Here is a 56,187-nt window from a genome sequence, read left to right as displayed (position 1 = left end):
TCGAAGGTCCAGCCGCCCCACTGGTTCTGCCACATCTCGCCGGTCTTGCCGTTCGGGATGATGTCGTTCAGCAGCACGTTGGTTTCATACGGCTTCAGCGTGACGGTGATGCCCACGGCCTGCAGGTAGCCGGCCACGGCCTGCGCCACTTCGCGGAAGTTGCTGTCCGGGCCGCGGAAGTCCAGCTGGATCTGCGTGCCGGGCTTGACGCCGGCCTTCTTCAGCAGCGCCATCGCTTCCTTCGGGTTGAAGGGCAGCGGCTTCAGCGCGGGGTCGTTGCCGAAGGACAGCGTGCCCTGGAAGCTGGCGATGGGCTTGGCCTGGCCCAGCAGCACGCTCTTGATGATGGCGTCGCGGTCCACGGCCAGGGTGAGTGCCTTGCGCACGTCGCGGTTCTGCATGATGCCGCGCTTGGTGTTGTAGCGCAGGGCCAGCGCCACCGGGCCGTCCATGCTGACGACGGCCAGCTTCGGGTCCTTCTTGATCGTGTCGACCATCGCCAGCGGGATCTGGTTGGCCACGTCGACGCGGCCGGCCTGCAGTTCGGCGGCCTGCGTCGCCGGTTCGGCGATGAAGCGGTAGGTCAGGTTGTCGACCTTCGGCGAGCCGCCCCAGTAAGCGGCGTTCTTCTCCAGCGCCAGGCTGATCTTGGGCTTGTACTCGACGAACTTGAACGGGCCGGTGCCCACCGGGTGCGCGCCGAAGTATTCGCTGCCCTTTTCCTTGACGTACTTGGGCGGCACGATCATGGCGCCGTAGCCGGCCAGCTTGGTCAGCAGCACCGGGTCCGGGCTCTTCATGATGAAGTCCACGGTCGTCGGGTTGACCACCACCACCTTGTCGATCGAGGTGTAGTTGGACTGCTGCGGGCCCTTCTTGCCCTCGTCGCCCAGCAGGCGGTCGAAGGTGAACTTCACCGCGTCGGCGTCGAAAGGCTCGCCGTCGTGGAACTTGACGCCCTGGCGCAGCGTGAAGCGGATCTTGGTGTTCTTGTCCAGGAACTCCCACTTGGTGGCCAGGCCGGGCACCAGCTTCATGTCCGGCGTGCGCATGATCAGGCCGTCGAAGATCTGGCTGCCGACCGCGCCCCAGGACACCAGGAAGGTGGCGACCGGGTCCCAGTTGCCCGGGTCCTGGTGCAGGGCGACCGTCAGGGTGCCGGCCGCGTGGCTGGCCGGCGCGGCCAGGCAAGCCAGGGCGATGGTGCCGCTGGCGAGGAGGGCTTTCAACTTCATGGTTTTGTCTCCGGTTGGAATGGGTTGTCGTTCAGGCCTGGGCGACGCGGTGGCCGGGGCGCACCTCGACCAGGCGATGGATCTGCGGCTCGTGGCCGGCGCGGCGCAATGCGCTGGGCACTTCGCCCTCGATCAGGCGGGCATCGAAGGCGTGGCCGGGCTCCGCCACCGGCACGGCGGCCAGCAGCTTGCGCGTGTAAGGGTGCTGCGGCCGCTCGAAGATGTCCTGGCGGCTGCCGATCTCGACGATCTGGCCCAGGTACATCACGGCCACGCGGTGGCTGATCTTCTCCACCACTGCCATGTCGTGCGTGATGAAGAGGTAGGAAAGGTGGCGCTCGGCCTGCAGCTCCATCAGCAGGTCGATGATCTGCGCCTGCACCGAGACGTCGAGCGCCGACACCGATTCGTCGGCGATCACCAGCCGCGGCTCGCTGGCGAGCGCGCGCGCGATGCACACGCGCTGGCGCTGGCCGCCCGAGAACTGGTGCGGGTACCGGTGCATATGCTCCGGCTGCAGGCCCACTTTCTCCAGCAGTTCGGCGACGCGGCGCTGGATGGCCTTCGGGTCGTCGAGCAGGCGGTGCGTGCGGATCGGCTCGGCGATGCTGAAGCCCACGGTCTTGCGCGGGTCCAGCGAGGCATAAGGGTCCTGGAAGATGTACTGGATCTCGCGCCGCAGCTTGCGGCGGTCGGCGGCGTTCTGGTCCGCCAGCTCACGGCCTTCGAAGCGGATGCTGCCGCCGGTGGCCTGCACCAGCTGCTGCAAGGTCTTGCCGACGGTGGACTTGCCGCTGCCGGACTCGCCGACCAGCGCCAGCGTCTCGCCGGGCTGGATGGTGAAGCTCACTTCCTCCACCGCATGCACGCGGTGCGTAACGCGCCCCAGCAGGTCGTGGGCGACGTCGAAGCGGGTGGTGAGCTTGTCCACGGCCAGCAGCGGCGCGCCGGGCGTCACCGTGTCCTGTTCCTGCTCGACGCCGGACTGCTTCAGCTCGCCGTCTTCCAGCACCACCAGCGGCGCGCGCACCGGCAAGGGCCGCCCTTGCAGGCTGCCCAGGCGCGGCACCGCGGCCAGCAGCGCGCGGGTGTAAGGATGCTGGGGTGCCTTGAAGATTTGTTCCACTGCACCTTGTTCCACCGCGCGCCCGCGCCACATGACGACCACGTCGTCGGCCATCTGCGCCACCACGCCCATGTCGTGGGTGATGAACATGACGGCGGTGTGCAGCTCGTGCTGCAGCTCGCGGATGATGTTGAGGATCTGGGCCTGGATGGTGACGTCCAGCGCCGTGGTCGGCTCGTCGGCGATCAGCAGCGCCGGCTTGCAGGCCAGCGCCATGGCGATCATCGCGCGCTGGCGCATGCCGCCGGACAGGGTGTGCGGGTAGGCATCCAGCAGCCGCTGCGCATCGGGCAGGCGCACCAGCTGCAGCAGCGCGAGCGCCTGCTTGCGGGCCTGCGCGCGGTCCAGGCCCTGGTGCAGCACCAGCGCTTCTGCGATCTGGTTGCCGACGGTGAACACCGGGTTCAGCGACGTCATCGGCTCCTGGAAGATCATCGCGATCTCGTTGCCGCGGATCGCGCGCAGGCGGTCTTCGCTGGCCTTGCGCAGGTCCTGCAGGCCGCTCACCGGCGAGTGGAACATCACTTCGCCATCGACAATGCGGCCGCCCGTGTGGTCCGTCAGCCGCATGATGGCCTGCGAGGTCACCGACTTGCCCGAGCCCGACTCGCCGACGATGGCCAGCGTGCGGCCTGCATGCAGCTCGAAGCTCAGCCCGTCGACCGCGCGGAACGGCGCCTCGCGGGGACCGAATTCCACCGAGAGCGAACGCACGGACAGCAGCGGACCGGCAGGGTGGTTGGGCGGGACGGACATGGAGGCGAAAGTGGCAGGCCGGCCGTGAATCGTCAGGTTGATGCCGACAATTTGTCGGCAAAATGTGGGTTAGTTCTTAGAATCCTACCATCCCCGCCACCACCCCCACGAAAGCATCAATGGCGAAACCGATCGTGTCGTCCGCCCACCTGGTGTCCCCGCGCAGCGCCGAGATGAGCGAATTCGAGTTCGGCCTCATCGTGTCCGGCAACGCCTTCAACCGCTGGATCGTCCACTGCATGAGCGCGGCGGGCCTGAAGGAGCTGACGCCGCTGGACGTGCTGGTGCTGCACCACGTGACGCACCGCGCCCGCGACAAGCGGCTGGCGGACATCTGCTTCATCATGAACGTGGAAGACACGCACCTGATCAACTACTCGCTCAAGAAGCTGCAGAGCCTGGGCGTGGTGGCTTCGCGCAAGAACGGCAAGGAAGTGACCTACTCCTCCACCGAGGCCGGGCAGAAATACGTGGAGCGCTACCGCGAGATCCGCGAGAACTGCCTGATCGACGCGCTCAACGCCGACGACGGCCTCAACCGCGACATCGGCGAGCTGGCGCGCCTGCTGCGCGTGCTCTCCGGCATGTACGACCAGGCGGCGCGCGCCGCGGCGTCGCTCTAGGCAAGACAAGACATGGCAAACCACATGGAAACCAAGCGCTGGCAGTTCTGGATCGACCGCGGCGGCACCTTCACCGATGTCGTCGGCCGGCGCCCGGACGGCAGCCTGACCACGCACAAGCTGCTCTCCGACAACCCCGAGCAGTACCGCGACGCGGCGGTGGCCGGCATCCGCCACCTGCTGGGGCTGGCGCCCGGCGTGACGATCACGCCGGACCTCGTCGACTGCGTGAAGATGGGGACCACGGTCGCCACCAACGCGCTGCTGGAACGCAAGGGCGAGCCGACGCTGCTGGTCACCACGCGCGGCTTCCGCGATGCGCTGCGCATTGCGTACCAGAACCGGCCACGCCTCTTCGACCGCAACATCGTGCTGCCCGAGCTGCTGTACTCGGAGGTGATCGAGGCGCAGGAACGCGTCGGCGCGCACGGCGAGGTGGAGCAGGCGCTGGACGAAGCGCAGTTGCGCCGCGAACTGCAGGCCGCGCACGGCCGTGGCCTGCGCAGCGTCGCCATCGTCTTCATGCACGGCTACCGCTACACGGCGCACGAAGCGGCGGCGGCGCGCATCGCGTGCGAGGTTGGCTTCCTGCAGGTGAGCAGCTCGCACGAGACCAGCCCGATGATGAAGCTGGTGAGCCGCGGCGACACGACCGTGGTCGACGCCTACCTGTCACCGATCCTGCGGCGCTACGTCGACCAGGTGGCGGCGGAGATGCCGGGCGTGAAGCTGTTCTTCATGCAGTCTTCCGGCGGCCTGACCGACGCACATGCCTTCCAGGGCAAGGACGCCATCCTGTCCGGGCCGGCCGGCGGCATCGTCGGCATGGCGCGCACGGCGCAGCTGGGTGGCCACGCCAAGGTGATCGGTTTCGACATGGGCGGCACGTCCACCGACGTCTCGCATTTCGCCGGCGAATTCGAGCGCGAGTTCGAGACGCAGGTGGCGGGCGTGCGCATGCGCGCGCCGATGATGTCGATCCACACCGTGGCGGCGGGCGGTGGCTCCATCCTGGAATTCGACGGTTCGCGCTTCCGTGTCGGCCCGCAGAGCGCCGGCGCCAACCCGGGCCCGGCCAGCTACCGGCGCGGCGGCCCGCTCGCCGTGACCGACGCCAACGTGATGGTGGGCAAGATCCAGCCGACCTGGTTTCCCAAGGTGTTCGGCCCGCATGCCGACGAGTCCCTCAGCCGCGAGGTGGTGGAGCAGAAATTCGCCGAGCTGGCACAGCGCACCGGGCGCAGCGCGGAGGAGGTGGCCGAAGGCTTCATCGACATCGCCGTGCAGCAGATGGCCAACGCCATCAAGAAGATCTCGGTCGCGCGCGGCTACGACGTGACGCGCTACACGCTCAATTGCTTCGGCGGCGCCGGCGGCCAGCATGCCTGCCTGGTGGCCGATGCGCTGGGCATGTCCCGTGTGTTCATCCACCCGCTGGCGGGCGTGCTGTCCGCCTACGGCATGGGGCTGGCGGACCAGAACGTGATCCGCGAGCAGGCGGTGGAACTGCTGCTGTCGCAGGAGAACCTGCCGCAGGTGCAGCAGAAGCTGCAAGCCCTGGCGGCGGCGGCGCAGGCCGAGCTGCAGAAGCAGGCGGTGAGCACCGGCGCCGTGCAGGTGCGCCAGCGCGTGCATGTGCGCTACCAGGGCAGCGATTCGGCGCTGGTGGTGCCGGCGGGGACGCTGGCGGAGATCGTGGCCGGCTTCGAAGCGGCCTATCGCCAGCGCTTCTCCTTCCTGATGCCCGGCAAGCCGATGATCGTGGAGGCCGTGTCGGTGGAAGCCATCGTTGCCGGCGATGCGCCGGCCGAACCGCGCGTCGCGTTGAACCCGCAGCGCGAAGTGCCGCGCCGGGAGACCGTGCGCATGTACTCGGGCGGCGCATGGCACGACGCCGCGCTGGTGGTGCGCGAAGACACGCGTCCCGGCGACGTCATCGCCGGCCCGGCGATCATCGCGGAGAAGAACGCCACGACCGTCGTCGAGCCGGGCTGGGAAGCCTGCATCAGCGACCTGGACCACATCGTGCTGGATCGCAAGGTGCCGCGCGCCGTGCGTTTCGCGGCCGGCACGCAGGTGGACCCGGTGCTGCTGGAGGTGTTCAACAACCTGTTCATGAACATCGCCGAGCAGATGGGCCTGCAACTGCAGAACACCGCCTATTCGGTGAACATCAAGGAGCGGCTGGACTTCTCCTGCGCGCTGTTCGACGCGGAAGGCAACCTGATCGCCAATGCGCCGCACATGCCGGTGCACCTGGGCAGCATGGGCGAGAGCATCAAGACGGTGATCTCGCGCAATCGCGACGCGATGGCGTCCGGCGATGTCTACGTGCTGAACGATCCGTACAACGGCGGCACGCACCTGCCGGACGTGACGGTGATCACGCCGGTGTACCTGGATGGGCACGAGCGGCCGATGTTCTACGTCGGCTCCCGCGGCCACCATGCCGACATCGGCGGCGTCACGCCGGGCTCCATGCCGCCGTTCTCTACGCGCATCGAGGAAGAGGGCGTGGAGATCGACAACTTCAAGCTGGTCGACCGGGGCGTGCTGCGCGAGCAGGAGATGGTCGCCTTGCTGAAATCGGCGAAGTACCCGGCGCGCAATCCCGACCAGAACATGGGCGACCTGAAGGCGCAGATCGCCGCCAACGAGAAGGGCGTGCAGGAGCTGCGGCGCATGGTCGACCAGTTCGGGCTGGACGTGGTGCAGGCCTACATGGGCCACGTGCAGGACAACGCCGAAGAGTCGGTGCGGCGCGTTATCACGCGGCTGAAGGACGGCGAGTTCACGCTGCCGCTGGACAACGGCGCGCAGATCCACGTGAAGATCCGCGTCGACGCCAGGGCGCGTTGCGCCGAGATCGACTTCACGGGCACCTCGCCGCAGCAGGTGAACAACTTCAACGCGCCGCGCGCCGTCTGCATGGCTGCGGTGCTGTACGTGTTCCGCACGCTGGTCAACGACGAGATCCCGCTGAACGCCGGCTGCCTGAAGCCGCTGAAGGTGACCATCCCCGAAGGCTGCATGCTCAATCCGCTGCCGCCGGCCTCGGTGGTGGCGGGCAACGTCGAGACTTCCACCTGCATCACCAACACGCTCTATGGCGCGCTGGGCGTGATGGCGGCGGGCCAATGCACGATGAACAACTTCACCTTCGGCAACGCGCGCTACCAGTACTACGAGACCATCTCGGGCGGCAGCGGCGCGGGCGAGGGCTTCGACGGCACCAGCGTCGTGCAGACGCACATGACCAACTCGCGGCTGACCGACCCCGAGGTGCTGGAGTTCCGCTTCCCGGTGCGGCTGGAGAGCTACGAGATCCGCGCCGGCTCCGGCGGTGCCGGGCGCTGGCACGGCGGCAACGGCGGCGTGCGCCGCGTGCGCTTCCTGGAGGCGATGACGGCCAGCATCCTGTCGAACGGCCGCAAGGTGCCTTCGTTCGGGATGGCGGGTGGAAAGCCGGGGCAGGTGGGGATCAACCGGGTCGTGCGCCTGGACGGCAAGGTCGAAGAGCTGGCGCACATCGGGTCGGCGGAGATGGCGCCGGGCGACATCTTCGAGGTGCACACGCCGGGAGGCGGCGGCTTCGGCGTCAAGCCATGACGATCACGAGTTCGGCGTCCCTGGGGCCGACGCTGAGATAGATGTGCCCGACGCCGCTGTCGAAGTACGCCGACTCGTGCTTCTTCAGCTCGATCAGCTCCCCGGTCTCGAACTCGATGCGCACCTGGCCGGCGAGCACCATCACGAACTCCTGGCCGGGGTGGCCGATGAAATCGCTGAACTCGTCCCGACGCCGCGCCGCGATGCGCGTGCGCAGCGGCGTCATGCGCTTGCCCGGGAAAGCCGTCGCGAGCATGCGGTACTCGTAGTGGTCGGAGCGGTAGAGCGGCCCTTCGTCCTCTCCCGACACGGCCAGCGCCTGTCCTGACGCGGGAGCGGCCGCCGGCCCGGCGAACAGCAGCCCGACATCCAGCGCCAGCGCCTGCGCAACCGCGGCCACCTTCTCGTAGCCGACCGAGCTCTGGCCGAGCTCCATCTTGGACAGCGTGGACAGGGCGACGCCGCTGCGCACCGACAGTTCCTTCAAGGTCAGCTGGCGTGCCTTGCGCTCGGTGCGCAGGCGCAGGCCGAGCCCGACCCGGTCGCGCTGGGGCACGGCTTCTCGCGGCAGGGGAGCGTTCAAGGGTTTCTCCTCGGATAGGCATGATTCTCGCATGTGAGAATTCTCAGATGCGAGAATTTGACGTGATCATCGCCGGCGCAGGCATCGCCGGGGCCTCGCTGGCGTGGCGCCTTGCTGCCACGCACCGCGTGCTGCTGCTGGAGCGCGAGACGCAGCCGGGCTATCACTCCACCGGCCGTTCGGCGGCGATGTTCATGGAGAGCTACGGCGCTCCTGGCGTGCGCGCGCTGACGCGGGCCAGTCGCAGCTTCTACGAGCAGCCGCCCGAGGGCTTCACCCAGTTGCCGCTGCTGACGCCGCGCGGCGTGCTGTACCTTGCCACGCACGAGCAGGTCGCGCAGATGGAAGCCCTCTACGCCGAGCTGGCGCCCGGCTGCCCGCAGCTGGTGCGGCTCGATGCGCGCACGGTGCTGGAGCGCGTGCCCTGCCTGCGGCCCGAGCTGGTGCACGGCGCGCTGTACGACCCCGCGGCCGAGGACATCGACGTCAACGCGCTGCACCAAGGTTTCCTGCGCGGCCTGCGCCAGCGGGGCGGCACGCTGCGTTGCGCGCAGGCACTCTCCGCCGCGGTGCGCGAGGGCGGCGAGTGGATCGTGTCCAGCCAGCAGGGCGAGCAATGGCGGGCCCCGGTGCTGGTCAACGCGGCCGGCGCCTGGGCCGACGCGCTGGCTGCCATCGCTGGCGCGCCACCGGTGGGCTTGCAGCCGCGCCGCCGCAGCGCCTTCACCTTCAAGCCGGAAGAGGGCATGGACGTGCATGGCTGGCCGGCCGTGATTGGCGTCGACGAGAGCTGGTACTTCAAGCCCGATGCCGGCCTGCTGCTCGGCTCGCCCGCCAACGCCGACCCCACGTTCCCGCACGACGTGCTGCCCGAGGAGCTGGACATCGCGCTGGGCATCCACCAGATCGAAGCGGTGAGCACCTTGCGCATCCGCCGGCCCGTGGCCACCTGGGCCGGCCTCCGGTCTTTCGTAGAAGACGGCGAGCTGGTGATCGGCTTCGATCCTGCCTGCCCCGGTTTTTTCTGGCTGGCCGCGCAGGGCGGCTACGGCATCCAGACCGCCGCCGGCGCCAGCGAACTCGCCGCGAACTTGATCGCCGGCCATCCCATCCCTGAACAGCTGCGGCAGCACGGCGTGGACCCGGTGACGTTCACGCCGGCGCGGCTGCCGCGTTCCCCCGTCAAGGAAGCAGCATGAAAGACCTGGACCAGGCGCTGGCAAGCGCCATCGCGCGCTACCGCGCCAACAACCCGAAGAGCGAAGGCCAGATGCTGGCCGCCTGCGACGTGCTGCCTGCCGGCAACACGCGCAGCGTGCTGTTCCACGGGCCCTTTCCGCTCTACATGGCGCGCGGCGAAGGCTGCCGCCTGTGGGACGCCGACGGCCACGCGTACATCGACGCGCTCGGCGAATTCACCGCCGGCATCTACGGCCACTCCGAGCCGCGCATCCAGGCGGCCATCGTCGGCGCGCTGCAAGGCGGCCTGAATCTCTCGTCGCACACCGAGCGCGAAGCGAAGCTGGCCCGCGAGATCCAGCGCCGCTTTCCCAGCCTGGAGCTGCTGCGCTTCACCAACTCCGGCACCGAAGCCAACCTGATGGCGCTGGCCGCGGCCACCGCGCACACCGGCCGCCGCAAGGTGCTGGTGTTCGACGGCGCCTACCACGGCGGCGTGCTCGCCTTCGGTGGCGGCGGCTCGCCGGTGAACGTGCCGCACGACTGGGTCGTCGCGCGCTACAACGACTTGCAGGACGTGAAGGCGCGCGTCGCGCAGCATGGCAGCGAACTGGCCGCGATCCTGGTGGAACCCATGCTCGGCGCCGGCGGCTGCATCCCCGCGGAGCCCGCCTTCCTGCAAAGGCTGCGCGCGCTGGCCGACGAATGCGGTGCGTTGCTGGTGCTGGACGAGGTGATGACTTCGCGCCTGTCCTTCGGCGGCCGCCAGGGCCAGTTGGGGATCCGCCCCGACCTCACGACCCTGGGCAAGTACTTCGGCGGCGGTCTTTCTTTCGGCTGCTTCGGCGGCCGCGAGGACGTCATGGAGCGCTTCGACCCGCGCCGCCCCGGCGCGCTGGGCCACGCCGGCACTTTCAACAACAACGTGCTGACCATGGCCGCCGGCCTGGCGGGCCTGACCGAGGTGCTGAGCGCCGAAGCGCTGGAGGCGCTGAACACGCGCGGCCAGCGCCTGCGCACCAGCCTCAACGCGGTGTTCGCGGCGCATCGCGTCGGCCTGCAGTTCACCGGCCTCGGCTCGGTGATGCAGCTGCAACCGCTGGCCGGGCCGCTGCGCAGTGCCGACGACCTGAAGGCGGCCGACGACCGCATCAAGGCCTTGCTGTTCTTCGAGCTGGTGGAGCGCGGCATCTTCCTGGCGCGCCGCGGCCTGGTCGCGCTGTCGCTGCCCTTCGGCGACGCGGAGGCGGCCGCCTTCGTCAGCGCGCTCGATGGCGCGGTGGCGAAATGCCGCGACCTGCTGCCGTCCTGAACCTCCTCATTCCCATCGAGATCCCCATGGCAACTTCTTCCTCCGGACTCCTGCGCCGCGCCTTCGCCGCCGGCCTGCTGGCCGCTTGCGGCCTCGCCCACGCGGCCTGGCCCGAGCACACGATCACGCTGGTCGCTCCCTATCCCGCCGGCGGCGCGGCCGACGTGCTGTCACGCCTGCTGGCGAAGAAGCTCGAAGACGAAGTGCATCAGACGGTGATCGTCGACAACAAGCCCGGCGCCGGTACCGCGATCGGCGCCGGCTACGTGGCCAACGCCAAGCCCGATGGCTACACACTGCTGGTGAGCTCCAACTCCACCTTCACGCTGAACCCGGCGCTGCAGGCCAAGCTGCCCTATGACGCGGCGCGCGGCTTCGACCCGATCGGCATCGTCGGCTCCGTGGCGCTCGCGGTGCTGGTGAATCCCTCGGTGGCCGCGCAGAACGTGCAGCAGCTGGTGGCCGCGGCCAAGTCCAACCCCGACAAGTTCGTGTATGGCAGCTTCGGCAATGGCACCAGCTCCAACTTCGCCGGCGCGATGTTCAACGCCGCCACCGGCCTGAAGATGATGCACGTGCCCTACCGCGGCAGCGCCCCGCTGATGACCGACCTGGTCGGCGGCCAGGTGCCGGTGTCCTTCGACACCGTGGTCGCGGCGGCGCCGATGATGCAGGCCGGCAAGGTCCGCGTGCTGGCCGTCACCAGCGCCAGGCGTTCCTCGCTGCTGCCCAACGTGCCGACGGTCGCCGAGTCCGGCTATCCCGGCTTCGACATGACGGCGTGGATCGCGGTCGTCGCGCCCAAGGGTCTGCCGGTGGACGTGCGCGGCCGCCTGGAGAAGGCTTTCGCCACGATGCTGGCGAGCCCCGAGCTGCAGGAGCGCATGAAAGCCGCCGGCTTCGAGCCGGGTTGGCAGCCGGTGCCGGACTGGGCCGGCTACGTCGGCAGCGACATCGCGCGCATGAAGGCCATCGCCGAGCGCGCGCAGATCCGGCTGGAGTGAGAATTAGCGCATGTCCCTGACCGAAACCTCCGCCGTCGAATTGCGCCGCCTGGTCGGCAGCCGCCAGCTGTCGCCGGTGGAACTGATGGATGCGTGCATCGCGCGCATCGAGGCGTTGAACCCCGCCGTCAACGCGATTGCCGCCACCGATTTCGAGCGGGCCCGCGCCGGCGCCAAGGCCGCCGAAGCGCAGGTGATGCGCGGCGAGCCGCTGGGCCCGCTGCACGGCCTGCCGCTGGGTGTGAAGGACCTGCAGGACACCGCGGGCCTGCTCACCACCTACGGCAACATCCGGCTGCGCGGCAACGTGCCGGCGCAGGACAACGGGCTGGTCGCGCGCCTGCGCGCGGCCGGCGCCATCGTCACCTGCAAGACCAACGTGCCGGACATGGGCGCCGGCGCGAACACGCGCAACCCCGTGTGGGGCGCGACCGGCAATCCCTTCGACCCGCGGCTGAACGCGGGCGGCTCCTCGGGCGGATCGGCGGCGGCGCTGGCCACCGACATGCTGCCGATCTGCACCGGCTCGGACACGGGCGGCTCGCTGCGCATCCCCGCGGCCTTGTGCGGCGTGGTGGGGCTGCGGCCTTCGCCGGGGCTGGTGGCCAACGACGCGCGGCCGCTGGGCTGGTCGGTCATCTCGGTGCTGGGGCCGATGGGGCGCGACGTCGCCGATACGGCGCTGATGTTCTCGGCGGCCATCGGGCCGGACGCGCGCGACCCGCTGTCGTATCCGGTGCCGGCGGGCAGTGGCTGGCCGCTGCCGGAAGTGGATCTCGCCAAGCTGCGCGTGGGCTATACCGAGGACTTCGGCGTGTGCGCCGTCGACCAGGACATCCGCCGCACTTTCCGCCAGCGGGTGGATGCCGTGCGGCCGCTGGTGGCGTCGTGCGAGCCGGTGGACCTGCAACTGGGCGACCCGGACCGCGCCTTCGACGTGCTGCGGGCGGAGAGCTTCGTGGCGGCCTTCGCCGACACCTTGCGCGATGCGCCGGAGACGCTGGGCCCCAACGTGCGCGCCAACCTGGACCTCGCCGCGGCCATCACGCTCGCCGATCGCGCCTGGGCGCACCTGGAGCAGACGCGCGTGTCGCGCCGCTTCGCGGCGGCGCTGGAAAAGTACGACGTGCTGCTGGCGCCGGTGACGCCGGTGTCGCCATTCCCGTGGACCGAGCTCTATGCGGCGAAGGTCGATGGCCAGGAGATGCGCAACTACTACCAGTGGCTGGCGCTGACCTACGTGGTGACCCTGGCGACCAATCCGGCGCTGTCGCTGCCTTGCGGTCGCGATGAGAACGGCATGCCATTCGGGCTGCAGGTGATCGGCCGGCTGCACCAGGACGTGCGGCTGCTGGGCGCGGCGCGGGCGCTGGAGCAGGCGTTTGCAGGGTGGAGGGTGCGGCCGGATCTGGCGGGCCTGCAGCAGGCGCGGCCGGAGTTGCGATCGATCGTCACGCATCCGCCGGTGTATGGCGGCGGGGCGGCCGGGGCGAAGAACGCGGTTTGAAAGCTAAAAAGGCCCGCTGTCGCGGGCCTTCCTGGGTCCCCGCCTGCGCGGGGATGACGAGAGTAGCGCTTATTTCTTCGCGCTGGCAGCCGGCTTCGCGGCGGCGGCGGTCTTCTCGTCCTTCTTGGCTTCCTTCTTCTCGGCCTTGGCGGTCGCCTTCTTGAACTCGGCGCCGTTGACGGTCAGGCCTTCCTTCGAGAGGCTGGTGGCCTTGGTTTCGCCGATGCCCTTGGTGCGGGAGATGAAGTCTTCCCAGCTCTTGAAGTCGCCGCCCTTCTTGCGCTCGTCGACGATGGTCTTGGAGATGGACGGGCCGATGCCCTTGACGCCATCCAGTTCGGCGGCGGTGGCCTTGTTGACGTCCACGGCAGCGAAGCTGGCGGCAGCGTACAGCATGGCCAGCACGGCCAGGATCTTCTTCAGCATGGGGTTCTCCTTGTCAGGCGATTGCGGCAGGCCCGGATGGGCCGGCTGATTCCGTAACGGGCCGGGACAAGGGAAAGTTGACGCGAGGAAACGCCCTCCCGGCGAAAGCCGGGACCAGACTTACCCTAATCCCGCGTGGCCAGTACCTGCATGTACTTCGCGACACCGCTTGCCACGTCGTCGAACACATGGTCACAACCGGCGGCGCGCAGCCTGGTCAGGTCGGCCTGGGTGTAGCACTGGTACTTTCCGCGCAGCGCGTCGGGGAAGGGCACGTATTCCAGCAGGCCCTGCTGCACCGCTGCTTCGGCGGTGGGCACGCCGCCTTCCTGCAGCGCGTTCACCACGCCCAGTGCGATGTCGTTGAAGGGCTGCGCGCGGCCGGTGCCCAGGTTGAAGATGCCGGACTTCTCCGGGTGGTCGAAGAACCACAGGTTCACCGCCACCACGTCGTCCACGTAGACGAAGTCGCGCGTCTGCGCGCCGGGGCCGTAGCCGCCGTATTCGCCGAACAGCTTGACCTTGCCGTTCTCGCAGAACTGGTTGAACTGGTGGAAGGCGACGCTGGCCATGCGGCCCTTGTGCTGTTCGCGCGGGCCATAGACGTTGAAGTAGCGGAAGCCCACCACCTGGTGCTTGTTGCGCTTGAAGTCGAGGCCGCACTCGCGCCGCATGCGCTGGTCGAACAGCAGCTTGCTGTAGCCGTAGACGTTCAGCGGCCGCTCGAAGGCCGGCGTCTCCTGGAAGTTGTCGGAGCCGCCGTAGACGGCCGCCGACGACGCGTACAGCAGGCGCGCGCCGTGCTCCATGCAGGACTCGTACAGCGACAGCGAGACGCCGTAGTTGTTCTCCATCATGTACTTGCCGTCGGTCTCCATCGTGTCGCTGCAGGCGCCCTCGTGGAACACCGCATCGACCTTGCCGAAGCCGCCCTCGGCGAAGATGGAATAGAAGTCGTCGGCGTCGACGTAGTCCTCGATCTGCAGGTCGGCCAGGTTGCGGAACTTGTCGCCCTGGGTCAGGTCGTCGACCGCGATGATGTCGTCGATCCCGCGGGCGTTGAGGCCCTTGACGATGTTGGAGCCGATGAAGCCGGCCGCGCCGGTGACGACAACGCGTGTCATTGGAAGAGTTCCTCGTAGGAGACGGTGGCGGTGCCGAACTTGCCGACGACGATGCCGCCGGCGCGGTTGGCGATGGGCACCGCTGCGCGCAGGCCCAGGCCCGCGGCGGCCATGGTGGCCAGGGTGGCGATGACGGTGTCGCCGGCGCCGGTGACGTCGAACACCTCGCGCGCCTGCGCCTTCACGCTGAACTCGCCCTGGTCGTCGAACAGCGTCATGCCTTCCTCGCTGCGCGTGAGCAGCAGCGCGTCCAGGTTCAGCTCGCGGCGCAGTTCCTGCGCGTGTCGCACCAGCTCCGCTTCGCTGGCCCAGCGGCCGATCACGTCCTGCAGTTCGGCGCGGTTGGGCGTGATGACGGTGGCGCCGGCGTAGCGCGAGTAGTCGTCGCCCTTGGGGTCGATCAGCACCGCCTTTTTCTGCGCGCGGGCGCTGGCGATCATCGCCGGGATGTGGGCGAGGCCGCCCTTGCCGTAGTCGGAGAACAGCACGGCGCCGTGCTGCGGCGCGAGCTGGGCGAAGGCTTCGTTCTGCTGCGCCAGCACCTCGTGGTCCGGCTCGTTCTCGAAATCCATGCGCAGCAGCTGCTGCTGGCGGCCGATGACGCGCAGCTTGACGGTGGTGCGCAGCGCGGGGTCGCGCTTCAGGTGGGCCTGGATGCCGGTGGCGGTGAGCAGCGATTCGAGCTTCTGGCCCGGTTCGTCGTCGCCCACCACGCCCAGGAAGCTGGCCTGCGCGCCCAACGTGCTGACGTTGTAGGCCACGTTGGCAGCGCCGCCGATGCGTTCCTCTTCGCGCGTGACCTTGACCACCGGCACCGGCGCCTCGGGCGAGATGCGCTCCACGGCGCCGTGCCAGTACCGGTCCAGCATGGCGTCGCCGACGACGAGGACGCGCGCATTGGCGAGTTGTTGCTTGGTCGGATTCATAGTTCTTCGACTCTCCGAGGCGGATAACTGTCCCACGACTGGCAACCGGGGCACTGCCAGAAGAATGTCTTGGCCTCGAAGCCGCAGGCCGCGCAGCGATAGCGCGTCAGCGGCTTGGTGTGGTGGTCCAGCGCGCGCTGCACGTCGGGGTGGAACTGCTCGTGTTCCAGCTTCTCGCCGGTCATCCACTTGGCGGCGGCGACCAGCGAAGGTTCGCGCTTGAGGTGGTCCACGTACCAGGCGCGGGCGGCCTCTGGCTCCGATTCCAGCGAGGTGATGCCTTCCAGCACGTCCAGCGAGGGGATCTGCGCGTAGCTCGTTTCGAGGATCTGGCGCGCCTCGGCCTCGCGGCCCAGCGCCTTGGCGCTCTCGGTGAAGGGACGGGCCAGCAGCGGGATGGCCGAAGGCACTTCCGCCGCCAGGTTGGTGAGCAGCTCGAAGGCCTCCTGCGCCTGGCCGGCACGGCGCTTCAGCGCCGCCAGCTCCATGCGGGCACGCGGGGCGTTGGGCGCGAGCCGCATCGCCTGCTGCAGCAGCTTTTCGGCTTCCTCCGGCGCGGCGCTGGCGGCCTGCTCGCACAGGTAGTGCGCCTGGCGGCCGGCGAACTGGCCGCCGCTGCCGCCGGCTTCCAGCTTGCGGGCGATCTCGGCGGCCTGCGGCCAGTCGCGCGAGCGCTCGTAGATGGCCAGCAGGGCCAGGAGCGCCTGCTCCTCGTAGGCCGTGCCCTCCAGCTTGCGCAGCGCCTCCTCGGCGCGATCCAGCAGGCCGGCCTTCAGGAAGTCCAGGGCGAGGGCGTGCTGGGCGCGGTGGCGGTCGGCGCGGGACAGGTCAGCCCGCGACAGCAGGTGCTCGTGCACGCGCACGGCGCGCTCGTATTCGCCGCGGCGGCGGAACAGGTTGCCCAGGGCGAAGTGCAGCTCCGAGGTGTCGGGGTCGCTCTGCACCGCCTCGATGAAGGCGTCGATGGCCTGGTCCTGCTGTTCGTTCAGCAGGAAGTTCAGGCCGCGGAAATAGGCCTTGGGCGCCAGCCGGTTCTCGATGCGCAGCTGGCGCAGGTCCAGCCGCGAGGCGAGCCAGCCCAGGCCGAACGCGATCGGCAGGCCCCAGAGGAGCCAGGTCAGGTCAAAGTCCATGCGGGTTGCCGGCGCGCGTCTGCGGGCCCAGCAGCGTGCTGGCTTCGTAGCGCGCCAGGCGCGCGGCGCGGCGGTGCCGCAGCCAGCGGGGCACCATGCCCAGCGCGCCGATGGCCAGGCCCGCGGCAAACGCGGCCAGCACCACCAGCACCAGCGGCGCCGTCCAGTGCGTTCCGAAGAAGAAGTGCACCGTCACGTCCTGCTGGTTGTTCAGGGCGAAGGCGAAGAGGGTAAAAAAAATGGCTGCCTTGAGCAGCCATGCAACGTATTTCATTCGGCTCCCCGGGGGTGGGGGCCATTGTAGGACCTGGCTATTTGGCGCCCTCGATCTCGGCCGTCCGCTGGTCCACCGCCTCGCGCAGGGCCTTGCCCGGCTTGAAGTGGGGAACCCGCTTTTCCGGGATGTGCACGCTTTCGCCCGAACGGGGATTGCGGCCCATGCGCGGGGGGCGGCGGTTGATGGAAAAGCTGCCGAAGCCCCGGATCTCGATCCGATGCCCGCGCACCAACGCCTCGCTCATCGCGTCAAGAATGGTCTTGACGGCGTATTCGGCGTCGCGGTGGGTCAGCTGGCTGAAGCGGGAGGCCAGTTCTTCGACGAGGTCCGATCGGGTCATAGGCGAGCTGTCACCGCAGGGGCAGGGCCCCCGCGGTGAAGGTTCTTCTTAGGAACGGTCCTGGTCGTTCAGCTTGGCACGCAGCAGGGCGCCCAGGCTGGTGGTGCCAGCTTGTTCGCGCGCGGACTGCTGCGACAGCTGCGCCATGGCGCCTTGCTCGTCGATCATGTCCTTCTGCTTGATGGACAGCTGGATGTTGCGGGTCTTGCGGTCGATGTTGACGATGACCGTGGACACTTCGTCGCCTTCCTTCAGCACGTTGCGCGCGTCTTCCACGCGGTCGCGGCTGATTTCGGAGGCACGCAGGTAGCCCAGGATGTCCTCGCCCAGGTCGATCTCGGCGCCCTTCGGGTCGACGGTCTTGACCTTGCCGGTCACCACGGAGCCCTTGTCGTGCACCGAGGTGAAGGTGGCGAACGGGTCGCCATCGAGCTGCTTGATGCCCAGGGAGATGCGCTCGCGGTCGACGTCCACGCCCAGCACGATCGCTTCGACTTCCTGGCCCTTCTTGTAGTTGCGGACGGCTTGCTCGCCCGCTTCGTTCCAGGACAGGTCGGACAGGTGCACCAGGCCGTCGATGCCGGCAGCCAGGCCCACGAACACGCCGAAGTCGGTGATCGACTTGATCGGGCCCTTGACGCGGTCGCCGCGCTTGGTGTTCTGCGCGAATTCCTGCCAGGGGTTGGCCTTGCACTGCTTCATGCCCAGGGAGATGCGACGCTTGTCTTCGTCGATCTCGAGGACCATGACTTCGACTTCGTCACCCAGGGACACGACCTTGGACGGGGCCACGTTCTTGTTGGTCCAGTCCATTTCGGAGACGTGCACCAGGCCTTCGATGCCGGGCTCGAGTTCCACGAACGCGCCGTAGTCGGCGATGTTGGTGATCTTGCCGAACATGCGGGTGCCGTTGGGGTAGCGGCGCGAAACGCCCAGCCACGGATCGTCGCCCATCTGCTTCAGGCCCAGGGACACGCGGTTCTTCTCGGTGTCGAACTTGAGGATCTTGGCGGTGATTTCCTGGCCGGCGGTGACCACTTCGCTCGGGTGGCGGACACGGCGCCAGGCCATGTCGGTGATGTGCAGCAGGCCGTCGATGCCGCCCAGGTCCACGAACGCACCGTACTCGGTAATGTTCTTGACCACGCCGCGGACGATGGAGCCTTCCTTCAGGGTTTCCATCAGCTTGGCGCGCTCTTCGCCCATGGAGGCTTCCACCACGGCGCGGCGGCTCAGCACCACGTTGTTGCGCTTGCGATCGAGCTTGATGACCTTGAATTCCAGGGTCTTGTTCTCGTAGGGCGTCAGGTCCTTGATGGGACGCGTGTCGATCAGCGAGCCGGGCAGGAAGGCGCGGATGCCGTTGACCAGGACGGTCAGGCCGCCCTTGACCTTGCCGGTCGTGGTGCCGGTGACGAATTCGCCGGACTCGAGGGCCTTCTCCAGGGACATCCAGGAGGCGAGGCGCTTGGCCTTGTCGCGCGACAGGATGGTGTCGCCGTAGCCGTTTTCGATGGCGTCGATGGCCACGGACACGAAGTCGCCCGCTTGCACTTCGACTTCGCCCTGGTCGTTCTTGAATTCGTCGATCGGAATGTAGGCTTCCGACTTCAGGCCGGCGTTGACCACGACGTGGTTGTGCTCCACGCGGACGACTTCGGCGGTGATGACTTCGCCGGCGCGCATTTCAGCGCGTTGCAGCGATTCCTCGAACAGGGCGGCAAAAGATTCAGACATTGAGTTTGCGGATTGCTCCGCGGGTTAGGTTGTCGATCCCCGCCACCGGTGCGCTTGCTGCGCGGAGGGAGTGTCGGGGGCCAATCGCGTCAGCTATGGGCTAACGGCCGTTTTTCACCCCACCACCCCAACACCGTTGCCACCGATTCTTCAACCGTCTGGCTCGAGTTATCGAGGAGGAGGGCATCTTCTGCGGGCTTCAAGGGGGCGACGGAGCGACCGGAATCGCGGGCGTCGCGTGCCTCGAGGTCTGCGCGAAGACCGGGGAGTGTAGCGGAAATCCCCTTAGAAATCAACTGCTTATACCGCCTGTCGGCACGTTGGGCGGCGCTGGCGGTGAGGTACACCTTGAGCCCCGAGTCCGGGAAGATGACCGTGCCCATGTCGCGGCCGTCGGCCACCAGGCCCGGCAGCTGGCGGAAGCCTTGCTGCAGGGCCACCAGGGCGGTGCGAACGGCGGGCAGGGCGGACACCTTGGAGGCGTTCATGCCGGCCTCTTCGGTGCGGATGGCATCCGTCACGTCATGGCCATCCAGCAGCACCCGCCCGGCGGTGGTGAACTTGATCGCCAGGTTCCCGGCCATCCTGGCGATGGTGTGCTCGTGGGCCACGTCCAGGCTCAGCCCGGCGCGGGTGGCCGCGAGGCCGGTGATGCGGTACAGGGCGCCCGAATCCAGGTAGTGGTAGCCCAGGCGGTGGGCCACTGCGGAGGCCAGGGTGCCCTTGCCGGAGGCCGTGGGGCCATCGACGCAGATCACGGGCACGTGGACGACGTCCGTGCGGGCCACCTCGAACAAGGTCTCGAAGAAGTCCGGGAAGGTCTTGCCCACGCACTTGGGGTCTTCGATCCGCACCGGGCAACCAGCGGGGTTGAAGGCCGCCAGCGCGAAGCACATGGCCATGCGGTGGTCGTCGTAGGTGTGGATGCTGGCCGGACGCCAGTTGGCGTGCGGCGGCGGGGCCACCCGCAGGTAGTCGGCGCCTTCCTCGACGTCCGCCCCCAGCTTGCGCAGCTCGGTGGCCATGGCGGCCAGGCGGTCGGTTTCCTTGACGCGCCAGCTGGCGATGTTGCGCAGCGTGGTCGGGCCGTCGGCGTACAGCGCCATGATCGCGAGCGTCATGGCGGCGTCGGGAATGTGGTTGCAATCGAGGTCGATCGCCTGCAGCGGCCAGGAGCCGCGGCTCACCTCGATCCAGTTGGGGCCGCTGGTGACGGCCGCGCCCATCTGGCGGGCGGCGTCGACGAAGCGGATGTCGCCCTGGATGGAGGCGGCGCCGACGCCTTCGATGCGCACCGGCTTGCCTTGGGCGGCAATCGCGCCGAGGGCGACGAAGTAGCTGGCGGAGGAGGCATCGGCCTCCACGTGGATCTCGCCGGGCGACTGGTAGCGGCTGCCGGCGGGGATGGTGAAGCGCTGCCAGCCTTCCCGTCGCACCTGGATGCCGAACTGCGCCAGCATGTTCAGCGTGATCTCGATGTAGGGCCTGGAGATCAGCTCGCCGACCACCTCGATCACGATGTCGCGCGTGGCCACCAGGGGCAGCGCCATCAGCAGTGCCGTCAGGAACTGGCTGGAGACGTCGCCGCGGACCGGGATGGGGGCGTCGAGCTTGAGGGCCGGGGCCGGGTGGACGCGCAGCGGCGGGAAGCCTTCGTTGCCCAGGTAGTCGATGCGGCAGCCGAGGGAGCGCAGGGCGTCGACGAGGTCGCCGATGGGGCGTTCGTGCATGCGCGGGACGCCGCTCAGTTCGAAGTCGCCGCCCATGAGGGCGAGGGCGGCGGTGAGGGGGCGCATGGCGGTGCCCGCATTTCCGAGGAAAAGCCGCTTCGCGGCGGCGTTCTTCGTCACCCCCGCGGAGGCGGGGGCCCAGTGCGCCCCTGTGATTTCGACGGCATCGCCCTGATGCACAACACTGCACCCCAGCGCGCGCAGCGCATCGAGCATCACCCGTGTGTCATCGGAGTCGAGGAGGTCGTGCACGCGCGTCGTGCCTGCGGACAAGGCCGCGAGCAACAACACGCGGTTCGAAATGCTTTTCGAGCCGGGCAGCACCACGGTGCCGGCTGCTTCCTCCAGCGGCGGGAGGTCCAGGAATGCGGTCGTGAACATGGATGCTTCGCGGCCGCACCGGCCGCGTCCTACTTGCCCTTCTGGCCCATGCGCCAGTGCGCGCGGGAGTTGCTGGCCTGCTCGATCATGGCCTGCAGCTGGTCGCCGTCGCCATCTTCCGCCAGTTTCAGCATGTTCATCATGCTGCGCTGGAAGATCTTGGCCTGCTCCACCAGCTCCAGCCGGTTGGCCAGCAGCACGTCGCGCCACAGCTTGGGGTCGCCGGCGGCGATGCGGGTGAAATCGCGGAAACCGGGACCGGCGAGGCCCAGGAAATCCTTGCCCAGGGGCTGGTTGACGATGCCGTGCATCAGCGCGAAGGCCAGCAGGTGCGGCAGGTGGCTGACGGCCGCGAAGGCGGCGTCATGCGCTTCGGGCGCCATCTGCTGCACGTGGCAGCCCATGGCTTCCCACAGCGCCTGGGCGCGGCTCAGGTGCGCGCCATTGGTCTTTTCCACCGGCGTCAGGATGACCTGCTTGCCCCTGTAAAGCTCGGGGTCCGCGTGCTCCACGCCGGACACTTCCTTGCCCGTGATCGGGTGCGCCGGCACGAAGGAGCTGACGTGGTCGCGCAGCACGCGCTGCGCCGCATCGACGACGTCGCGCTTGGTGGAGCCGACGTCCATGATCAGCATGCTGGGCGTGATCAGGTGGCGGATGGCCTTGAAGGTCGCTTCGGTGGCGGCCACCGGCACGGCCAGCAGCACGATGTCGGCGCCGGACACGGCCAGCAGCGCGGAGGGCGCTTCGACGTCGATCACGCCCATGCGGCGCGCCTGTTCGGTGGTGGAGGGCGACTTGCTGTAGCCGACCACGCGCTTCACCAGGCCCGCGCGTTTCGCGGCCAGGGCGAACGAGCCGCCCATCAGGCCGCACCCGATCAATCCAAGCTGCTCGAACATCGCTGCCATGTCTTAAGTCTTCTTATTCGCCGAGGGGATAGGTGCCCAGCACCTTGTAGAACGCGCACAGGGACCGCAGGTCCTGCAGCGCCGCCGCCATCTGCGGTTGCGCCGGGTGGCCTTCGAGGTCGATGTAGAAATAGTATTCCCACTGGCCCGAGCGCGCCGGGCGCGACTCGAAGCGGGTCATGGAGACGCCGTGCTGCTTCAGCGGCACCAGGATGTCGTGCACCGCGCCGGGCTTGTTCGGCACGGAGACGATCAGGCTCACGCAGTCGCGGCCCGAAGCCTCAGGCGCCTGCAGCGTCTGCGGCAGGCAGACCACGGCGAAGCGGGTGCGGTTGAAGGCGTCGTCCTGGATCGCGTGCGCCGCGATGTGCAGGCCGAACTCCGCGGCCGCGCGTTCGCCGGCGATGCCCGCCCAGTTCGGGTGGCCCGCGGCCAGGCGCGCGCCTTCCGCATTGCTGGAAACGGCGCGCCGCTCCGCGTTGGGCAGGTGGGTGTTGAGCCAGGCCTGGCACTGCGCCAGCGCCTGCGGGTGGGCCACCACGACCTCGATGCCTTCCAGCGAGTTCGTGGTGCGCATCAGGTGGTGGCGCACCAGCAGGCTGGTCTCGCCGACGATGTGCAGCGGCGTGTTGAGGAACAGGTCCAGCGAGCGCGTGACCACGCCCTCGGTGTTGTTCTCCACCGGCACCACGCCGAACTGCGCGCTGCCGCCGGACGTGGCGCGGAACACCTCGTCGATGCTGGAGCAGGGCACGTGCTCGATGCTGGAGCCGAAGAACTGCAGGGCGGCCTGCTCGCTGAAGGTGCCGTGCGGGCCCAGGTAGGCCACGCGCTGCGGCGCCTCGAGGGCGCGGCAGGCCGACATGACTTCGCGCCAGATGTGCGCGATGTTTTCGCCCTTCAGCGGGCCGGGGTTGGCGGCCTGCAGGCCGTTGATGACCTGCGCTTCGCGCTCGGGGCGGAAGACGGGCGAGCCTTCGCCGCGCTTCAGTTCGCCGACCTCGTTGGCCAGGCCGGCGCGGCGGTTCAGCAGCTGCAGCAGCTCGCGGTCGACGGTGTCGATGGCGATGCGCAGCTCGGACAGGGTTTTTGCCATGGAATCAAACAAAGACTTGGGCCCGTGTGCCGGGCCCAAGTGGAACTAGGCGTAACTATACCGGACGAGGTCGTGGGCGTCCTCGCGCGGTGCGCAGCGAGCTGCGCACCCTGCAAGGGTCATTCCGTAGCAGGTTCGTCCGATTCCGACTCCGGCGCCGCGGCGTCGTTCTCGACGATCCGCTGCAGCCCGCTGAGCTTGGAACCTTCGTCCAGGCCGATCAGGGTGACGCCCTGCGTGGCGCGACCCAGCTCGCGGATCTCGCTGACACGGGTGCGCACCAGCACGCCGCGGTCGGTGATCAGCATGATCTCGTCGTCGGTGTGCACCAGCGTGGCGGCCACGACCTTGCCGTTGCGCTCGCTTTGCTGGATGGCGATCATGCCCTTGGTGCCGCGGCCATGGCGGGTGTATTCGCCGATCGGCGTGCGCTTGCCGAAGCCGTTTTCGGTGGCTGTCAGCACGCTCTGCGTCTCGTCCTCGGCGACCAGCATGGCGATGACGCCCTGGCTTTCATCGAGCTGCATGCCCTTGACGCCGCGCGCGTTGCGGCCCATCGGGCGGACGTCGTTCTCGTCGAAGCGCACCGCCTTGCCGCCGTCGGAGAACAGCATGACGTCGTGCTTGCCGTCGGTGAGCGCCGCGCCCACCAGGAAGTCGTTCTTGTCCAGGTCCACGGCGATGATGCCGGCCTTGCGCGGGTTGTTGAATTCGTCCAGCGCCGTCTTCTTGACCGTGCCCATGGACGTGGCCATGAACACGTAGTGGTCCGCCGGGAAGCTGCGGAACTCGCCCGTGAGCGGCAGCACCACGTTGATCTTCTCGCCTTCCTGCAGCGGGAACATGTTGACGATGGGCCGGCCGCGCGAGCCGCGCGAGCCGGCCGGCACTTCCCACACCTTCAGCCAGTACAGGCGGCCGCGGTTGGAGAAGGCGAGCAGGTAGTCGTGCGTATTGGCGATGAAGAGCTGGTCGATCCAGTCGTCTTCCTTCGTCTGCGTGGCCTGCTTGCCGCGGCCGCCGCGCTTCTGGGCGCGGTACTCGGACAGCGGCTGGCTCTTGATGTAGCCGGAGTGCGAGAGCGTCACCACCATGTCGGTGGGCGTGATGAGGTCCTCGGTGGCGAGGTCCTGCGCGTTGTGCTCGATGGTGCTGCGGCGCGCGCCGACCTTGGTCTGGCCGAACTCCGTCCGCACCGCGGTGAGTTCCTCGCCGATGATGGTGGACACGCGCTCCGGGCGGGCCAGGATGTCCAGCAGGTCATCGATCTCGGCCATCACCTCGCGGTACTCGGCGACGATCTTGTCCTGCTCCAGCCCGGTCAGGCGCTGCAGGCGCATCTGCAGGATTTCGCCGGCCTGCGTGTCCGACAGGTGGTAGAGGCCGTCGCCGCCCATGCCGTAGTGCTTTTCCAGGCCTTCGGGCCGGTAGTCGTCGGCGTTGATGACGCTGCCGTCGGTGCGGGCACGCGTGAGCATTTCGCGCACCAGGGACGAATCCCAGGCGCGGTTCATCAGCTCGGTCCTGGCCACCGGCGGGGTGGGGCTCTCGCGGATGATGCGGATGAATTCGTCGATGTTGGCCAGCGCCACGGCCAGGCCTTCCAACACGTGGCCGCGCTCGCGGGCCTTGCGCAGGTTGAACACCGTCCTGCGCGTCACCACCTCGCGGCGATGCTGCAGGAAGACGGTGACCAGGTCCTTCAGGTTGCACAGCTTCGGCTGGCCATCGACCAGCGCCACCATGTTGATGCCGAAGGTGTCCTGCAGCTGCGTCTGCTTGTACAGATTGTTCAGGACGACCTCGGGCACCTCGCCGCGCTTCAGCTCGATGACGAGGCGCATGCCGGACTTGTCGCTCTCGTCCTGGATGTGGCTGATGCCTTCGAGCTTCTTCTCGTGCACCAGTTCGGCCATGCGCTCCTGCAAGGTCTTCTTGTTGACCTGGTAGGGGATCTCGTCGACGATGATCGCGGTGCGCTGGCCGCGGTCGATGTCCTCGAAGTGCACCTTGGCGCGCATCACCACGCGGCCGCGGCCGGTGCGATAGCCCTCCTTGACGCCGGAGATGCCGTAGATCGTCGCGCCCGTCGGGAAGTCCGGCGCCGGGATGATCTCCATCAGTTCGTCGATGGTCGCCTCGGGGTTGCGCAGCATGTGCAGGCATGCATCCACGACCTCGTTGAGGTTGTGCGGCGGGATGTTGGTGGCCATGCCCACCGCGATGCCGCCCGAGCCGTTGACCAGCAGGTTGGGCAGGCGCGAGGGCAGGACCAGCGGCTCCTTCTCGCTGCCGTCGTAGTTGGGCCCGAAATCGACCGTCTCCTTGTCCAGGTCGGCGATCATCTCGTGGGCGATCTTGGCCAGGCGGATTTCGGTGTACCGCATGGCCGCGGCGTTGTCGCCGTCGACGGAGCCGAAGTTGCCCTGGCCGTCGACGAGCATGTGGCGCATCGAGAAGTCCTGCGCCAGTCGCACGATGGTGTCGTACACCGACTGGTCCCCGTGCGGGTGGTACTTGCCGATGACGTCACCGACGATACGCGCCGACTTCTTGTACGGCCGGTTCCAGTCGTTGTTGAGCTCGTGCATGGCGAACAGCACGCGCCGGTGCACCGGCTTCAGGCCGTCGCGGGCATCCGGGAGGGCCCGGCCCACGATCACGCTCATGGCGTAATCGAGATAGCTGCGACGCATCTCCTCTTCGAGGCTGACGGGCAGGGTTTCCTTGGCGAAAGAGGTCATCTTTTGGGGCGGCTTTCGGTGCGACGGCTGAGACGCGAAACCCTTGATTTTAACTTTCCCCGAACCCTGTCGCTGCGGAGCAACAAGAGACGGGGAATGCGGTTTTGTCCTACGGGCCCCACCTGAGCCAGCGGTTGATTGTGTAATCCCCTATGGCACAATGAGCTGGACGTAACTGGTGAATTGGTCACTAAGGACGTAGTTTTGACGCAGCGCAGCTGCGAATCTTTTCCCCAAGAGGAGAACCATGAAGAAACTGAACAAAGTGGCGGTTCTGTTCGCCACCGCTGCGCTGGCCTCCGCAGCTGGTGCTGTGCCTGCTGCGGACGGTGGAAACGTCGTTGACAACTGGCAGAACGGCACGGGCGAATACGTCTGGCGCAACGGCACGAACGAACTGTGCTGGCGCGATGCCAACTGGACGCCTGCCACCGCCGCTGTCGGCTGCGATGGCGCGCTGGTTCGCCAAGCTGCCCCGGCCCCGGCTCCGGCCGTCGTGCCCGCTCCGGCTCCCGCCCCGGCCGCTCGTCCGCCGGCGCCCGCTCCGCAACCGCCGGCCGCCACCAAGGTGACCTACGCTGCCGACGCGTTCTTCGACTTCGACAAGGCCGTCCTGAAGCCCGAAGGCAAGGCGAAGCTGGATGACCTGGTCGGCAAGATCCAAGGCATCAACCTCGAAGTGATCATCGCCGTGGGCCACACCGACTCCATCGGTACCAAGGAATACAACCAGAAGCTGTCGGTTCGCCGCGCTGAAGCCGTCAAGGCTTACCTGGTGTCCAAGGGCATCGAGAAGAACCGCGTGTACACCGAAGGCAAGGGCCTGACCCAGCCGGTGGCCGACAACCGTACCGCCGAAGGCCGCGCGAAGAACCGTCGCGTGGAAATCGAAGTGGTCGGCACGCGCGCCAACCCGTAAGCACACGGACGCCAAAAGCTGCACAAAGGGCCCGCGCTGCGGGCCCTTTTTTCATTTGCTCACTGGCTGAGCCACCGACAATAGACTGCTGCCCATGACCGAAACGCTCGAAACCAACGCGGACCCGGCGGAACTGGCCAAGTTCTCCGAGCTCGCCCACCGCTGGTGGGACCCGGACAGCGAGTTCGCGCCCCTGCACGCCATCAACCCGCTGCGCCTGCAGTGGATCGAAGGCCAATGCCCGCTGGCGGGCAAGCGGGTGGTGGACATCGGCTGCGGCGGCGGCATCCTGAGCGACAGCATGGCGCGCAAGGGCGCGGACGTGCTGGGCATCGACCTGGCGGGCAAGGCCCTGCGCGTGGCACAGCTGCATGCGCTGGAGGCCGAGACGCCCAACGTGCAATACCGCGAAGTGAGCGCCGAGGCGCTGGCCGCGGAGCAGCCGGCCAGCTTCGACGTGGTGACCTGCATGGAGATGCTGGAACACGTGCCCAAGCCGGAATCGGTGGTGCGCGCCTGCGCGCAGCTGGTGAAGCCGGGCGGCTGGGTGTTCTTCTCCACCATCAACCGCAACACCAAGGCCTTCCTGTTCGCGATCGTCGGTGCGGAGTACGTGCTGAACCTGCTGCCGCGCGGCACCCACGAATACCTGAAGTTCATCAAGCCCAGCGAGCTGGCGTCCTGGACGCGCGGCGCCGGCCTGGAGCTGCAGGAGGCCAAGGGCATGGAATACAACCCGCTGACGCGGCGCTACTGGCTCTCGGGCGACACGAGCGTCAACTACCTGGCTGCCGCGCGCAGACCCTGATGTTCGAACAGATCAAGGCCGTCCTCTTCGACCTGGACGGCACCCTCATCGACAGCGCCCCGGACCTGGGCGCTGCGGCCGACAAGATGCGGACGGACCGCGGGCTGCCGTCGCTGCCCTACGAGATGTACCGGCCGATGGCCGGCGCCGGCGCGCGCGGCATGCTGGGCATCGCCTTCGGCATGACGCCCGAGCACCCGGAGTTCCCGGCGATGCGGGAAGAGTTCTTCCGCAACTACGAGGGCTGCATGACGCAGCGCACCTACGTCTTCGAAGGGGTTGCGCAGCTCATAGCAACGCTGCTGCAGCGCGACGTGGCCTGGGGTGTGGTGACGAACAAGTCCATGCGCTTCACGGCCCCCCTGACGCGCGGAATGCCCCTTTTCGCCAGCGCGCGGACGGTGGTTGGGGGTGACAGCACCCCGCACTCGAAACCGCATCCTGCGCCCCTTTTGGAGGCCGCGCGGCAGGTGGGCGTGAAGCCCATCGAATGTGTCTACGTGGGGGACGACCTGCGCGACGTGCAGGCCGGCAAGGCGGCGGGGATGCGAACCGTGGCGGCGACCTACGGTTACCTGGGCGCGGGCGGCGACGTTGCCGCCTGGGGCGCCGACCTGCGGATCGACACGCCCCTGGCTTTGCTGCCGCTGCTGGCAGCTTGACGAACGGGCGCCTAGGGCGTCCCGATCGACACGGCCATCACGACGCCCCACAGGGCCAGCAACACAAGCAGCCATAGTTGCGGCTTGCCCTGTTGGCCGAACAAGAGGTGGAAGGTGGCTTGGCGGCAGGGTTCGGAATGCCGACCCTCGTTGAACTGGCTGGTTGCTTCGAATCCCATCGACTTGGTAGTCATCACAACTGGCTCCCGGTTAGAACTTCTTGTTGCTTGCTCTGCAAGAGAAATTCTGTGGGGAAAGTGTAGTCAAGTCACGCAGTCTTCACAGGGGTGTGGTAATTGCGCCGCGGCTTTTTGAAGTCTGCTGACAAGCGGTGAGATATCGCTTGCCAGTGGCACGTTACGCGGTGTAACGGCGCCTCAGGATGGTGCAGACGCGGCGGCGCGCTTCTGAAGAGTGGCGGCCTTGAGCTCGACGACCTTCTCGAGCGTCAACAGGAAAACGTCCCGGCACTGGCTGCATTGGTACAGCGAGCGCGACGGAAACAGGAGCTTCATCCAGCCTGCGCGTGGAACGCGCGCCAGCTCTGAAGTCCGGCATGAGCACGGTGCGAACTGCGGCATACGCTTGTATCCCCCTCTTGTCCTCACCCAAAAGGATAAGCCGGGCCGCGGGGTAAGCGGAAGTTTTCGCTTGTTAGTCTGTGTAACCGTGGGGGTTCTGCGACTGCCACCGCCAAGCGTCGGCGCACATGTCGTCCAACGAAAGTTTTGCTTCCCAGCCGAGGAGCTGCTTTGCAAGCGTTGGATCGGCGAAGCACTTCGCAACGTCGCCTGGCCGGCGGTCCACAAGTTTGTAGGGCACCGGCTTGCCGCTGGCCTTTTCGAACGCGCGAACGACGTCCAGGACGCTGTAGCCGCGTCCGGTGCCCAAGTTAACGGTGAAGCTTCCCTTGTCTGCCAGGAGCGCTTGCAGGGCCGCTACGTGGCCTCCTGCGAGGTCGACAACGTGGATGTAGTCGCGAACACCCGTGCCGTCGTGGGTGCGGTAGTCGCTGCCGAATACGTTGAGGTGAGGGCGCAGGCCAACGGCGACCTGCGTCACGTAGGGCATGAGATTGTTCGGGGTGCCCGCCGGGTCCTCGCCGATTAGGCCACTAGGGTGGGCGCCTACCGGGTTGAAGTAACGGAGAACGCCGATACGCCAGGAAGGCTGTGCGATTCCTATCGACGCGAGCATCTCTTCGATGACGAGCTTGGTGTGGCCGTAGGGGTTGGTATGGCTTCGAGGGAAGTCTTCGGTGATCGGGACTGTTGCCGGGTCTCCGTAGACAGTGGCGCTGCTGGAGAACACCAGCGTAGGTGCCACTGCGCCGCTCAAGTACACCGCTTCCATCGCTCGGAAGAGGCTGATTGCGCCGCCGAGGTTGTGGTGGAAGTACTTGAGCGGCTGGGCGACACTCTCTCCAACCGCCTTGTCTCCGGCAAAGTGGATGACGCCTGCCGGTTGGTGTCGGCGCAGGACCGCTTCCACCCAGCGGGTGTCCAGCACGTCGCCTCGTTCCACCAGCGGCGCTTGGCCAGTGATGCGTTCGAGGCGGTCGATCGCAGCGGGATGGCTGTTGGCGAAGTTGTCGAGGATTACCGGCTCGAAACCAGCCGCGCGCATGGCGACAAAGGTGTGACTGCCGATGTAGCCCGCGCCGCCAGTGAGGAGGATCCTTGGATGTTCAGACATGGGGCGGGACTATATCCCGCCTGTCAAGGCTTGCTGCTGTCCTTCGGCATGCCGATACCGTTCAGCCGATGCTGTTGGATGACCAGATTTGACAAGGACGTGCCTACGCCGGCATCGGTCGCTTCCGTGGAAGTAACCTCATCTTTGGACTTATGCGTCGGTGTCTTAGTCACTGCACTGTGCATCCGGTACTTCGCCGCAGCCTCTGATCCACCGTACTGCGACTGAGTCTCGGACTGTCCCCAGTCGTAAGCGTCTTTCGAAGTAGCGAGGGGAGACTGATAAGTGCCCTTGACGCTCCGCTGGCCCCAATCGTACGGATCCAACGATGTCTGGGCCGAAGCTTGCGCGGCGGCAGCGATAACGAGCACAGCAAGGGCAGACTTCATGCCTAGTACGATAGGCCGAGAGCACTGACCGTGCCCTGACCGGCCGCGGGAGACGGAATGACTCAAGGCGCCCCTTGAAGAATGCCTGGATGGCGTAAACTACGACTTCCTGGGGCTGCACCGGTTTCGACGTGGGTTCGGACACGCAGCAGGGCATGTCGAGGGTCAGAGTACCTCGTTAATCCAGCTGAAACAAACTAACTGCGAACGACGAACGTTTCGCCCTCGCCGCTTAATTGCCGGTGAGCCTTGCAACAGTTGGCCGATGGGCTGGGTTAGGGTCGCAAGGTCCTAGCTGCAAGGGTACTTAACATTGGCTGGCTTCCGGGCGGGTGCCTTGCCCGGAGGCGAGATCCAAGGGCACTGGCTGCTGGCGTAGCAGTGCGACTGCGCGACGCGAGTGGCGAGATCCAAAACAGATCGCTAAACATGTAGAACTGCTCGGAGAAGGCTTGCGGACGCGGGTTCAATTCCCGCCAGCTCCACCAATTTATTCTTGAAATTCTGTTCTTTTTGTCCGGCGCAATTGCGCGGCGAGGACAGTTGAGCGGCCATTCGAGCCGCTGATTGGCGTCCCCGAAGAATAAGGTAAGCCGTGCGAAATTGGCACTATCCGTTATTGTGACGGTAAGGTCATTTACTAGGCAGGCTTACTTAAAGGGGAGAACGCGCCGTGGCGAATCGCCGTAACATTTTCGAAACTATAGTCGCGCTCTTGCTGCCCGCTGCAGTTAGAGCTGATCAGCGCGCAGTTGCGGTTGCGCAAGCACCGATCACTTCTTCCACGCCAATTGCGCCTATTTCCGGGGCAGTTCCAACCGTATTGGAGTTCGGTGCTAGAGCAGATGGAAGAAGCAACGACGCGCAGGGAATACAAGCGGCCATCGACGCCATCAACTTACGTGGAGGCGGTGAGTTGCGCGTTCCTCCTGGTTCCTACCGGATTGGTTCGACAGTCATCGTGAAGAGCCGCGTAAGCGTTGTTGCCGACACGGGTGCGGTTTTTCTCAATACAGCCAACCTTGACCTGTTCCGGATGAAGCCGAGTAGTCGATTCGATGGCGGTACTGTGGACGTGTCCGGTCGTGGGGGGGCCGTCTTCTCGAGCAATGCTTTCACGTTTGATGGATCCGAGAACTCCCCGCGATTTCGCGGCGTTGAGCCGACGGTAGTGCGGACTCGCGTCGTGGGGCGCCTTGGTATGGGCGCCGGGACGGCCTTCCTGCTAAAGGTTCAAGGGGATTCCGCGAGAATTTACGGGGCGCATATCGACGCGAGTATCGATGGGATGGAAGTTGGAGTACACCTCGAGAAGGAAGGCGCTAAGTCGGATGGCTGGATTAACGGAAACGATATCAGACTGCGTGCAATAGGAACCGTCGACCTTGTGAAGATGACAACTAGCAATGACGGTGCAGACATTGACGGGAACTATTTCAGGATCGAGTATCAGACGGTGACAGCTCATTCACGGAGCGTCGTTAACCTGAGGGGGCGATATAACGTTGTCGAGGGAATGATCTGGGATTTCAGTTCGGGAAAGGCCGTCGTGTGTTCGCCGAAGAGCGGACTGAATATGGTGCTCCTTGGTGGTCTCCTAGAGGCGACGCTTGAGGATCAAGGACAGAGCAATACCATATTGCCGTTCACGGCAGCCAGACCTGGTCTGAAGATCGCAGCTTTGATTAAGAACTCGACCGGCCTACTTCCGGTCGATCGGATGGACGTGCTGTTGACGAACGGAAACAAGATCGCTTGGCAGGATGCGGGAGGAGCGACGAGACCATTGATTGGCCTTGATTCGGGAGACAACCTGCAAATTAGGACCCCTCCGTCTTCTGGGAGCCTTGTGATGTCGGCCGCAACCGGGCACAGGACAAACATAGGTGGCGGCGAACGCCTGCGGATTGACGATGACAAGAACTCAGGCAGTACGTCGATGATGCTTTGGGACGTCAGCAAGGGAACGTTGTCGCGAGTAACCGTCGGTGTGCCAGACAGCGGTGGACGGGGATTCAAGGTCCTCCGAGTGCCCAACTAGTGCGCATTTGAGGACGGAGATGCTAAGTTAAGTGTGTCTTGTCCTTCAGAGTGCACCCTCGATCTCCAGCATTGTGCTCAACCAAGTCGTCAATGAGCCTGCATGCCGTGTGACTTGCATGCGGCAGTGTCGCTTGCTAAGCCTGATCTGCTAGGGTGCACTCGTCAAGCGCGCTCCTACAACTTGTTCGCCCAGCTTACTGGCCCTAAGGTTCTGGCCCTAAGGTTCTGCCCTACTGCAACATTCCCGCCGTCTGCGGCGGGCACTGTCGCACAGCAGATATGGCTGGCATCATGTACGCCGGTGCCTCGACGCCCATGGCCTTCAAAACGGTGGGCGCGTATTGTCGGCTATCGAATACTTCTCGGATCTCAACCGAGGGTTGATTCGGACCTTTCCAAATCAGCATTCCTTCAGGCTGATGGTAACCGGTACCTTGGTCCCTGCTGATTATGCGGAACCCCGCATCCGCCAGATCGAAAGACTGTCCTTTGAAAAATACCGCCCCGTCTCGTGCTGGATACTTGCCTGAACCGATAGACAAGTTCAGCGTAAGCCCTTGCTGGTCGTAGCGTTTCCGAAGCACAGATTCGCCATCGGAATTACGGAGTTCCTGAACGCATCGAAGAAATCTTTGGAGTGCATCAGCGTCCTCGAACTCCAACGCAAGGTCCGGTTGCATTGCGAGATTCATGCGCACGGGCGCGGTATAACCTATCGTGCGGCAGAGGTTGGATAATGATTCAAGCATTAGTTCAGGGTGATACTCGCCGCGCTCGATTGCTTCTTGGCCCATGCTCGAAGCAATCACTACTTCGTAGCCGTTTTCATTCGCGAATTGCATAAGACGAGCCAACTGTCCGTCAAATATGCTCATAGCGTGCAAAATCGTACCTGAATGAAATTTTTCCTCAGCCGAATCGCCAAGCGCATATCCGAAGTCGCTCGGAAACGCGTACTTCCAGTATCGATGCATCGTCCCCGCCACATGATTGCTGAAGAACGCGGCGTAAGAAGGCTGCGACGCGACCAACGCGTCATAAAACACATCGAATGCGACGTATGCCTGCATTGTGGCTCGTCGGCGCTTGTGCAAAGGGTTCAGGCGCTCCTGAACTAAGTGACGAGCCAGCCTGACAGCGCTGTCGGCGGAAAGGCCAGCGGAAAAGAGGTTTAGCCCTGCAAAGAAATCGCTAATATTCAAGGCCCCCGCGACCGCACGATTCTCGCCCGTCAGTTTTAAGTTAAGAGATTGAAAGCGTGAGTACTTGGCGGGAATGGTGTCGGACTCCGGAGCAAACGTGTCCGGAATATGAAACAACATTTCATCCCTGGCCACGGGCGGGTAGCTCTGCAGACACCCGGCAATGCCTACTGATTTGCCGGCTCTCGTCAGCAGATCCCAAATTGGCGGTCTCTGAGCGGCGCAAGACAAATCTTGATTGATGTAACGTATATTGTGCTCGTCATTGTTCACCCCGCGGTGCATCGTTGGCCACGTGCTCCACGGGTGAAGTTCTCCACTATCAGTTGTGTGCGTCGTGATCTGCGAAGCGCCGCTTCGGAGGAGCTGCGCCAAGCTGGATTTTGGAAATCGATCGACATAAAGGTCGACGACTCTCCAAGGAACCTCGTTGAGTTCATAACAGAGAATTTTCGCCATCTATAACTCCATAGAACCTAAACTCTTGGCCTGTCCATTTGCGGCCGCTGCTGTGGTCGTCAGCCACGCCGAAACTAAGCAATCTGTTCTCGGAATAGCTCCCCGTAGATTCCCAGCGTCTTATCAATAACAACACTTTCATCGTAAAGAGCTACAGCCTTTTGCCGGGCCGATTTGGCTAACCGTGTCCGCAAATCTGCATCGTCCCGCAACCGAACAACGGCTCTCGCGATTGCCTCCGGATCTTTTACCGGAATCAGGAGGCCGTCCACTCCGTCAGAAACAACCTCGCGACAACCCGGGACGTCCGTGGTAATGATAGGAAGCTCGCAAGCAGCTGCCTCCGTGAGACCCGTTGGTAGCCCTTCTCTATAGCTTGGTAAGACTACGGCATCGACTGATGCGAATAGGGCGGGCATGTCATCAGTGTGGCCGAGCCAACAGACGACACCACTCTCAGTCCACTCGCGCAACAAAGCTTCCGGAACTGCGGCCGGATTACCCGTGTCTGGCGCTCCAGCGAGTAGGAACTCGATGTCGGTTCGTCCCATGCCTCGCACTAGGCCTGCGGCGGCCACATATTCGGCTATGCCCTTGTCCCACAGCATCCGAGCCGGCAAGAGCACGCGAAAGCGCGAGTTCGATGATCGCAGACGAGGTGGTGCAAAGCGCTGGCAGTTGATTCCGGCGCCAGGCAGCACTCTAATGCTGTTGGAATCGGCCAATCCGAAATCCAAGAACATCCGTTGATCATCCTGATTCAATAGAATTAGCCGAGAGTTCGGTGCGATAAGTGCAAACTTCAGTAGTGCGCGAACCAGCGGACGCAATATGCGCGCTCTCACACTGTTGCTGGTGAAGACATAACCCATGCCCGCCACGGCATTTACTTGCGCGTCAACTCCAGAAAAACGCGCGGCGATAGAGCCATAGACTGCGCATTTAATCGTGAAGCCGTGGAGTAATTGGACGCGCTCTCGCTTCAACAGCCGAGCCAGCCAAATTATCAAAGCCAGTTCTCTAAGCGGATTCAGGCTCCGCCGAACCATCGGTGCAGGAACCCATCGAAAGCCAAGCTGCCGAAGCTTTTCACCATAAGGTCCGGGGGGAGAAATTAGGATCACCTCGTTGCCCTTTGCTCGAAGAGCTTGGGCTAAAGATTTGTTGAAATTGAACATGAACCAATCAGTGTTCGCAAAGAGCGCAATTCGCATATCGTGTGGCTAAATAGTCATGTGGCCACCGAGTGCCTCTGCAAGCTGACTTTTGAATTGGCCTAGCAAAATCGACTTCTCAATGTGCACGCGGGATTGACTGGAAACTTCTTCTCTGGAAAACGAAGCGCACTGCTTGGCGTACTCAACGATCTGGTCTAAGTCGGGGGCGCCTTCTTTGAAAAAAGGAAAGTCCGTGGGAAATACGTCTTTATAGGCGGCGTAAACGGGTAGGCCCATCATCAGGTATTCCCTTACCTTCAATGTGCAAGCCTCCTTCATTTTGTTGCGATGCAGTGCCAAGGACGATAGACCCAAGGAGCAGCGCCGAGAAATATCCCTGATCGCCGCTGCACTTAACACTCCATGGCATCGAATTCGCAAGTCCCTATCCGCTCTAACCTGATCTTCCCGACTCAGTTGACCGACCAAGTGTATGACGCAGTTGGCGCTAGACGCCTCCAATGCATCGAGAAGCAGGTCTAGCCCGTGCCAAGCAGAAAAGTGCCCGGCGACAAAGATAATTTCAGGCCCATCGGCGCGATCATCGATGACAGTCGCATCTGTATAGAGTATCCCGTTGGGGTAAGTCAATCTAGGCTTCGCTCGTGCGTTAGAGCGTTCTAGCTCGTACGACACGATTTCATTCGTCACACCCGCGATGAGAGAGGCCGCACGAATGCAGAAAGGTCCCAATGCCCATTCCAACGCGGCTCGAATTCGACCGCTCTGGCCCTGCAGCGACAACTCCGGCACTTCAAGAGTGTGGTGAACCAATACGACTGGCTTCTTGCAGGTCAGTAGGAAGAGTAGTTGAAACGGATCGTGCACGTAATATCGAAGCATGAACACGTCAACTTCGGCCATGCGTTCGCGCAGCCACTTGTAATATGCAATCTTGACGCGTAGCCAAGTGACGAGTTTTGCAAGCCTCGAATCCGGCACGCCGATCGCAGGAGCGTAAACGACTACCTCCGACCTCTCGATGGAGCCTTCTGGGCAAAAGATTCGAACATCCCAATCGAGGCCCAGCTGCCTTGCTGCAGCCTGCTCCCACTCCATTTGGTTTCGAATCCCCAGTGGCGGCGCCAACAGCGAGCATGCATGAAGAACTCTCATGCGTGCGCCCACAGCTTTTCGGCAATTGCTCTAGCGCTCGAGCCGCGTCCGTAGAATTCGCGCGAGAAGTCGCAAGTCAGGGGGGAGGAGATTGCGTTAGCAATCGCGAGAGAATCAGCGCCAGCTAGGACGTTGCAGCCGCTATCCACCAGCTCTACCCACTCTGTCTCTTCGCGCAGCGTGACGCAGAACTTCTTGTGAAAGTACGCTTCCTTCTGGACGCCGCCGGAGTCCGTCGCGATCAGTGTTGAATTGGCTTCGAGCCAGCACATTTCCAAATACCCGACCGGTTCAACAATCGTCACGTTGGCTGGAATTTCCAGTTGCGCGGCAGCGATGCGCGCCGCGGTTCGCGGATGCATAGGTAGAATGACTTTCGAGCCGCTTAGCGCCAACCCTCTAAGGATCGCCTCTAGGCGGTGTAAAGAGTCCGTATTTTCAGCGCGATGGATTGTGCAGAGAACATACCGGCCTACGTCGAAGCCAAGATCGGAAAACCATGAGGGGCGAGCGCTGCGTTTTGCGAAATAGATTGCGGCGTCATACATGACGTCCCCTACCACATGGACTTTCTTTCGTTCAATACCTTCCGCAAAGAGGTTGGATTCGGCAGTCTGTGTTGGCGCAAACAGCAGCTCGCTAATGTGATCTGTTACGACGCGATTGATCTCCTCCGGCATAGTCCTGTTAAATGAGCGGAGACCCGCCTCCACATGAGCCACCGGGATGTGAAGCTTTACGGCAGCGAGAGCCGCTGCGATTGTGCTATTCGTGTCCCCATAGACAAGCACTCCGTCTGGCCCCTCACGTTGCATCACCCGTTCTAGCCCCTCTAGCATCTGCCCGGTAGCTCGACCATGGCTGCCCCCACCGACGCCCAGATTGTGTGCTGGGGCCTCGATGCCGAGCTCGCGGAAGAATATTTCCGACATGCGGTCGTCGTAGTGTTGGCCCGTATGGACAAGGACCTCGCGAATGTCAGGGCGGTGCTCTTGAATTGCCGCGGACAGCACTGCAGCTTTAACGAACTGGGGCCGGGCCCCTACCACGCTCATAAGCTTAAAGGTTGAGGTCATACTTTTTATAGGTCGTCGGTAAGGTGAAAGACTTGTCGTGCTTCGGTGGGTTAGGGTGTAGGCCGATACCGAACCGAATCCGGACAACGGCTGCGCCGAAGATCATCCAAAACATTGGCTCGTAAAAGATGAACTTTGCGAAGGCCAGCGGGAGGGCCGCCAATGCTCCGGTGACGCCGAACTCGCGATATGCGGCGACGAAAATCATGACGAAGAGTGCGATCGCGACGAGCATTCCGGCATATACGGCGATGTTCAAGAGAAATCCCGCATCTTGGGGGGATGCACAGCCTCCACAGAAGTCAGTAGAGAGCGGCATACCAACGATGAAGAGCTGAGGCGCGAGTTGCTTAAACCCGGCAAGCGCCTGAACCTTGCTCGAGCCGGAAACGTCTTCAAGTTCGGAGCGCAGGACGAAATAATCAACAAGCGCAGGAAGATGCTCCCCGAATTGGCTATACACGAAGAGCCCAAAACCCGTGAGCAGTAGCACGGCGAGTGCTGCGGCACGAATTCCCCTCTTTGTCATGTCGGAGATTTTGGAGACGAAATAGCCAAACAGGAAAATGGCGACAGCTATAAGTCCCCATGCGGAGAGTGCAAAAAGGATTGATAGGACGGCGAAAAGGCTGATCCGGTCATAAAGCCTGCCTGAGATCATTGCTCTAAGCATCACCAGCGCGTAGAGCCAATTTGCATACGTACCGGGCTCAATGTGCACACCAGTGAATCGGAATAAATCGGCGACGCCATAGATCCGAGCTTCGCTTAAAGGGTGCAGAATGGCGTGCAGATCAACCAATTGACCTGATATGGCAAACAGCGATATTTGAAGCAGGAGCGCGAACACCCAGAATATGACGAGGTAAGTTAGGGGTTTCTCCAGCACTGTGAGCCCCCTGCTTCGGCTCTTCGCCTCGCAACCAACCAAGGCAAAACTCAAGAGCATGAACGAGAACATTACCGCCAAAAGCTGAGCATTTTGAAGGCGATTTATTAGTGCAAACCAAATAAATAAGCCAATGGTCCACGGTCCAAGCCGTGTAACGTCTACCTTCCGAAGGCCGCAAATGGCGAGCAGCACGGCAGTTAACGCGGCTCCACTAACTGCGCGAATTAAAACTGCTGCCGCTGGGGAGGCTCCCGATTCCGATGGCGTCAGGAAGTAGTGTAGAAATGCCATCGTGATGCAGGCGTACCAGGAACTCCGGCGAGGCACGGCCAATTTGAGTGTTTTCATGCTGATCGAATGCCCAGCGTAAGCCGAACTAGTTCCCGAATTTCGCATCGGAACTGGTAAGCAAAGCCAACAAAGAGAAGCGACCAGAGAATCGTCTGCACCGCGAAAGACCCGTCATAAGTCGAGGAGAACGCTGTTACGACGGCAGCCGCTGCAAGCACCGCGACGTTCGTGTGGATGCGCTTGCGGGGGATCGAGCTCCAAGATCGAGCTGAAAATTCCGTTCTCACTATGCAAAAGGCGAGAAAAGCGATGGTATTGGCGGCAGCCGCGCCTCGTGCTCCGTACTTCGGAACTAGCATGAACGAAAACAGCACGTTCACCGCGAGGGCGCAAACCGCGGTTGCCAAGGCTAGGCTGGTTTTGCGTTGGACATTGATCCCAATGGCTGCGGCTTCAGAGACTGTGTAGAACAGGCTCTGAGTCATGCACGCGGCCAACAAAAACTTGACCGTTTGATATCCCGGAGGGAGGACAAAATCGATGAGCCGGGACAACGAGCCCGTAAGTGCGCCGATTAGGCATGCCAATGCGAGTACGATGCGAATTGCTGAGCTGATTTGCGCGTCACCCTCGCCTGCGGCCACCCACTTGTAGACGGTAGGCATCCAAATTGTCGAGAAGACGGCTTGCAACACTAATGCCGCGCCAGCAAAGCTGACTGTCATGGAATAAATCCCAAGCTCCGCAAACGTTGACATCGACCGAAGGGTCAATGAACTCGTTGCGTTTAGACTCCATGAAGCTAAGCCTGCACCGATGAGCGGCAAGCCGAACTTAAGTAGAGTGCGCAGCTCGTCGCGGCTTACCTGTGAGAGCGCTATTGAGCGTAGATCGCGCCGAAGATTGAAAATCAATACCGCGCAAACTGTGACTGCTGCGATCAGGTTCACCAGCAAGAGGTCTCTGAACTCGACCTTAACATGGAGCATCGGGTAGGCCAGGAGAAGGAGGATGACTGCCAGTTTTGGTAAGATTTGGGTCGCTGAGAACTCGAGTCCGCGTTCTTGGACTCGAAGAATCAGTGATAGAAATCGGTTCGCGTATGCGAGAATTACGCTTACAGCAGTAAGGACTATCCAGAGCGATTCCTCCTTGCCGTATAGCAGTCGCGACAAGTTGGGGGCGTAAGCGACGCACGCTGCAGTAGCCCCCAGCAGCGCGATAAAGCCAGGCGTAAAGCAAGACTTAAATAGCCGTCTCCAGTCGGCTGTCTCGTGGTACTCGCGGACGAATGCTTGGTCGAGGCCGAGAACAAAGATCACTACCGCTAACGCGACCGTGACCTGATAGATTGCATTTCGGCCAACATCTTCGCCAGAGAACTGCCAAGCGATGATCGGCAACGTTAGGAGGCCTATGCCCGCGCTAACAATGGGACCAGAGGCAAATGATATGAATTGACGCCTATTCACGGGCGGGTTGCGATTTTATTGATGATCGCGTTGTAATTTGCCTGTGCGCTGTAATTGCATTCCGCTGCCATGCGCGCACGCAGCCGGATTTTCGGTGAGCGCCCGAATTCGCTCATCCAGCAGATCGCTAAGGTGATTTCCTTGGCATCTGGTTGAGGTGAGAGCAGTCTCCCGACTTCTTCGTTTACCAGTTCGCAGACGCCGCCGACTGCGGGCGCTATGACTGGAATGCCGTGACTCATCGCCTCCATTATCGAAACGGGAATCCCTTCTGATTCGCTCGTATTGATGAAGAAGTCAATTGGCTGTTCGTCATAATATTGCTGGACTTCCTTGTTACTGATCGCGCCCATGAAGTTGAAATCGACACCGTTTGGTCTGAGCTTCTCGTGTGCGCGCGCAATCAATTGATCAAGTAACGGGCCGTCGCCAATATGCGTCCACAGTATTGTCTTGCCTTCAATCTTGGTGTCCGCGAGTGCATCGATCGTTCGGTCAATCCGTTTCACGTTGGTGCACGATGCGACTGACAGGATATGAATTGTGTCGCCCGCAGCAGCCATGTTCATCCGGGGAGGGACGTGGACTCCCAATCGGCTCACTTCCAATTGCGTCGGAGGAATGCCGTAGACATGTTCTAGGTAGCTGCGTCCTTGCTCGCTCACCGAAAAAACGGTGTCGACGTCCTTTGCGAAGGCACGTTTGAAGGGCATGTAGCAGTGTGGTCTGCGCTCTTGATACAAGTCAAAACCATGCGCACGCGAATAAACGCTTGTGATCAATCGCTCTCGTTTAAGTAGCGCAGCCGCATACGCCTGTACGTCGTGCCAATACGCGTAAACCACCGCGTTGGTGCCGGACTCGGAAACCAGGTCGTGCAAACCCTGCTTCAGTAAAATGATCTTTGCTGCCGCACGCAGGCATCGGGCGTAAGTCCCAAGATGCCTCTGCCCCAAGTTCCAAGCGCTAGAGGCTTCCTTCCAGAACAAGGGAGACAGAACTGCCCTTAAGTGGGAAATACAGCCCCGCCAGCCGCGCATGGACCGCGCAAGACGAAGATCAACCTGAATCTGAGGCGGCGTGGGACGACTGGCGCCGGTTGCTGACAGTGGCGCAACTATGACTTTAATCTCCGCGGCAGCCCAATACGCCAGTTCGGCTTCAAAAAAATGCTCACCCGGCTGATACGGGAAGGCGTTCGTTAAGATGATTACCGTAGTCGCCCTTGTCATTGTCTAACCTAGGATCGTTCAGCTCGCACTAGTAAGTGCCAATACGATTCTTTCCTGGTCCTTTCTTGTGAGATAAGGATGCATTGGCAGGCTGAGAACTTCCGTCGCAACGAGGTCTCCGACCGGTAGCTTCACCGTAGCGTCGGAGACCGCTGGTTGGTGGTTTAGGGGAACGGGATAGTGAATTGCCGTAGGTATCCCAACGGCTGTCAGATGGCTTTGAATTTTTTCCCGCTCCAGTACCCGCACCGTGTACTGGGCAAACGCGCTCGTGTTGTATTCAGCGATCTCGGGTGGCTTGATATCGGTGAGGCGAAGTAGCAGCTCGCTATAGTTCGAAGCTACCTCTTGGCGAGCGGTCATTTCATCATCGAAGATCTCCAGCTTCGATAACAGAACAGCCGCCTGGATAGTATCCAACCGGCTGTTCACGCCCACCCGGACGTGGTGGTAACGACGATCCTGCCCATGTCGCGCGATTTGGCGGATGATCTTGGCTAGGCCCTCATCGCTGGTGAAGATGGCGCCACCATCGCCGTAGCAGCCGAGCGGCTTGCTGGGAAAGAAGCTGGTGCAGGCAATCTGGGACAGGTTGCAGCTCTTGCGACCCTTGTAGCTGGCACCGAAGCTCTGAGCAGCGTCCTCGATGACTGGAATGCCGTGCTTGGCAGCAATCGCGTTGATCGCGTCGAATTCGGCGCACTGGCCATACAGGCTGACCGGAATGATGGCCTTCGTCTTGCTGGTGATCGCAAACTCGAGCGATGCGGGATCGAGGTTGTACGTTCGCGGATCGACATCGACGTAAATCGGACGTGCGCCGAGCAAGGCAACCGTTTCCGCAGTCGCGATGTAGGTAAACCCAGGCGTGATGACCTCATCGCCCGCGCCGACGCCGAGCGCCATCAGCGCAATCTGCAGTGCGTCCGTTCCGTTGGCGACGGAGATGCAGTACCTCGCGCCGGTATAGGCACCGAGCCGCTCTTCCAGTTCGGCAACTTCTGGACCCAGGATGTATTGGCCGTGATTCAGGACGGCTTGGATCCGCGCATCCATGTCGCGCTTGAGGCTCTGGTACTGCGCCTTCAGATCGATAAATTCCATGTGGCTGTCTCTTCCAAGAAGTGGGCTCGTGTCTACCGGGTTGCCTGTTCGGCAGCGACAGGGGCGGGGACGCGCACAAGCTGAGAACCCGCGAGTACGTACTCGTCGCCAGAATGCTGGCAACGAACCCGGGCATCGCCGCGCAAAGGCAGTTCGAGCCGTTCTCCGTGCGCGCTCATCCAGCCGATCTGGCGTCCCGGAACGCCGACGACCAAAGCGTACGCAGGAACGTCCTTGTTGACCACGGCACCGGCTCCAATGAACGCGAATTCCCCGATCGTTGCTCCACAGACGATCGTGCAGTTGGCGCCCAGCGTGGCGCCTCGCTTCACGAGGGTATTCCGGTACTCGTCCTTCCTCTCAACGAAGGAGCGTGGGTTGTAGACGTTGGTGAAGACCATGCTCGGTCCGCAAAACACACCGTCCTCGAGCGTTACGTTGTCGTAAACGCTGACGTTGTTCTGGATCTTGCAGTGGTCGCCAATCGACACTCGATTGCCGACGAACACGTTCTGGCCCAGGGAAACGGATTTCCCGATCCGGGCGCCTGAGCAAACGTGCACGAAGTGCCACACGCGACTGCCGTCACCGATTTCTGCGCCTTCGTCGACGATGGCGCTGGGATGAACCGTATAGCTCATTACTTCAGCAGTCGATTGACGAAGGGGTGCACTTCGCCGTGCTGGCCAGTCACAGGAGCTGCCGTTCGAATCACATTGACCGTCTCGATACAGTGGCGTGCATCCTCCAGGCCGAACCCATGGCCGGCCAGGATCTCCCGGTAGCTGGTGGTGTGCAGTTCCGTGAAACCCTCGGAGAACTCGAGCTTTTCTCCGCTAATGTCGATGTTGCGGAACGTCGACTTCTTGCCCTTCACTTCGTCGGGCAGATCGTTCGCGTCGATCGACAGGAACCAGCGGACGCGAGCACGTTCGTATTCCAGGTAACCCGCCGCCTTGGCTTCGCCGGAGTAGTGCACGACGTTGCGCTTCAGCTTGCCAAACACGAAGTGCAGCATGTCGTAGAAGTGAACGCCAATGTTGGTCGCGACGCCGAATGATTTGCGCTGGTCGCCCTTCCAGCTTTCCATGTACCACTTGCCGCGCGACGTGATGTACGTCAGTTCGACGTCGAACACGTGATCGGCCGGGGCCGCCGCGACTTTCTCGCGCAACTGCAGGATCGCGTCGTGGTGGCGGAGTTGCAGGATGTTGAAGACCCGCTTGCCGGTTTCCTTCTCCACGCGCTCCAGTTCGTCCAGCAGTTCCGGGGTGGGGACGAGCGGCTTCTCGCAGATCACGTCGGCACCGAGTCGCAGGCCGGCTGCGATGTGCGGGTGGTGCAGATAGTTGGGCGAGCAGATCGCCACGTAATCCAGCGCCGTCGCGGGATCGCGCTTCAGCTGGTATGCGTATTCGTAGAAGCGTTCGAACTCGGTGAAGAACTCGCTTTGGGGCGAGATGCTGTCGATGATGCCAACCGAGTCGTTGATGTCGTATGCGACGGCCAAGTGGTTGCCGGTGTCCTTGATGGCGCGCATGTGCCGGGGGGCGATGTACCCTGCGGCACCGATCAGAGCGAAGTTTTTCATGGAGTGGCTTAGAGGCGGAAGACGGTGAAACCGGCTGCAGCGGCTTCGTGACGGTTGAAGAGGCTCTTGACGTCGGCCAGGACGGGAGCATCGCCGCGGCAGTATGCCCGCAGCTCCGCAGCCTTCATTTGACGGTATTCGGTGTGGCCGACCGCTACGACAAGGGCATCCACGGGGTTGGCCGCATCGACCTTTCCCAGCGTCAGGCCATATTCATGCTGGACCTCTTCGGGGTCCGCCCACGGGTCCGCAACGACGACCTGCGCTCCCCACGTTTCGAACTCGCGCAGCATGTCGACGACCTTGCTGTTGCGGATGTCCGGGCAGTTCTCCTTGAAAGTCACGCCCAGGACGCCAATCCGGCAGCGGGGGACGTCCATGGAGTTCTTCAGCATCAGCCGGATCATGTTGCGTGCCACGTAGCGCGCCATGTTGTCATTGATGCGGCGGCCAGCGAGGATCACTTGCGGGTGGTACCCGACTTCCTCCGCCTTGTGCGTCAGATAGTAAGGATCCACGCCGATGCAGTGTCCACCGACCAGGCCCGGACGGAATGGCAGGAAGTTCCACTTGCTGCCGGCCGCTTCGAGAACGTCCAAGGTGTCGATGCCGAGGCGCTCGAAGATCACCGACAGTTCGTTGACCAGCGCGATGTTCAAGTCACGCTGTGTGTTCTCGATCACCTTGGCCGCTTCCGCCACCTTGAGGCTGCTGGCCTTGTGCGTGCCGGCAGTGATGATCTCGCGGTAAAGGCCGTCTACAGCTTCCGCGACCTCCGGAGTGCTACCGCTCGTGATCTTCTTGATCTTGGTGAGGGTGTTGACCTTGTCGCCGGGGTTGATGCGCTCGGGGCTATAACCGCAGAAGAAGTCGACGTTGAACTTCAGGCCACTCTCGCGCTCCAGCACAGGAACACAGACTTCCTCGGTCGCGCCGGGATAGACCGTGGATTCATAGATCACGATGTCGCCGGACTTGAGTACCTTGCCGACAGTCGTGCTTGCCTTGATCAAAGGCGTCATGTCCGGCCGGTTGGCCTTGTCCACGGGTGTCGGAACGGTGACGATGAAGACGTTCGCACGCTTCAGGTCTTCCAGCGTGCTGGAATAGGCGAGGAACTCGGCCTTTTTCAGTTCGCTCGGGCTGCACTCCAGGGTGTGGTCTTGCCCGCTCTGCAGTTCGGCGATGCGTGCCTGGTTGATGTCGAAGCCGATCACCGGGCGGCGCTTGCCGAATTCCACTGCCAGCGGCAGCCCCACGTAGCCCAGGCCGATGATGGCCAGGGTCTTGTCCTGGAGGTTCATCCTGCTATTCCTTCAGTTGCTTGAATTCTTGAAAGTCGAGCGCGGACCCTCCGCACCCACTTCCGCCTGCAGCGCCGCAATCTCCTTCTGCAGCGCCTCGTACTCCGCCATCTTTCGCTTGAGGAAGGCTGCGGTCATACTCGCCTTCTTCGCCATCCCCGCCGGCGTCAGCAGGTACGCGTACCCCAGGTGGTGCTTCGAGCTCGCGAAGTTCCCGAGCTTCACCAGGCCCTTGTCGATCAAGGCCCTCATGCAGTAGTGCAGCTTGCCGTTGCTCACCCCGAGCTGCTGGGCCAGCTCGCGCTGCGACAGGTCCGGGTTGTCCTGAAGGATCTTCAGGACCCGGAAGTGCAGGTCTTCGGCGTTTTCGAGCTGTCGGCTGGCCACGGGCTTCTCGCGGAGGAGCGGAGGGCCCGAGCATTCGCCAAGGCCGCAAACTGTTCAAGTCTGAGCACTGTATCAGTTTGCAACTTGGTGGGCAATATTCTTGCAGGCTTGTAAGGCCGTCTCCTACAAATGGACGAGGAGGCGCCGTGCCGAGGGGCGTATTTGCGCACTTTTAGATGTACCGGCCGTGACATCGTCGCGCCGACGGAACATCGCGCAGGCAATAGGAGCGCGCCGCGCTCCTGCGCGGCAGTTCGCTTGGGCTTCTGAGGATAATGCCGAGGAGGAGAGCGGAGACTTCGAGATGGTGCTTTTCACTGACAGGACCGGTCTCAGTGCCCGGCCAGCCGCAGCGTGAAGATCCTGCTGTTCGGCGCCAATGGGCAAGTCGGCTGGGAACTGCAGCGCAGCCTGGCGCCGCTGGGCGAGCTGCTCGCGCTGGACGTCGCTGGCCAGCCAGGCCTCTCCGGCGACTTCACCGACCTCGAAGGGCTGGCCGCCACGGTCGCCACGGTGCGGCCTGACTTCATCGTCAATGCCGCCGCCCACACCGCGGTGGACAAGGCCGAAAACGAACCCGAACTCGCCCACACGATCAACGCCGAAGCCCCGGGCGTGCTCGCGCAGGCGGCCGCGCGCATCGGCGCCGCGCTCGTGCACTACTCCACGGATTACGTCTTCGACGGCAGCGGCAACCGCCCCTGGCGCGAGGACGACGCCACCGGCCCGCTCAACGCCTACGGCCGCACCAAGCTCGAAGGCGAGGCGCGCATCCGCGCGGCCCTGCCGCGCCACCTGCTGCTGCGAACCAGCTGGGTGTATGCGGCGCGGGGCAGCAATTTCGCCAAGACCATGCTCAAGCTCGCCCGCGAGCGCGAGCGCCTGACCGTCATCGACGACCAGTTCGGCGCGCCCACGGGTGCCGAACTGCTGGCCGACGTGACGGCCCACGCCATCCGCGCGCTCGCCGCCGATGCCGGCAAGGCGGGCACCTACCATGTGGCGGCCGCGGGCGTGACCACCTGGCACGGCTACGCCAGCTACGTGCTGCAGGCCGCCCGCCAGGCCGGCCAGGCGCTGAAGGCCGAACACGTGGAGCCCGTGCCGTCGTCCGCCTTCAAGACCGCCGCCACGCGCCCGCACAACTCGCGGCTGGACACGGCGCGCCTGCGCGCGACCTTCGGCCTGGCGCTGCCGCCCTGGGGGGCCGGGGTGAATCGGATGCTCCAGGAAATCCTCGGAACCCCATGACCCGACGCAAAGGCATCATCCTCGCCGGCGGCACCGGCACCCGGCTGCACCCGGCCACGCTGTCCATCAGCAAGCAGCTGCTGCCGGTGTACGACAAGCCGATGATCTACTACCCCCTCAGCACGCTGATGCTGGGCGGCATGCGCGACATCCTGGTGATCAGCACCCCGCAGGACACGCCGCGCTTCCAGGCGCTGCTGGGCGACGGCAGCCAGTGGGGCCTGAACCTGAGTTATGCCGTGCAGCCCAGCCCGGACGGGCTGGCGCAGGCCTTCATCATCGGCGAACAGTTCGTGGGCAACGACTCTTGCGCGCTGGTGCTGGGCGACAACATCTTCTACGGGCACACGCTGGGGCCGATCCTGAAGACGGCAGACGCGCAGCAAGGCGGCGCCACCGTGTTCGCGTACCACGTGCAGGACCCGGAGCGTTACGGCGTCGTCGCCTTCGACGCGCAGGGCCGCGCCATCAGCATCGAGGAGAAGCCCAAGGCGCCGCAAAGCAACTACGCGGTCACCGGCCTTTACTTCTACGACCACAACGTGGTGGAGATCGCCAAGTCGGTGAAGCCCAGCGCCCGTGGCGAGCTGGAGATCACGGCCGTCAACCAGGCCTACCTGGAGCAGGGCGCGCTGACGGTGCAGATCATGGGCCGCGGCTATGCCTGGCTGGACACCGGCACGCACGACAGCCTGCTGGACGCCGGCCAGTTCATCGCGACGCTGGAACGCCGCCAGGGCCTGAAGATCGCCTGCCCGGAAGAAATCGCCTGGCGCTCCGGTTTCATCGACGACGCCCAGCTGGCGCGGCTGGCGGATCCGCTGAAGAAGAACGGCTACGGCCAGTACCTGCAGCAGCTGCTGCGTGAAGGAAACGCCCGATGAAGGCGACCCGTACCGCCATCCCCGACGTCGTCATCCTGGAGCCCAAGGTTTTCGGCGATGCGCGGGGCTTCTTCTTCGAAAGCTACAACCGCAAGGCGATCTGCGAGGCCTTGGGCATCGTGGTGGACTTCGTGCAGGACAACCATTCACGCTCGGCGCGCGGCGTGCTGCGCGGCCTACACTACCAAGTGAAGCAGCCGCAGGGCAAGCTGGTGCGGGTGGTGCGCGGGGCGGTGTTCGACGTTGCCGTGGACGTGCGCAACGGTTCGCCCACCTTCGGCCGCTGGGTCGGCACCGAGCTGACCGAGGACAACCACCGGCAGATGTGGGTGCCGCCCGGCTTCGCCCACGGCTTCCTGGTGCTCAGCGAATCGGCGGACTTCCTGTACAAGACCACCGACTACTACGCGCCGGAGCACGAGCGCTGCATCGCCTGGAACGATCCGGCCATCGGGATCGAGTGGCCCCTGTCCGACGAGCCGACACTCTCCGCGAAGGACCGCCTCGGCGTCAGCCTCGCGACCGCCGAACTCGTCTGATTTCGACACCAGAACCTTGTAGGGTGCGCAGCTCGCTGCGCACCGCGCGACGCCCTTCGCCGCTACCGAATCTCCAACGCCGCAAACCCCTTCACCAAATCATCCACCGCCTTCACCTGCGCCAGGAAAGGCTCCAGCTTGTCCAGGGGCAGGGCGCTGGGCCCGTCACACTTGGCGTTGTCGGGATCGGGGTGCGCCTCCAGGAACAACCCGCCGATTCCCACCGCCATGCCCGCACGCGCCAGGTCGACGATCTGCTGCCGCCGGCCGCCCGAGGCCGCGCCGCCCGGGTCGCGCTGCTGCAAGGCATGCGTCACGTCGAAGATGATCGGCAGGTTGCCGGTGGTCTTCTTCATCACGCCGAAGCCCAGCATGTCTACCACCAGGTTGTCGTAGCCGAAGCTGGCGCCGCGCTCGCACAGCAGCACCTGCTCGTTGCCGGCTTCGCGGAACTTCTCGACGATGTGCGCCACCTGCGAGGGGCTCAGGAACTGCGGCTTCTTGATGTTGACCACGCGGCCCGTCTTGGCCATGGCCACCACCAGGTCGGTCTGGCGCGCCAGGAAGGCGGGCAGCTGGATGACGTCGGCCACTTCGGCCACGGGCTGCGCCTGCCAGGGCTCGTGCAGGTCGGTGATCACCGGCACGCCGAAGCGCTGCTTCACCGCGCGCAGGATATCCAGGCCTTCCTCCAGGCCGGGGCCGCGGTAAGAGTGGATGGAGGAGCGGTTGGCCTTGTCGAAGCTGGCCTTGAAGACGTAGGGGATGCCCAGCTTCTGCGTCACCTGCACGTACTTTTCGCAGACCTGCAGGGCCATGTCGCGCGACTCCAGCACGTTCATGCCGCCGAAGAGGACGAAGGGAAGCTCGTTGCCGCAACGGATGGCGGGGGTGATCTGGATCGTCGTCATGGGACGGGATTGTGCGCCACCCGGATAATCGGCCGCCGTGGAATTGCAGCAACTCTTGTTCAGCCAGGGCTTCGGCGCCCGGGCCACCTGCCTCGGCCTCGTGCAGAAGGGCCTGGTCACCGTGGCCGGCCAGCCCGTAGCCGACCCTTACGAAGACATCGCGGCCCAGGACGGCCTGGAATTCACGGTGGAAGGCAAGCCGTGGACCTATCACGCCAAGGCCTACCTGATGCTGCACAAGCCGGCCGGCTACGAGTGCTCGCAGAAGCCCGGCGCCTGGCCCAGCATCTACACGCTGCTGCCGGCGCCGCTACGGCAAAGGCCGGTGAAGGGCGGCCAGCCGGGCGTGCAGGCCATCGGGCGGCTGGACCAGGACACGACCGGGTTGCTACTGCTTAGCGACGACGGCGCGTGGATCCATCGCATGAGTTCGCCGAAGCACCATGTGCCGAAGGTGTACGAGGTCGTGACGGCGGATCCGGTGACGGAGCAGCAGGTCGCCAAGCTGCTGCAGGACGTGGTGCTGGTGGATGATCCGAAGCCGGTGCGGGCTGCGGCTTGCGAGGCGACGGGCACGCATTCACTTCGGCTGACGCTGACCGAAGGGAAGTATCACCAGGTGAAGCGGATGGTGGCGGCGGTGGGGAATCGGGTCACCGGGCTGCATCGGTCCCGCATTGGAAAGCTGGAATTGCCAGGGGATTTGCAGCCGGGCGAATGGCGCTGGCTCGATGTGGCGGCGAGGGCGGCGTCGCAATCGTCCTCATGAGACTTCGCGCGGTGCGCAGCGGAGCTGCGCACCCTACAGCGACGGGTTGATCCGATACGAGGCCGGACATGTAGGGTGCGCAGCTCCGCTGCGCACCGCACGGAGCATCACCGGAGATTCCCGGTATGCCCCAACGAATACCGTCCCGGCTGCGGCCAGACCGTCAAGCCGTGCGGCTCCTGGCCGACCTTGATCTTGGTGACCACGCCGCTTTCGGTATTGATGCGATAGACCTCGTCGTCATACCGCCCCGACAGCCACAGGAAGCGCCCATCCGCGCTGACGTTGCCCATGTCCGGGCTGCCGCCGCCCGGAATCGGCCAATGCGCCACCACCTTTTCTGACGCGAAGTCGATCACGCTGACGCTGCCCGGCCCGCGCGGCTTGCCGTGGATCTTGTGAGTGCTGCGGTTGGCCACGTACAGGCGCTTGCCATCGCGGCTGGGATAGAGGCCGTGGGTGCCCAGGCCGGTGACGATGAAGCCCACCTCGCGGAAGCTTTCGCCATCGACCACGTGCACGCCGTCGGCGTCCATGTCGGCGATGAAGAAGCGGCGGCCGTCCGGCGAACTGCGGATGTCCTGCGGCATGCCCTTGGTGGCGGTGCAGATCTCGAACTGCGGGTCGGTCGGCGACGAGCCTTCCTTCATGCGCTGGGCCGGCATGCGCAGCTTCAGGTAGCCGATGACGCGGCGCTCCACCAGGTCGATCTTGGCGATCTGCCCGCTGAACTCGCAGGTGAAGATGGCGTAGCGGCCGTCGATGGAGAAGTCGGCGTGGTTGATGCCGCCGCAGCCCGGCGTGTTGATGGAATACTGCAACTGCATCGTGTGCGGGTCGCGGAAGTCCAGGCGCTTCTTGGCTTCCGCCACCACGATGGCCGACTTGCCGTCGGGCGTGAAGTACATGTTGTACGGGTCGTCCACCGCCACCGTGTGCAGCGGCTTGGCCGTCTTGGGGTCGATGGCGGTCAGGCTGCCGTCCGTGCGGCCCTCGGCGTTGTTGGCCACCCAGAGCGTCTGCAGGTCCCAGGCCGGCACCACATGCTGCGGGCTGCGGCCCACCTTGAACTTGTAGAGGACCTTGGCCTCGTCCGGGTCGATGACGTAGATGTCGTTGGAGCGCAGGTTGGGCACGTAGACGCGGTTGAGGTGGCCGCGCACGGCCTCGCTCATGTGGCCGGCGGCGGTTTCCGAATACAGGTTGTTCGGGTCCACGACCGGCGGCATGCCGGGCACGGTGAGCACTTGGTGGCGCGGCGCCGGCGGGGCGGCGAGGTCCGTCTCCGGGCCGGCGGCGCCAGCCGTGCGGATGGCCAGCAGGGTGGCGGCCAGGCCGGCCACGCCAGCCAGGCCGAGCGCGGTGAGGAGGGCTTGTTTCGTTTTCATCGGGGCAATGGAAGAGGGAGCGGCTGCGTCTTCAACGCTTGGCGGCGACCGCGCGTTGAATCGAGGCGACCGAGGTATCGACGATTTCCTTCACGCCGAGTTCCCCGATTTCTGCGGTGGCGCGGCGCGGGTCGCCATGTACGCCATGGGCCACGTCCAGGTCGGCGCCCTTGGCCAGCACGTCGGCGCGTACCAGCGACTTGTCGACGGCCAGCGAAAGCGCGGTGTCGTTCAGGCCGGCATGGGTGCCGATCTCCGCTGGGGAGTAACCCTTTTTCTTCAGGGTGTCGATGAAGGCGCCCTGGGTGACGTCGTAGTAGTCCAGCAGCGCGTGCACGCGGCAGGACGGGTCGTTCTTCCACTCCCGGTTCAGCTTGTCGGCCACCTTCTGCTCGCTCTTCTGGTAGCCGCCGTGGTCGCCCAGGAAGAACACATCGTGGAAGCCATGCTGCTTGAAGCTGCGGGCGGTGGCCTCCAGCAGCGACTCGAAGGTGGCGTCCGGAATGGACAGGGTGCCGGTGAAGCGCATGTGCGCGGCCGGCGGGTTGATGGAGCCCTCGGGCACGTAGGCGACCACGGGCGCGACCACCGCGTTGCCCAGCCGGCGGGCGATTTCGCCGGCCAGCGCGTGGGCGCGCACGTTGTGCTTGCCCAGCACGATGTGCGGGCCGCTCTGCTCGGTGCCGCCGATGGGAACCAGCACGATGGTGGTGCCGGCTGCGATGCGGGCCTTGAGTTCCGGGGAGGTGAGTTGCTCGATGTCGACTACCGCGGGCACGGCGGCGTGGGCGGCCAGGGCGGCCCAGAGCAGGGTGGCTCCCGCGGCTTTTTGCAACAGGCGGGAGCGGAAAATGCGAACCATCGGGGGAGTTTAGTGGAGCAGGGGGCCGTGGCGGCGCGGTATCGGACGCGGGCGCCCAAGCTGTAACTTCTGCACGACCCGGCGGCCCGGATGGGGCCGGCCCTTGACCGGGCGCAAGGGGGGCGGGGTCCGGATCAGGGACAATAGCGTGCCCGGCCGTCCTCCGGCGGCCGCTCCGGCGCGTTGCAAGCGCCCACTTGACAATTCCTGCAGTGAATCTCTTCTCCCTGTGCCGCGCCGGCCTCGGTGCCCTGGCGCTGCTCGTCTCGGGGCTGGCCGCCGCCCAGTCCGGCAGCACGCCCGTCTTCGTGCTCAATTCGCTGGACGCCGACGTCAGCGTCATCGACCCCGTCAGCTGGCGCGAGATCAAGCGCATCCCCACGGGCAAGGAGCCGCACCACCTGTACATGACGCCGGACGAGAAGTCGCTGATCGTCGCCAACGCGCTGGCCGATTCGCTGACCTTCATCGACCCGCGCACGGCCGAAGTGCAGCGCACTGTGCGCGGCGTCATCGATCCCTACCACCTGCGCTTCTCGCCGGACATGAAGTGGTTCGTGACGGCCGGCAACCGGTTGCACCACGTGGACATCTACCGCTGGGACGGCAGGGACCTGGTGCTGGCGAAGCGCATCCCCACCGGCAAGACGCCCAGCCACATCTGGATCGACAGCCGCAGCACCACGGCCTATTCGACCATGCAGGACAGCGACGAACTGGTGGCCATCGACCTGGCGCGCCAGGAGATCAAGTGGCGCATCAAGACCGGCCCGATGCCGGCCGACGTGTTCGGCACGCCCGACGACAAGACGCTGCTGGTGGGCCTGACCGGCAGCGACAGCGTGGAAGTGTTCGACGTCAGCGGCGACGGCCCGCGCGCGGTGCGCCGCATCAAGACCGGCGCCGGTGCGCATGCCTTCCGCAGCGCCGGCGACAATCGCCACGTGTACCTCAGCAACCGCGTCGCCAACACCATCAGCAAGATCGACCTGAAGACCTTGCAGGTGGTGGACAACTACGCGGCGCCGGGCGGCCCGGACTGCATGGACGTCATGGCCGGCGGCCGCTACCTGATGGCCACTTCGCGCTGGGCGCGCAAGCTGACCATCATCGACACCGAAAAGCGCGAAATCGCCCGGCAAGTGAAGGTGGGCAAATCTCCCCATGGCGTGTGGACACTGGAGCATGCGGCTCGATAAATCCAAGCTCTCCCTCCCCCGCTGGGGGAGGGCCGGGGTGGGGGCCGCTGCGCTCGCATCCTCTCTTGCCTTCGCGCAAGGTCCCTGCAACAAGCCGGTCTACCTGACGCTCGATACCGGCCACATGGCCATCGCGCCGCTGGTGGCCGAGATCCTGAACCGCCAGAACGTCAAGGTCACGTTCTTCGCCGCCAACGAGAAGACGAAGGAGGGCGACGGCGCCCTCGGCGACTACTGGGCGCCGTGGTGGAAGGCGCGCGCCGCCGAAGGCCACGAATTCGCCTCGCACACCTACGACCACGCCTACTGGCGCGCCGACCTGCCGGGCGACCCGCCGCGTTTCCGCATCCGGCCCACGGCGGGCCCGCACGCGTACATCGACCAGGTGATGACCGGGCCGCAGTACTGCGAGGAGATCGACCGGGCGGCCAAGCGGCTGGAACAGGTCACCGGCAAGAAGCCGCTGCCGCTGTTCCGCGCGCCAGGCGGCAAGCATTCGCCCAAGTACCTGGCCGCCGCCAAGGCCTGCGGCTGGCTCAACGTGGACTGGTCGCCGGCTGGCTTCCTGGGCGACGAGCTCCCCAGCGATACGGCCAGCAACGAGGAACTGCTGAAGAAGGCGCTGCGCGACATCAAGCCGGGCGACATCCTGCTGGCGCACCTGGGCATCTGGTCGCGCAAGGACGCCTGGGCGCCGGCGGACCTGGAGCCGCTGATCGTGGGCCTGAAGCAGCGCGGCTTCTGCTTTGCCACCTTGCGTGACCACCCGGCTTACCGGGACTGGATCGCGCGCGCGAAGTAGCCGCCGATGCAGTGGATCCTCGATCTCTTCGAACGCGCCCAGCAAGGGCTGTTCGAGCTGTGCATCCAGCCGATCGTGTATTCCTTCGGGCTGGCCAACTACCTGGAGGACGCGTACACGGCCACCGGGTGGCTGCTGGTGGGCTTCATCCAGATCGCGGTGATGCTGGCCATCATCGGGCCACTGCAACGCTGGCGGCCGGTGGAGCCGATGGTGGACGTGGCGGAGGTCCGCACCGACGTGCTGTACACGCTGATCCACCGGCTGGGGCTGTTCCGCGTGGCGCTGTTCTTCAGCGTCGAGCCGCTGTTCGACGAGCTGTTCGGCTTCCTGCGGGTGCAGGGCTTCGGCACCTTGCATATCGACCAGTTCATGGCGGGCGTGTCCGACCATCCCTTCGCCAGCTTCCTGCTGTACCTGGTGGTGTTCGACTTCGCGGACTACTGCATCCACCGCGGCCAGCACAGGTTTGCCTGGTGGTGGAAGCTGCATGCGCTGCACCACTCGCAGCGGCAGATGACGATGTGGAGCGACAACCGCAACCACCTGCTGGACGACCTGATCCGCGACAGCATCCTGGTGGTGCTGGGCCAGTTGATCGGCGTCGGGCCGGGGCAGTTCGTCGCCATCGTGGCCATCGCGCAGCTCAGCGAAAGCCTGCAGCACGCCAACATCCGCATGCACTTCGGCCGCATTGGCGAGCGCCTGTGGATCAGCCCGCGCTTTCACCGGTTGCACCACAGCATGGGCGTGGTGGACCGCAACTACGGTGTGCTGCTCCCGTGGTGGGACATGCTGTTCCGCACGGCCGACTTCGAGCTGCGCTGGGACCCGACCGGCATCCGCGACCAGGACGAGGGCCGCGACTATGGGCGCGGGTTCTGGGCGCAGCAGCGGTTGGGTTTATTGCGCCTCGCCGGTCGGGCCTGACGCCCGCCTCCATGTAGGGTGCGCAGCTCGCTGCGCACCTGCGACACACCGGGCGATCACGCGGTGCGCAGCGGAGCTGCGCACCCTACAGTAGATCGGCCGAAAGATCGGCCAAGAAGGGTCTACTCCCTTCCCTTGAGTTCTGAAAATCATTTTTGAATTCAACGGCGTAGACGCAAATGCCGGCGGCTGGAATAATCGGCCACATGAGCGTTCCGTCCAAGATCGTTCCGGTGTACGACCAGCCGCACCAGTTCGAGCCGCTGCTGCCGCAGCACCGGCTCGGCGAACTGGTGGAAATGACCCGCTCCGTCCTGGAAAAGTCCTTCAGGCTGCAGGGCGCCGTCTCTCCAAGCGCACAGCAATCGCTGCGGCGCCTGGTGCGCGCCATGAATTCCTACTACTCGAATCGCATCGAGGGCCAGGGAACGCACCCGCAGAACATCGAACGCGCCTTGCAGGCGGACTTCTCGCGCTCGCCTGAAGTCGCCAGGAGGCAGCGCATTGCGCTTGCACATATCGAGGCCGAAGTGGAGCTCGAAGCGTCGCTGCCCCTGACTGGTGTGGAGAGCCATGTGCTTCGGTCGGCCTTCCTGGTGCAGGCCCACGAGGCCTTGTACCGCAGGCTCCAAGCAGCGGACAGGACGACTGACGATGGACGCGTGATCGCGCCCGGTCAACTGCGGGTGGAAGATGTCGCCGTCGGCAGGCATCAACCGCCCACGGCGACGTCCGTCCCTGCTTTCCTGGCTCGCATGGACGAGGTCTATCCCCGCGTGCACGGCCTGGACCACCTCCTTGTCGGCATCGCCGCGGCGCATCACCGGGCTGCCTGGGTGCATCCCTTCGGCGACGGCAACGGGCGCGCCTGCCGGCTGCAGACGCATTGCGCGCTGCTCCCTTTCAGCGCCGGGTTGTGGTCGGTGAACCGGGGCCTGGCCCGGGCGAGGGACAAGTACTACGAGATGCTGGCCAACGCGGACAGTCCGCGCCAGGGTGACCTGGATGGCCGCGGCAACTTGAGCGAAAAGATG

51 protein-coding genes and 1 other RNA gene (2 of these 52 running past the window's edge) are annotated in these 56,187 nt (G+C 64.5%); 19 read left to right on the top strand and 33 right to left on the bottom strand.

What is annotated here, in order from left to right:
- On the bottom strand, positions 1–1,235 hold the 5' portion of the coding sequence (locus HHL11_RS22760; protein ID WP_169420842.1) for an ABC transporter substrate-binding protein. It extends 280 nt beyond the left edge of the window; only the first 1,235 of its 1,515 coding nucleotides appear in the window; its start codon is at positions 1,233–1,235; its stop codon lies beyond the left edge, outside the window.
- Between the two features lie 31 nt (positions 1,236–1,266).
- Positions 1,267–3,117: an ABC transporter ATP-binding protein gene (locus HHL11_RS22755; RefSeq protein ID WP_169420841.1), complete on the bottom strand. Its 1,851-nt coding sequence runs from the start codon at positions 3,115–3,117 to the stop codon at positions 1,267–1,269.
- 119 nt (positions 3,118–3,236) lie between these two features.
- Here HHL11_RS22755 and HHL11_RS22750 point away from each other — a divergent pair, with 119 nt between their 5' ends.
- Both HHL11_RS22750 and HHL11_RS22745 read left to right on the top strand, forming a co-directional pair.
- Positions 3,237–3,740, top strand: coding sequence for a winged helix DNA-binding protein (locus tag HHL11_RS22750; RefSeq protein WP_169420840.1), 504 nt, complete (start codon positions 3,237–3,239; stop codon positions 3,738–3,740).
- A 24-nt stretch (positions 3,741–3,764) separates the two neighbouring features.
- A complete protein-coding gene (locus HHL11_RS22745; RefSeq protein ID WP_205964525.1) occupies positions 3,765–7,349 on the top strand; it encodes a hydantoinase B/oxoprolinase family protein in 3,585 nt (1,194 codons plus the stop codon).
- On the opposite strand, the gene HHL11_RS22740 is transcribed toward HHL11_RS22745, so the two are convergent.
- The gene (locus HHL11_RS22740) at positions 7,339–7,932 is read right to left on the bottom strand and encodes a helix-turn-helix domain-containing protein (RefSeq protein WP_240980365.1); all 594 of its coding nucleotides are present in this window, start codon (positions 7,930–7,932) and stop codon (positions 7,339–7,341) included. The genes HHL11_RS22745 and HHL11_RS22740 overlap by 11 nt on opposite strands.
- A gap of 47 nt (positions 7,933–7,979) precedes the next feature.
- On the opposite strand from HHL11_RS22740, the gene HHL11_RS22735 reads away from it, so the two are divergent.
- From HHL11_RS22735 to HHL11_RS22720, 4 genes are read left to right on the top strand one after another with little or no spacing between them, the layout of a single operon-like run.
- Positions 7,980–9,131, top strand: coding sequence for an NAD(P)/FAD-dependent oxidoreductase (locus tag HHL11_RS22735; protein ID WP_169420838.1), 1,152 nt, complete (start codon positions 7,980–7,982; stop codon positions 9,129–9,131).
- On the top strand, positions 9,128–10,423 hold the full coding sequence (locus tag HHL11_RS22730) for an aspartate aminotransferase family protein (RefSeq protein ID WP_169420837.1): 1,296 nt from the start codon (positions 9,128–9,130) through the stop codon (positions 10,421–10,423). The genes HHL11_RS22735 and HHL11_RS22730 overlap by 4 nt, the downstream gene beginning before the upstream one ends.
- Positions 10,424–10,449: 26 nt before the next feature.
- On the top strand, positions 10,450–11,427 hold the full coding sequence (locus tag HHL11_RS22725; protein WP_169420836.1) for a Bug family tripartite tricarboxylate transporter substrate binding protein: 978 nt from the start codon (positions 10,450–10,452) through the stop codon (positions 11,425–11,427).
- A gap of 10 nt (positions 11,428–11,437) precedes the next feature.
- Positions 11,438–12,934 carry an amidase gene (locus HHL11_RS22720; RefSeq protein ID WP_169420835.1) on the top strand — a complete coding sequence of 499 codons (1,497 nt, stop codon included), beginning with the start codon at positions 11,438–11,440 and terminating at the stop codon, positions 12,932–12,934.
- Positions 12,935–13,003: 69 nt separating this feature from the next.
- Here the strand turns inward: HHL11_RS22720 and HHL11_RS22715 are convergent, their stop codons facing one another.
- The 11 genes from HHL11_RS22715 to gyrA form a co-directional block, all read right to left on the bottom strand.
- On the bottom strand, positions 13,004–13,360 hold the full coding sequence (locus HHL11_RS22715; protein ID WP_169420834.1) for a ComEA family DNA-binding protein: 357 nt from the start codon (positions 13,358–13,360) through the stop codon (positions 13,004–13,006).
- Positions 13,361–13,485: 125 nt separating this feature from the next.
- Positions 13,486–14,484: an ADP-glyceromanno-heptose 6-epimerase gene (gene rfaD / locus HHL11_RS22710; protein ID WP_169420833.1), complete on the bottom strand. Its 999-nt coding sequence runs from the start codon at positions 14,482–14,484 to the stop codon at positions 13,486–13,488.
- Positions 14,481–15,410: a D-glycero-beta-D-manno-heptose-7-phosphate kinase gene (gene rfaE1, locus HHL11_RS22705; RefSeq protein WP_169420832.1), complete on the bottom strand. Its 930-nt coding sequence runs from the start codon at positions 15,408–15,410 to the stop codon at positions 14,481–14,483. The genes rfaD and rfaE1 overlap by 4 nt, the downstream gene beginning before the upstream one ends.
- Positions 15,407–16,543: a lipopolysaccharide assembly protein LapB gene (gene lapB / locus HHL11_RS22700; protein ID WP_169420831.1), complete on the bottom strand. Its 1,137-nt coding sequence runs from the start codon at positions 16,541–16,543 to the stop codon at positions 15,407–15,409. Before lapB ends, rfaE1 begins: the two co-directional genes overlap by 4 nt.
- Positions 16,533–16,817: a LapA family protein gene (locus HHL11_RS22695; RefSeq protein ID WP_169420830.1), complete on the bottom strand. Its 285-nt coding sequence runs from the start codon at positions 16,815–16,817 to the stop codon at positions 16,533–16,535. Before HHL11_RS22695 ends, lapB begins: the two co-directional genes overlap by 11 nt.
- Positions 16,818–16,854: 37 nt before the next feature.
- On the bottom strand, positions 16,855–17,160 hold the full coding sequence (locus HHL11_RS22690; protein WP_169420829.1) for an integration host factor subunit beta: 306 nt from the start codon (positions 17,158–17,160) through the stop codon (positions 16,855–16,857).
- Between the two features lie 48 nt (positions 17,161–17,208).
- Positions 17,209–18,897 (bottom strand): 30S ribosomal protein S1, encoded by a 1,689-nt coding sequence (gene rpsA / locus HHL11_RS22685; RefSeq protein WP_169420828.1) that lies wholly within the window; start codon positions 18,895–18,897, stop codon positions 17,209–17,211.
- An 89-nt stretch (positions 18,898–18,986) separates the two neighbouring features.
- Positions 18,987–21,008, bottom strand: coding sequence for a bifunctional 3-phosphoshikimate 1-carboxyvinyltransferase/cytidylate kinase (locus HHL11_RS22680; protein ID WP_169420827.1), 2,022 nt, complete (start codon positions 21,006–21,008; stop codon positions 18,987–18,989).
- A gap of 29 nt (positions 21,009–21,037) precedes the next feature.
- Positions 21,038–21,910, bottom strand: coding sequence for a prephenate dehydrogenase (locus HHL11_RS22675; protein ID WP_169421224.1), 873 nt, complete (start codon positions 21,908–21,910; stop codon positions 21,038–21,040).
- A 22-nt stretch (positions 21,911–21,932) separates the two neighbouring features.
- On the bottom strand, positions 21,933–23,015 hold the full coding sequence (gene pheA, locus HHL11_RS22670) for a prephenate dehydratase (RefSeq protein ID WP_169420826.1): 1,083 nt from the start codon (positions 23,013–23,015) through the stop codon (positions 21,933–21,935).
- A 119-nt stretch (positions 23,016–23,134) separates the two neighbouring features.
- The gene (gene gyrA / locus HHL11_RS22665) at positions 23,135–25,759 is read right to left on the bottom strand and encodes a DNA gyrase subunit A (RefSeq protein WP_169420825.1); all 2,625 of its coding nucleotides are present in this window, start codon (positions 25,757–25,759) and stop codon (positions 23,135–23,137) included.
- 247 nt (positions 25,760–26,006) lie between these two features.
- Between gyrA and ompA the strand changes: the two genes are divergently transcribed.
- From ompA to HHL11_RS22650, 3 genes are all read left to right on the top strand, one after another.
- On the top strand, positions 26,007–26,678 hold the full coding sequence (gene ompA, locus HHL11_RS22660; RefSeq protein ID WP_169420824.1) for an outer membrane protein OmpA: 672 nt from the start codon (positions 26,007–26,009) through the stop codon (positions 26,676–26,678).
- Positions 26,679–26,772: 94 nt separating this feature from the next.
- Positions 26,773–27,486, top strand: a complete 714-nt coding sequence (ubiG, locus tag HHL11_RS22655; protein WP_169420823.1) for a bifunctional 2-polyprenyl-6-hydroxyphenol methylase/3-demethylubiquinol 3-O-methyltransferase UbiG — start codon at positions 26,773–26,775, stop codon at positions 27,484–27,486.
- A complete protein-coding gene (locus HHL11_RS22650) occupies positions 27,486–28,148 on the top strand; it encodes an HAD-IA family hydrolase (RefSeq protein ID WP_169420822.1) in 663 nt (220 codons plus the stop codon). Before ubiG ends, HHL11_RS22650 begins: the two co-directional genes overlap by 1 nt.
- Before the next feature lie 11 nt (positions 28,149–28,159).
- Here the strand turns inward: HHL11_RS22650 and HHL11_RS22645 are convergent, their stop codons facing one another.
- The 4 genes from HHL11_RS22645 to HHL11_RS22630 form a co-directional block, all read right to left on the bottom strand.
- Positions 28,160–28,342 (bottom strand): hypothetical protein, encoded by a 183-nt coding sequence (locus HHL11_RS22645; RefSeq protein ID WP_169420821.1) that lies wholly within the window; start codon positions 28,340–28,342, stop codon positions 28,160–28,162.
- A gap of 183 nt (positions 28,343–28,525) precedes the next feature.
- Positions 28,526–28,663, bottom strand: a complete 138-nt coding sequence (locus HHL11_RS22640) for a hypothetical protein (RefSeq protein ID WP_169420820.1) — start codon at positions 28,661–28,663, stop codon at positions 28,526–28,528.
- Between the two features lie 139 nt (positions 28,664–28,802).
- Positions 28,803–29,843: a UDP-glucose 4-epimerase GalE gene (gene galE, locus HHL11_RS22635; protein ID WP_169420819.1), complete on the bottom strand. Its 1,041-nt coding sequence runs from the start codon at positions 29,841–29,843 to the stop codon at positions 28,803–28,805.
- Between the two features lie 23 nt (positions 29,844–29,866).
- Positions 29,867–30,232, bottom strand: a complete 366-nt coding sequence (locus tag HHL11_RS22630; RefSeq protein WP_169420818.1) for a hypothetical protein — start codon at positions 30,230–30,232, stop codon at positions 29,867–29,869.
- A 111-nt stretch (positions 30,233–30,343) separates the two neighbouring features.
- Here HHL11_RS22630 and ssrA point away from each other — a divergent pair.
- Together ssrA and HHL11_RS22620 are read left to right on the top strand one after the other, a co-directional pair.
- Positions 30,344–30,720: a transfer-messenger RNA gene (ssrA, locus tag HHL11_RS22625) on the top strand.
- 227 nt (positions 30,721–30,947) lie between these two features.
- Positions 30,948–32,273 (top strand): glycosyl hydrolase family 28-related protein, encoded by a 1,326-nt coding sequence (locus tag HHL11_RS22620; RefSeq protein ID WP_169420817.1) that lies wholly within the window; start codon positions 30,948–30,950, stop codon positions 32,271–32,273.
- 232 nt (positions 32,274–32,505) lie between these two features.
- Here the strand turns inward: HHL11_RS22620 and HHL11_RS22615 are convergent, their stop codons facing one another.
- The 12 genes from HHL11_RS22615 to HHL11_RS22560 all read right to left on the bottom strand — a co-directional run bounded on the left by HHL11_RS22615 (position 32,506) and on the right by HHL11_RS22560 (position 45,618).
- Positions 32,506–33,936 (bottom strand): hypothetical protein, encoded by a 1,431-nt coding sequence (locus tag HHL11_RS22615; RefSeq protein ID WP_169420816.1) that lies wholly within the window; start codon positions 33,934–33,936, stop codon positions 32,506–32,508.
- 74 nt (positions 33,937–34,010) lie between these two features.
- Positions 34,011–35,150, bottom strand: a complete 1,140-nt coding sequence (locus tag HHL11_RS22610; RefSeq protein ID WP_169420815.1) for a glycosyltransferase family 4 protein — start codon at positions 35,148–35,150, stop codon at positions 34,011–34,013.
- Positions 35,151–35,159: 9 nt separating this feature from the next.
- A complete protein-coding gene (locus HHL11_RS22605; protein ID WP_169420814.1) occupies positions 35,160–36,212 on the bottom strand; it encodes a glycosyltransferase family protein in 1,053 nt (350 codons plus the stop codon).
- Positions 36,213–36,265: 53 nt separating this feature from the next.
- Positions 36,266–37,324: a non-hydrolyzing UDP-N-acetylglucosamine 2-epimerase gene (gene wecB, locus HHL11_RS22600; protein ID WP_281068718.1), complete on the bottom strand. Its 1,059-nt coding sequence runs from the start codon at positions 37,322–37,324 to the stop codon at positions 36,266–36,268.
- A 4-nt stretch (positions 37,325–37,328) separates the two neighbouring features.
- Positions 37,329–38,585, bottom strand: a complete 1,257-nt coding sequence (locus HHL11_RS22595; RefSeq protein WP_169420812.1) for a hypothetical protein — start codon at positions 38,583–38,585, stop codon at positions 37,329–37,331.
- Complete coding sequence (locus tag HHL11_RS34870) at positions 38,582–40,000, bottom strand: oligosaccharide flippase family protein (RefSeq protein ID WP_169420811.1); 1,419 nt, start codon at positions 39,998–40,000, stop codon at positions 38,582–38,584. Before HHL11_RS34870 ends, HHL11_RS22595 begins: the two co-directional genes overlap by 4 nt.
- Positions 39,997–41,232, bottom strand: coding sequence for a glycosyltransferase (locus tag HHL11_RS22585; RefSeq protein ID WP_169420810.1), 1,236 nt, complete (start codon positions 41,230–41,232; stop codon positions 39,997–39,999). Before HHL11_RS22585 ends, HHL11_RS34870 begins: the two co-directional genes overlap by 4 nt.
- Before the next feature lie 18 nt (positions 41,233–41,250).
- Positions 41,251–42,336 (bottom strand): DegT/DnrJ/EryC1/StrS family aminotransferase, encoded by a 1,086-nt coding sequence (locus HHL11_RS22580; protein ID WP_169420809.1) that lies wholly within the window; start codon positions 42,334–42,336, stop codon positions 41,251–41,253.
- Positions 42,337–42,368: 32 nt separating this feature from the next.
- Positions 42,369–42,977: an acyltransferase gene (locus tag HHL11_RS22575; protein ID WP_169420808.1), complete on the bottom strand. Its 609-nt coding sequence runs from the start codon at positions 42,975–42,977 to the stop codon at positions 42,369–42,371.
- A complete protein-coding gene (locus HHL11_RS22570; protein ID WP_169420807.1) occupies positions 42,977–43,927 on the bottom strand; it encodes a Gfo/Idh/MocA family oxidoreductase in 951 nt (316 codons plus the stop codon). The genes HHL11_RS22575 and HHL11_RS22570 overlap by 1 nt, the downstream gene beginning before the upstream one ends.
- An 8-nt stretch (positions 43,928–43,935) precedes the next feature.
- Positions 43,936–45,231 (bottom strand): nucleotide sugar dehydrogenase, encoded by a 1,296-nt coding sequence (locus tag HHL11_RS22565; RefSeq protein ID WP_169420806.1) that lies wholly within the window; start codon positions 45,229–45,231, stop codon positions 43,936–43,938.
- 12 nt (positions 45,232–45,243) lie between these two features.
- Positions 45,244–45,618, bottom strand: a complete 375-nt coding sequence (locus HHL11_RS22560) for a MarR family EPS-associated transcriptional regulator (RefSeq protein WP_169420805.1) — start codon at positions 45,616–45,618, stop codon at positions 45,244–45,246.
- Positions 45,619–45,972: 354 nt separating this feature from the next.
- On the opposite strand from HHL11_RS22560, the gene rfbD reads away from it, so the two are divergent.
- The 3 genes from rfbD to rfbC are packed head-to-tail and all read left to right on the top strand — an operon-like array spanning position 45,973 to position 48,292.
- On the top strand, positions 45,973–46,869 hold the full coding sequence (rfbD, locus tag HHL11_RS22555) for a dTDP-4-dehydrorhamnose reductase (protein WP_169420804.1): 897 nt from the start codon (positions 45,973–45,975) through the stop codon (positions 46,867–46,869).
- A complete protein-coding gene (gene rfbA / locus HHL11_RS22550; RefSeq protein WP_169420803.1) occupies positions 46,866–47,753 on the top strand; it encodes a glucose-1-phosphate thymidylyltransferase RfbA in 888 nt (295 codons plus the stop codon). The genes rfbD and rfbA overlap by 4 nt, the downstream gene beginning before the upstream one ends.
- A complete protein-coding gene (gene rfbC, locus HHL11_RS22545; protein ID WP_169420802.1) occupies positions 47,750–48,292 on the top strand; it encodes a dTDP-4-dehydrorhamnose 3,5-epimerase in 543 nt (180 codons plus the stop codon). Before rfbA ends, rfbC begins: the two co-directional genes overlap by 4 nt.
- Positions 48,293–48,354: 62 nt before the next feature.
- Here the strand turns inward: rfbC and kdsA are convergent, their stop codons facing one another.
- The gene (kdsA, locus tag HHL11_RS22540; RefSeq protein WP_169420801.1) at positions 48,355–49,203 is read right to left on the bottom strand and encodes a 3-deoxy-8-phosphooctulonate synthase; all 849 of its coding nucleotides are present in this window, start codon (positions 49,201–49,203) and stop codon (positions 48,355–48,357) included.
- Positions 49,204–49,240: 37 nt separating this feature from the next.
- Here kdsA and HHL11_RS22535 point away from each other — a divergent pair, with 37 nt between their 5' ends.
- Positions 49,241–49,972, top strand: a complete 732-nt coding sequence (locus tag HHL11_RS22535) for a pseudouridine synthase (RefSeq protein ID WP_169420800.1) — start codon at positions 49,241–49,243, stop codon at positions 49,970–49,972.
- A gap of 107 nt (positions 49,973–50,079) precedes the next feature.
- Here HHL11_RS22535 and HHL11_RS22530 read toward each other — a convergent pair whose 3' ends face one another.
- Positions 50,080–51,360, bottom strand: coding sequence for a YncE family protein (locus HHL11_RS22530; RefSeq protein ID WP_169420799.1), 1,281 nt, complete (start codon positions 51,358–51,360; stop codon positions 50,080–50,082).
- A 31-nt stretch (positions 51,361–51,391) separates the two neighbouring features.
- Positions 51,392–52,222, bottom strand: a complete 831-nt coding sequence (locus HHL11_RS22525) for a creatininase family protein (protein ID WP_169420798.1) — start codon at positions 52,220–52,222, stop codon at positions 51,392–51,394.
- Between the two features lie 212 nt (positions 52,223–52,434).
- On the opposite strand from HHL11_RS22525, the gene HHL11_RS22520 reads away from it, so the two are divergent.
- From HHL11_RS22520 to HHL11_RS22505, 4 genes are all read left to right on the top strand, one after another.
- Entirely contained in the window at positions 52,435–53,421 is a 987-nt protein-coding gene (locus HHL11_RS22520) for a YVTN family beta-propeller repeat protein (protein ID WP_169420797.1), read from the top strand.
- Positions 53,408–54,223: a polysaccharide deacetylase family protein gene (locus HHL11_RS22515; protein ID WP_425355219.1), complete on the top strand. Its 816-nt coding sequence runs from the start codon at positions 53,408–53,410 to the stop codon at positions 54,221–54,223. Before HHL11_RS22520 ends, HHL11_RS22515 begins: the two co-directional genes overlap by 14 nt.
- 6 nt (positions 54,224–54,229) lie before the next feature.
- The gene (locus HHL11_RS22510; RefSeq protein WP_169420795.1) at positions 54,230–55,153 is read left to right on the top strand and encodes a sterol desaturase family protein; all 924 of its coding nucleotides are present in this window, start codon (positions 54,230–54,232) and stop codon (positions 55,151–55,153) included.
- A 206-nt stretch (positions 55,154–55,359) separates the two neighbouring features.
- Positions 55,360–56,187 carry the 5' portion of a Fic family protein gene (locus HHL11_RS22505; RefSeq protein ID WP_169420794.1) on the top strand. 393 nt of this gene lie beyond the right edge of the window, so only the first 828 of its 1,221 coding nucleotides appear in the window; the start codon lies at positions 55,360–55,362; its stop codon lies beyond the right edge, outside the window.

It is taken from the genome of Ramlibacter agri (genome assembly GCF_012927085.1).
In the GTDB taxonomy this organism is placed as follows: domain Bacteria; phylum Pseudomonadota; class Gammaproteobacteria; order Burkholderiales; family Burkholderiaceae_C; genus Ramlibacter; species Ramlibacter agri.
This window is presented reverse-complemented; position numbering and strand designations above follow the sequence as displayed.

Excerpts from the sequence above, each read along its gene's own strand:
- HHL11_RS22610 (WP_169420815.1), bottom strand. The coding sequence starts at position 35,150 with ATGCGAATTGCGCTCTTTGCGAACACTGATTGGTTCATGTTCAATTTC.
- HHL11_RS22725 (WP_169420836.1), top strand. The coding sequence starts at position 10,450 with ATGGCAACTTCTTCCTCCGGACTCCTGCGCCGCGCCTTCGCCGCCGGC.
- ompA (WP_169420824.1), top strand. The coding sequence starts at position 26,007 with ATGAAGAAACTGAACAAAGTGGCGGTTCTGTTCGCCACCGCTGCGCTG.
- HHL11_RS22575 (WP_169420808.1), bottom strand. The coding sequence starts at position 42,977 with ATGAGCTATACGGTTCATCCCAGCGCCATCGTCGACGAAGGCGCAGAA.
- pheA (WP_169420826.1), bottom strand. The coding sequence starts at position 23,015 with ATGGCAAAAACCCTGTCCGAGCTGCGCATCGCCATCGACACCGTCGAC.
- HHL11_RS22615 (WP_169420816.1), bottom strand. The coding sequence starts at position 33,936 with ATGGCGAAAATTCTCTGTTATGAACTCAACGAGGTTCCTTGGAGAGTC.
- galE (WP_169420819.1), bottom strand. The coding sequence starts at position 29,843 with ATGTCTGAACATCCAAGGATCCTCCTCACTGGCGGCGCGGGCTACATC.
- HHL11_RS22530 (WP_169420799.1), bottom strand. The coding sequence starts at position 51,360 with ATGAAAACGAAACAAGCCCTCCTCACCGCGCTCGGCCTGGCTGGCGTG.
- HHL11_RS22755 (WP_169420841.1), bottom strand. The coding sequence starts at position 3,117 with ATGTCCGTCCCGCCCAACCACCCTGCCGGTCCGCTGCTGTCCGTGCGT.
- HHL11_RS22680 (WP_169420827.1), bottom strand. The coding sequence starts at position 21,008 with ATGTTCACGACCGCATTCCTGGACCTCCCGCCGCTGGAGGAAGCAGCC.
- HHL11_RS22565 (WP_169420806.1), bottom strand. The coding sequence starts at position 45,231 with ATGAACCTCCAGGACAAGACCCTGGCCATCATCGGCCTGGGCTACGTG.
- lapB (WP_169420831.1), bottom strand. The coding sequence starts at position 16,543 with ATGGACTTTGACCTGACCTGGCTCCTCTGGGGCCTGCCGATCGCGTTC.
- HHL11_RS22580 (WP_169420809.1), bottom strand. The coding sequence starts at position 42,336 with ATGGAATTTATCGATCTGAAGGCGCAGTACCAGAGCCTCAAGCGCGAC.
- kdsA (WP_169420801.1), bottom strand. The coding sequence starts at position 49,203 with ATGACGACGATCCAGATCACCCCCGCCATCCGTTGCGGCAACGAGCTT.
- wecB (WP_281068718.1), bottom strand. The coding sequence starts at position 37,324 with ATGAGCGTGGTAGGGGCCCGGCCCCAGTTCGTTAAAGCTGCAGTGCTG.
- rpsA (WP_169420828.1), bottom strand. The coding sequence starts at position 18,897 with ATGTCTGAATCTTTTGCCGCCCTGTTCGAGGAATCGCTGCAACGCGCT.
- HHL11_RS22630 (WP_169420818.1), bottom strand. The coding sequence starts at position 30,232 with ATGAAGTCTGCCCTTGCTGTGCTCGTTATCGCTGCCGCCGCGCAAGCT.
- HHL11_RS22585 (WP_169420810.1), bottom strand. The coding sequence starts at position 41,232 with ATGACAAGGGCGACTACGGTAATCATCTTAACGAACGCCTTCCCGTAT.
- rfbC (WP_169420802.1), top strand. The coding sequence starts at position 47,750 with ATGAAGGCGACCCGTACCGCCATCCCCGACGTCGTCATCCTGGAGCCC.
- HHL11_RS22595 (WP_169420812.1), bottom strand. The coding sequence starts at position 38,585 with ATGAAAACACTCAAATTGGCCGTGCCTCGCCGGAGTTCCTGGTACGCC.
- HHL11_RS22605 (WP_169420814.1), bottom strand. The coding sequence starts at position 36,212 with ATGGAGTGGGAGCAGGCTGCAGCAAGGCAGCTGGGCCTCGATTGGGAT.
- HHL11_RS22675 (WP_169421224.1), bottom strand. The coding sequence starts at position 21,910 with ATGTTCGAGCAGCTTGGATTGATCGGGTGCGGCCTGATGGGCGGCTCG.
- HHL11_RS22750 (WP_169420840.1), top strand. The coding sequence starts at position 3,237 with ATGGCGAAACCGATCGTGTCGTCCGCCCACCTGGTGTCCCCGCGCAGC.
- rfbA (WP_169420803.1), top strand. The coding sequence starts at position 46,866 with ATGACCCGACGCAAAGGCATCATCCTCGCCGGCGGCACCGGCACCCGG.
- HHL11_RS22570 (WP_169420807.1), bottom strand. The coding sequence starts at position 43,927 with ATGAAAAACTTCGCTCTGATCGGTGCCGCAGGGTACATCGCCCCCCGG.
- HHL11_RS22745 (WP_205964525.1), top strand. The coding sequence starts at position 3,765 with ATGGAAACCAAGCGCTGGCAGTTCTGGATCGACCGCGGCGGCACCTTC.
- HHL11_RS22690 (WP_169420829.1), bottom strand. The coding sequence starts at position 17,160 with ATGACCCGATCGGACCTCGTCGAAGAACTGGCCTCCCGCTTCAGCCAG.
- HHL11_RS22645 (WP_169420821.1), bottom strand. The coding sequence starts at position 28,342 with ATGACTACCAAGTCGATGGGATTCGAAGCAACCAGCCAGTTCAACGAG.
- ubiG (WP_169420823.1), top strand. The coding sequence starts at position 26,773 with ATGACCGAAACGCTCGAAACCAACGCGGACCCGGCGGAACTGGCCAAG.
- HHL11_RS22695 (WP_169420830.1), bottom strand. The coding sequence starts at position 16,817 with ATGAAATACGTTGCATGGCTGCTCAAGGCAGCCATTTTTTTTACCCTC.
- HHL11_RS22735 (WP_169420838.1), top strand. The coding sequence starts at position 7,980 with ATGCGAGAATTTGACGTGATCATCGCCGGCGCAGGCATCGCCGGGGCC.
- HHL11_RS22720 (WP_169420835.1), top strand. The coding sequence starts at position 11,438 with ATGTCCCTGACCGAAACCTCCGCCGTCGAATTGCGCCGCCTGGTCGGC.
- HHL11_RS22730 (WP_169420837.1), top strand. The coding sequence starts at position 9,128 with ATGAAAGACCTGGACCAGGCGCTGGCAAGCGCCATCGCGCGCTACCGC.
- rfaD (WP_169420833.1), bottom strand. The coding sequence starts at position 14,484 with ATGACACGCGTTGTCGTCACCGGCGCGGCCGGCTTCATCGGCTCCAAC.
- HHL11_RS22510 (WP_169420795.1), top strand. The coding sequence starts at position 54,230 with ATGCAGTGGATCCTCGATCTCTTCGAACGCGCCCAGCAAGGGCTGTTC.
- rfaE1 (WP_169420832.1), bottom strand. The coding sequence starts at position 15,410 with ATGAATCCGACCAAGCAACAACTCGCCAATGCGCGCGTCCTCGTCGTC.
- HHL11_RS22515 (WP_425355219.1), top strand. The coding sequence starts at position 53,408 with ATGCGGCTCGATAAATCCAAGCTCTCCCTCCCCCGCTGGGGGAGGGCC.
- HHL11_RS22650 (WP_169420822.1), top strand. The coding sequence starts at position 27,486 with ATGTTCGAACAGATCAAGGCCGTCCTCTTCGACCTGGACGGCACCCTC.
- gyrA (WP_169420825.1), bottom strand. The coding sequence starts at position 25,759 with ATGACCTCTTTCGCCAAGGAAACCCTGCCCGTCAGCCTCGAAGAGGAG.
- HHL11_RS22715 (WP_169420834.1), bottom strand. The coding sequence starts at position 13,360 with ATGCTGAAGAAGATCCTGGCCGTGCTGGCCATGCTGTACGCTGCCGCC.
- HHL11_RS22525 (WP_169420798.1), bottom strand. The coding sequence starts at position 52,222 with ATGGTTCGCATTTTCCGCTCCCGCCTGTTGCAAAAAGCCGCGGGAGCC.
- HHL11_RS22640 (WP_169420820.1), bottom strand. The coding sequence starts at position 28,663 with ATGAAGCTCCTGTTTCCGTCGCGCTCGCTGTACCAATGCAGCCAGTGC.